This window comes from Pseudoblastomonas marina, assembly GCF_034374265.1.
Taxonomy (GTDB): Bacteria; Pseudomonadota; Alphaproteobacteria; order Sphingomonadales; family Sphingomonadaceae; genus Alteriqipengyuania_A; species Alteriqipengyuania_A marina.
The window spans coordinates 2,557,380-2,615,050 of sequence record NZ_CP139718.1 but is presented as its reverse complement, the minus strand read 5'-3'; the positions used below and the strand labels follow the sequence as shown (position 1 = coordinate 2,615,050).

The 57,671-nt window shown below is 66.0% G+C and carries 51 protein-coding genes and 1 tRNA gene (2 of these 52 cut by a window edge); 23 read left to right on the top strand and 29 right to left on the bottom strand.

What is annotated here, in order from left to right:
- A protein-coding gene (locus T8S45_RS13040) for a YebC/PmpR family DNA-binding transcriptional regulator (RefSeq protein ID WP_188640880.1) crosses the window boundary here: on the bottom strand, nt 1-292 show its 5' end (the start). Its footprint begins 455 nt before the window's first position; only the first 292 of its 747 coding nucleotides appear in the window; the start codon lies at nt 290-292; its stop codon lies off the left edge, out of view.
- Between the two features lie 54 nt (nt 293-346).
- Here T8S45_RS13040 and T8S45_RS13035 point away from each other — a divergent pair, with 54 nt between their 5' ends.
- Nucleotides 347-1,087: a CPBP family glutamic-type intramembrane protease gene (locus T8S45_RS13035; protein ID WP_322294041.1), complete on the top strand. Its 741-nt coding sequence runs from the start codon at nt 347-349 to the stop codon at nt 1,085-1,087.
- Between the two features lie 33 nt (nt 1,088-1,120).
- On the opposite strand, the gene T8S45_RS13030 is transcribed toward T8S45_RS13035, so the two are convergent.
- Nucleotides 1,121-1,357 carry a DUF2312 domain-containing protein gene (locus T8S45_RS13030; RefSeq protein ID WP_188640878.1) on the bottom strand — a complete coding sequence of 79 codons (237 nt, stop codon included), beginning with the start codon at nt 1,355-1,357 and terminating at the stop codon, nt 1,121-1,123.
- A 192-nt stretch (nt 1,358-1,549) separates the two neighbouring features.
- Here T8S45_RS13030 and pyk point away from each other — a divergent pair, with 192 nt between their 5' ends.
- The gene (gene pyk / locus T8S45_RS13025) at nt 1,550-3,004 is read left to right on the top strand and encodes a pyruvate kinase (protein ID WP_322294040.1); all 1,455 of its coding nucleotides are present in this window, start codon (nt 1,550-1,552) and stop codon (nt 3,002-3,004) included.
- A gap of 147 nt (nt 3,005-3,151) precedes the next feature.
- Nucleotides 3,152-5,905, top strand: a complete 2,754-nt coding sequence (locus T8S45_RS13020) for a TonB-dependent receptor (RefSeq protein ID WP_322294039.1) — start codon at nt 3,152-3,154, stop codon at nt 5,903-5,905.
- Nucleotides 5,906-5,997: 92 nt separating this feature from the next.
- Here the strand turns inward: T8S45_RS13020 and T8S45_RS13015 are convergent, their stop codons facing one another.
- Nucleotides 5,998-6,660, bottom strand: a complete 663-nt coding sequence (locus tag T8S45_RS13015; RefSeq protein WP_322294038.1) for a YggS family pyridoxal phosphate-dependent enzyme — start codon at nt 6,658-6,660, stop codon at nt 5,998-6,000.
- On the opposite strand from T8S45_RS13015, the gene T8S45_RS13010 reads away from it, so the two are divergent.
- Nucleotides 6,659-7,207, top strand: a complete 549-nt coding sequence (locus T8S45_RS13010; RefSeq protein ID WP_322294037.1) for a thiamine phosphate synthase — start codon at nt 6,659-6,661, stop codon at nt 7,205-7,207. The two genes, T8S45_RS13015 and T8S45_RS13010, sit on opposite strands and share 2 nt — an antisense overlap.
- A 76-nt stretch (nt 7,208-7,283) precedes the next feature.
- Entirely contained in the window at nt 7,284-9,626 is a 2,343-nt protein-coding gene (locus tag T8S45_RS13005) for a DNA translocase FtsK (protein ID WP_322294036.1), read from the top strand.
- Here the strand turns inward: T8S45_RS13005 and T8S45_RS13000 are convergent.
- Nucleotides 9,623-10,261 carry a protein-L-isoaspartate(D-aspartate) O-methyltransferase gene (locus tag T8S45_RS13000; protein ID WP_322294035.1) on the bottom strand — a complete coding sequence of 213 codons (639 nt, stop codon included), beginning with the start codon at nt 10,259-10,261 and terminating at the stop codon, nt 9,623-9,625. The genes T8S45_RS13005 and T8S45_RS13000 overlap by 4 nt on opposite strands.
- 150 nt (nt 10,262-10,411) lie before the next feature.
- A complete protein-coding gene (locus tag T8S45_RS12995) occupies nt 10,412-12,838 on the bottom strand; it encodes a DUF305 domain-containing protein (protein ID WP_322294034.1) in 2,427 nt (808 codons plus the stop codon).
- 120 nt (nt 12,839-12,958) lie between these two features.
- On the opposite strand from T8S45_RS12995, the gene ald reads away from it, so the two are divergent.
- Nucleotides 12,959-14,074: an alanine dehydrogenase gene (gene ald, locus T8S45_RS12990; RefSeq protein ID WP_322294033.1), complete on the top strand. Its 1,116-nt coding sequence runs from the start codon at nt 12,959-12,961 to the stop codon at nt 14,072-14,074.
- An 84-nt stretch (nt 14,075-14,158) separates the two neighbouring features.
- A complete protein-coding gene (locus T8S45_RS12985) occupies nt 14,159-15,835 on the top strand; it encodes a GGDEF domain-containing protein (RefSeq protein WP_322294032.1) in 1,677 nt (558 codons plus the stop codon).
- 10 nt (nt 15,836-15,845) lie between these two features.
- On the opposite strand, the gene T8S45_RS12980 is transcribed toward T8S45_RS12985, so the two are convergent.
- From T8S45_RS12980 to T8S45_RS12970, 3 genes are all read right to left on the bottom strand, one after another.
- Nucleotides 15,846-16,313 (bottom strand): MaoC family dehydratase, encoded by a 468-nt coding sequence (locus tag T8S45_RS12980; RefSeq protein WP_188640869.1) that lies wholly within the window; start codon nt 16,311-16,313, stop codon nt 15,846-15,848.
- Nucleotides 16,314-16,339: 26 nt separating this feature from the next.
- Nucleotides 16,340-17,506 carry an acyl-CoA dehydrogenase family protein gene (locus T8S45_RS12975; RefSeq protein WP_188640868.1) on the bottom strand — a complete coding sequence of 389 codons (1,167 nt, stop codon included), beginning with the start codon at nt 17,504-17,506 and terminating at the stop codon, nt 16,340-16,342.
- Between the two features lie 69 nt (nt 17,507-17,575).
- On the bottom strand, nt 17,576-18,064 hold the full coding sequence (locus T8S45_RS12970) for a DUF2141 domain-containing protein (RefSeq protein WP_188640867.1): 489 nt from the start codon (nt 18,062-18,064) through the stop codon (nt 17,576-17,578).
- A gap of 233 nt (nt 18,065-18,297) precedes the next feature.
- Here T8S45_RS12970 and rpe point away from each other — a divergent pair, with 233 nt between their 5' ends.
- The 7 genes from rpe to dxs all read left to right on the top strand — a co-directional run bounded on the left by rpe (nt 18,298) and on the right by dxs (nt 25,837).
- A complete protein-coding gene (rpe, locus tag T8S45_RS12965) occupies nt 18,298-18,957 on the top strand; it encodes a ribulose-phosphate 3-epimerase (protein ID WP_322294031.1) in 660 nt (219 codons plus the stop codon).
- The gene (locus tag T8S45_RS12960) at nt 18,954-20,804 is read left to right on the top strand and encodes a heparinase II/III family protein (protein ID WP_322294030.1); all 1,851 of its coding nucleotides are present in this window, start codon (nt 18,954-18,956) and stop codon (nt 20,802-20,804) included. The genes rpe and T8S45_RS12960 overlap by 4 nt, the downstream gene beginning before the upstream one ends.
- Before the next feature lie 10 nt (nt 20,805-20,814).
- Complete coding sequence (gene purH, locus T8S45_RS12955; RefSeq protein ID WP_322294029.1) at nt 20,815-22,401, top strand: bifunctional phosphoribosylaminoimidazolecarboxamide formyltransferase/IMP cyclohydrolase; 1,587 nt, start codon at nt 20,815-20,817, stop codon at nt 22,399-22,401.
- Between the two features lie 138 nt (nt 22,402-22,539).
- Nucleotides 22,540-22,662: a hypothetical protein gene (locus T8S45_RS12950; RefSeq protein WP_268235608.1), complete on the top strand. Its 123-nt coding sequence runs from the start codon at nt 22,540-22,542 to the stop codon at nt 22,660-22,662.
- A complete protein-coding gene (gene msrA, locus T8S45_RS12945) occupies nt 22,632-23,321 on the top strand; it encodes a peptide-methionine (S)-S-oxide reductase MsrA (protein WP_322294028.1) in 690 nt (229 codons plus the stop codon). The genes T8S45_RS12950 and msrA overlap by 31 nt, the downstream gene beginning before the upstream one ends.
- Before the next feature lie 67 nt (nt 23,322-23,388).
- Nucleotides 23,389-23,853, top strand: coding sequence for a Fur family transcriptional regulator (locus T8S45_RS12940; RefSeq protein ID WP_322294027.1), 465 nt, complete (start codon nt 23,389-23,391; stop codon nt 23,851-23,853).
- 61 nt (nt 23,854-23,914) lie between these two features.
- Nucleotides 23,915-25,837: a 1-deoxy-D-xylulose-5-phosphate synthase gene (dxs, locus tag T8S45_RS12935; RefSeq protein ID WP_322294026.1), complete on the top strand. Its 1,923-nt coding sequence runs from the start codon at nt 23,915-23,917 to the stop codon at nt 25,835-25,837.
- Between the two features lies 1 nt (nt 25,838).
- Here the strand turns inward: dxs and T8S45_RS12930 are convergent, their stop codons facing one another.
- The 5 genes from T8S45_RS12930 to T8S45_RS12910 form a co-directional block, all read right to left on the bottom strand.
- Nucleotides 25,839-26,522 (bottom strand): NnrU family protein, encoded by a 684-nt coding sequence (locus T8S45_RS12930; RefSeq protein WP_322294025.1) that lies wholly within the window; start codon nt 26,520-26,522, stop codon nt 25,839-25,841.
- A gap of 12 nt (nt 26,523-26,534) precedes the next feature.
- Nucleotides 26,535-27,017, bottom strand: coding sequence for an FKBP-type peptidyl-prolyl cis-trans isomerase (locus tag T8S45_RS12925; RefSeq protein WP_322294024.1), 483 nt, complete (start codon nt 27,015-27,017; stop codon nt 26,535-26,537).
- Nucleotides 27,014-28,387, bottom strand: a complete 1,374-nt coding sequence (locus T8S45_RS12920) for an amidohydrolase family protein (RefSeq protein WP_322294023.1) — start codon at nt 28,385-28,387, stop codon at nt 27,014-27,016. The genes T8S45_RS12925 and T8S45_RS12920 overlap by 4 nt, the downstream gene beginning before the upstream one ends.
- A complete protein-coding gene (locus tag T8S45_RS12915) occupies nt 28,384-29,778 on the bottom strand; it encodes an amidohydrolase (RefSeq protein ID WP_322294022.1) in 1,395 nt (464 codons plus the stop codon). Before T8S45_RS12915 ends, T8S45_RS12920 begins: the two co-directional genes overlap by 4 nt.
- Nucleotides 29,779-29,860: 82 nt before the next feature.
- Complete coding sequence (locus T8S45_RS12910; protein ID WP_188640857.1) at nt 29,861-31,507, bottom strand: peptide MFS transporter; 1,647 nt, start codon at nt 31,505-31,507, stop codon at nt 29,861-29,863.
- 166 nt (nt 31,508-31,673) lie between these two features.
- On the opposite strand from T8S45_RS12910, the gene T8S45_RS12905 reads away from it, so the two are divergent.
- From T8S45_RS12905 to T8S45_RS12890, 4 genes are all read left to right on the top strand, one after another.
- Nucleotides 31,674-32,018, top strand: coding sequence for a GntR family transcriptional regulator (locus T8S45_RS12905; protein ID WP_188640856.1), 345 nt, complete (start codon nt 31,674-31,676; stop codon nt 32,016-32,018).
- A gap of 131 nt (nt 32,019-32,149) precedes the next feature.
- Nucleotides 32,150-32,428 carry an integration host factor subunit beta gene (locus tag T8S45_RS12900; protein ID WP_322294021.1) on the top strand — a complete coding sequence of 93 codons (279 nt, stop codon included), beginning with the start codon at nt 32,150-32,152 and terminating at the stop codon, nt 32,426-32,428.
- A gap of 58 nt (nt 32,429-32,486) precedes the next feature.
- Nucleotides 32,487-32,571, top strand: a tRNA-Leu gene (locus tag T8S45_RS12895).
- A gap of 218 nt (nt 32,572-32,789) precedes the next feature.
- Complete coding sequence (locus tag T8S45_RS12890) at nt 32,790-33,425, top strand: PilZ domain-containing protein (protein ID WP_322294020.1); 636 nt, start codon at nt 32,790-32,792, stop codon at nt 33,423-33,425.
- Between the two features lie 16 nt (nt 33,426-33,441).
- Here the strand turns inward: T8S45_RS12890 and msrB are convergent, their stop codons facing one another.
- The 4 genes from msrB to T8S45_RS12870 are packed head-to-tail and all read right to left on the bottom strand — an operon-like array spanning nt 33,442 to nt 37,531.
- A complete protein-coding gene (gene msrB / locus T8S45_RS12885) occupies nt 33,442-33,942 on the bottom strand; it encodes a peptide-methionine (R)-S-oxide reductase MsrB (protein ID WP_322294019.1) in 501 nt (166 codons plus the stop codon).
- Between the two features lie 38 nt (nt 33,943-33,980).
- Complete coding sequence (locus T8S45_RS12880; RefSeq protein ID WP_322294018.1) at nt 33,981-35,306, bottom strand: cytochrome P450; 1,326 nt, start codon at nt 35,304-35,306, stop codon at nt 33,981-33,983.
- 42 nt (nt 35,307-35,348) lie between these two features.
- Nucleotides 35,349-36,593, bottom strand: a complete 1,245-nt coding sequence (locus tag T8S45_RS12875; RefSeq protein WP_322294017.1) for an ABC transporter permease — start codon at nt 36,591-36,593, stop codon at nt 35,349-35,351.
- Complete coding sequence (locus T8S45_RS12870) at nt 36,590-37,531, bottom strand: ABC transporter ATP-binding protein (RefSeq protein ID WP_322294016.1); 942 nt, start codon at nt 37,529-37,531, stop codon at nt 36,590-36,592. The genes T8S45_RS12875 and T8S45_RS12870 overlap by 4 nt, the downstream gene beginning before the upstream one ends.
- Nucleotides 37,532-37,558: 27 nt before the next feature.
- Here T8S45_RS12870 and queG point away from each other — a divergent pair, with 27 nt between their 5' ends.
- Nucleotides 37,559-38,665, top strand: coding sequence for a tRNA epoxyqueuosine(34) reductase QueG (queG, locus tag T8S45_RS12865; RefSeq protein WP_322294015.1), 1,107 nt, complete (start codon nt 37,559-37,561; stop codon nt 38,663-38,665).
- Here queG and T8S45_RS12860 read toward each other — a convergent pair.
- From T8S45_RS12860 to T8S45_RS12820, 9 genes are all read right to left on the bottom strand, one after another.
- On the bottom strand, nt 38,649-39,875 hold the full coding sequence (locus T8S45_RS12860; protein WP_322294014.1) for an NAD(P)/FAD-dependent oxidoreductase: 1,227 nt from the start codon (nt 39,873-39,875) through the stop codon (nt 38,649-38,651). The two genes, queG and T8S45_RS12860, sit on opposite strands and share 17 nt — an antisense overlap.
- Before the next feature lie 3 nt (nt 39,876-39,878).
- On the bottom strand, nt 39,879-44,612 hold the full coding sequence (locus T8S45_RS12855; RefSeq protein ID WP_322294013.1) for an NAD-glutamate dehydrogenase: 4,734 nt from the start codon (nt 44,610-44,612) through the stop codon (nt 39,879-39,881).
- Between the two features lie 152 nt (nt 44,613-44,764).
- On the bottom strand, nt 44,765-45,517 hold the full coding sequence (locus T8S45_RS12850; RefSeq protein WP_322294012.1) for a tetratricopeptide repeat protein: 753 nt from the start codon (nt 45,515-45,517) through the stop codon (nt 44,765-44,767).
- Entirely contained in the window at nt 45,514-46,278 is a 765-nt protein-coding gene (locus T8S45_RS12845; protein WP_322294011.1) for an alpha/beta hydrolase, read from the bottom strand. Before T8S45_RS12845 ends, T8S45_RS12850 begins: the two co-directional genes overlap by 4 nt.
- Nucleotides 46,275-47,435 (bottom strand): M48 family metallopeptidase, encoded by a 1,161-nt coding sequence (locus T8S45_RS12840; protein ID WP_322294010.1) that lies wholly within the window; start codon nt 47,433-47,435, stop codon nt 46,275-46,277. The genes T8S45_RS12845 and T8S45_RS12840 overlap by 4 nt, the downstream gene beginning before the upstream one ends.
- A 3-nt stretch (nt 47,436-47,438) precedes the next feature.
- Complete coding sequence (locus T8S45_RS12835) at nt 47,439-48,524, bottom strand: YjgN family protein (protein WP_322294009.1); 1,086 nt, start codon at nt 48,522-48,524, stop codon at nt 47,439-47,441.
- Between the two features lie 198 nt (nt 48,525-48,722).
- Entirely contained in the window at nt 48,723-48,932 is a 210-nt protein-coding gene (locus T8S45_RS12830; protein ID WP_322294008.1) for a helix-turn-helix transcriptional regulator, read from the bottom strand.
- The gene (locus T8S45_RS12825; protein WP_322294007.1) at nt 48,929-49,549 is read right to left on the bottom strand and encodes a hypothetical protein; all 621 of its coding nucleotides are present in this window, start codon (nt 49,547-49,549) and stop codon (nt 48,929-48,931) included. The genes T8S45_RS12830 and T8S45_RS12825 overlap by 4 nt, the downstream gene beginning before the upstream one ends.
- Nucleotides 49,546-49,734 (bottom strand): hypothetical protein, encoded by a 189-nt coding sequence (locus tag T8S45_RS12820; protein ID WP_188640840.1) that lies wholly within the window; start codon nt 49,732-49,734, stop codon nt 49,546-49,548. Before T8S45_RS12820 ends, T8S45_RS12825 begins: the two co-directional genes overlap by 4 nt.
- A 162-nt stretch (nt 49,735-49,896) precedes the next feature.
- Between T8S45_RS12820 and T8S45_RS12815 the strand changes: the two genes are divergently transcribed.
- From T8S45_RS12815 to T8S45_RS12800, 4 genes are all read left to right on the top strand, one after another.
- Nucleotides 49,897-51,555 (top strand): alkaline phosphatase D family protein, encoded by a 1,659-nt coding sequence (locus tag T8S45_RS12815; protein WP_322294006.1) that lies wholly within the window; start codon nt 49,897-49,899, stop codon nt 51,553-51,555.
- Nucleotides 51,556-51,745: 190 nt separating this feature from the next.
- Entirely contained in the window at nt 51,746-52,252 is a 507-nt protein-coding gene (locus T8S45_RS12810; RefSeq protein ID WP_322294005.1) for a 3'-5' exoribonuclease, read from the top strand.
- Nucleotides 52,253-52,307: 55 nt separating this feature from the next.
- The gene (gene thrS, locus T8S45_RS12805; protein ID WP_322294004.1) at nt 52,308-54,311 is read left to right on the top strand and encodes a threonine--tRNA ligase; all 2,004 of its coding nucleotides are present in this window, start codon (nt 52,308-52,310) and stop codon (nt 54,309-54,311) included.
- A gap of 3 nt (nt 54,312-54,314) precedes the next feature.
- Nucleotides 54,315-55,061 carry a TSUP family transporter gene (locus tag T8S45_RS12800; protein ID WP_322294003.1) on the top strand — a complete coding sequence of 249 codons (747 nt, stop codon included), beginning with the start codon at nt 54,315-54,317 and terminating at the stop codon, nt 55,059-55,061.
- On the opposite strand, the gene T8S45_RS12795 is transcribed toward T8S45_RS12800, so the two are convergent.
- The 3 genes in view from T8S45_RS12795 to T8S45_RS12785 are tightly spaced (at most 35 nt apart) and all read right to left on the bottom strand, a layout consistent with a single transcriptional unit that may run on beyond the window.
- A complete protein-coding gene (locus T8S45_RS12795) occupies nt 55,058-55,180 on the bottom strand; it encodes a hypothetical protein (RefSeq protein WP_268235607.1) in 123 nt (40 codons plus the stop codon). The two genes, T8S45_RS12800 and T8S45_RS12795, sit on opposite strands and share 4 nt — an antisense overlap.
- A gap of 35 nt (nt 55,181-55,215) precedes the next feature.
- Nucleotides 55,216-56,211, bottom strand: coding sequence for an agmatine deiminase family protein (locus tag T8S45_RS12790; protein ID WP_322294002.1), 996 nt, complete (start codon nt 56,209-56,211; stop codon nt 55,216-55,218).
- A gap of 10 nt (nt 56,212-56,221) precedes the next feature.
- Nucleotides 56,222-57,671, bottom strand: partial view of a M28 family metallopeptidase gene (locus T8S45_RS12785; RefSeq protein WP_322294001.1) — the 3' portion only. 269 nt of this gene lie beyond the right edge of the window; only the last 1,450 of its 1,719 coding nucleotides appear in the window; the start codon falls outside the window, past its right edge — the gene reads right to left on this strand; it ends in the stop codon at nt 56,222-56,224.

The following is a 57,671-nucleotide window of genomic DNA, read 5'->3' as shown; positions in this document are numbered from 1 at the left end:
CGATGATCGCGCTTCCGCCCGGGCCGTAGCCCTCGTAGCGGACCTCTTCGTAGTTCTCGTCGTCGCCGCCGCTCGCCTTGTCGATCGCGCGCTGGATGTTGTCCTTCGGCATCGACTGCGCCTTGGCGTTGTTGATCGCCAGCCGCAGGCGCGGGTTCATGTCCGGATCGGGCGCGCCCATCTTCGCCGCGACGGTGATTTCGCGGCTCAGCTTCGAAAACAGGTTCGAACGCTTTTTGTCCTGCGCACCCTTGCGGTGCATGATGTTCTTGAATTTGGAATGGCCTGCCATGGGAACTCGCGTTAGCGGTGGACGAATAGAATTATTGGGGGCCGCAATAGCCGCATGACCGATCAATCCTCAAGCCTCGTCGACACGCGCGGCATCGTTCCGGCGTGGGGCGACGTGGCGCGCTTCGCGATCCGCCCGCGCCTGCCGCAGTCGATGAGCGGCATCTCGCCGGGATCGCTGCTCGCGACGATCAAGCTCTATGCGCTCGACATGGTACTGATGGGCATCGCGCTGCTGGTGTTCGTGGCGATCGAAGGCGCCGGGTTTGACCTGCCGAGCAACGAGCTCGAATCGATCGATCTCGGGCCTGGCATGATCGCCTTCATCGTCCTGTTCGCGCCGATCGGCGAAGAGATCGCGTTTCGCGGCTGGCTGTCGGGGCGGCCGGGCGCATTGGCGGCGATCGCATTGCTCGCGCTGGCATTGGCGATCGGCAATCTCTTCGACCACTCGTTCGGCGCGGCAACGACCGTATTCCTGGTAACCGGCTGCATCGTCCTCACGCTGGGGGCGGCCTTCTTCCTCCGCGCCCGACCGGCCTTCGGCTGGTTCGCCAGGCTCTTTCCGCTGTTCTTCTGGCTCAGCACGCTCGGCTTCGCGGCGATCCATCTCGGCAATTACGCCGATACCGAGCAGATGCTGTGGCCGCTCGTCATCCCGCAATTCATCGCCGGGATCCTGTTCGCCTATGCGCGCGTCATGCACGGCCTGTGGTCGAGCATCCTGCTTCACATGCTGCACAACTCGACCTTCATCGCGCTGGTTCTGGGCGGCGAGGCGCTCGCGGTCGCCTGACGGCGGGCGAGCGCGCCCGCCGCCGGCATGGCGTCAACCGAGGCCGAGCGCCGCCTTGTAGGTGTCGAGGATGGCATCCATCTCGGCCCGATCGTCGGGGGTCATCTTCCGCAGGCGGACGATCTGGCGCATGATCTTGGTGTCGTAACCGACCGCCTTGGCCTCGGCGTAGACGTCGCGGATATCGTCGGCGATGCCCTTCTTTTCTTCCTCGAGGCGCTCGATGCGTTCGATCAGCAGGCGCAAGCGGTCGTCGGTGGATTCGGCCAATGTAAGCTCCGTAGTCTGGAATGAGAATCGATTGGCGGCGCTGTTAGCGGCTGCACGGCCCCGTGCGAAAGCCGCGCACGTGGATAATTCCGGCAAAACGGTTCTCTGCGCGGCTTGCTGCGCCATACGCCTTTCAACTGTCGCATCTTTGCCATAGGGCGGCCCGACCAGACGAGGGAAACACGTACGATCATGGCCTACCCACAGCCGCGCGGGCGCAAAGTGAAGATCCTGTCCACGCTCGGTCCGGCGAGCAATGATGGCGAGACGATCGGTGCACTGATCAAGGCCGGGGCGGACGCGTTCCGCGTCAATATGAGCCACGGCGACCACGACTTCCACGCCGCGACGATCGCCACGATCCGCGAACAGGAGAAGAAGGCGGGCCGACCGATCGCGATCCTCGCCGATTTGCAGGGCCCCAAGCTGAGGGTCGGCCAGTTCGAGGGCGGCAAGGCCTTCATCAAGCACGGCGCGCATTTCACCTTCGATCGAAAGGACGAGCCCGGCAACGACGACCGTGTCAGCCTGCCGCATCCCGAATTGTTCAACCTGCTCGAGAAGGGCCAGCGCTTGCTGGTCGACGACGGCAAGCTGCAACTACGGGTGATCCGCGCCGGCGAGGACGAGATCCTGTGTACGGCCGAGGTCGGCGGGCCGATTTCGGACCGCAAGGGCGTCAACGTGCCCGACGCACTGATCCCGGTCCCGGCGCTGACCGACAAGGATCGCCGTGACCTCGCCTTCGCGATGGAGCAGGGCTGCGACTGGATCGGGTTGAGCTTCGTCCAGCGTGCCGAGGACGTCGCCGAGTGCCGCCGCCTGATGGGACCGAAGGGCGCGTTGTGCGCCAAGATCGAGAAGCCCGCCGCGCTACGCAATCTCGACCAGATCATCGAATTGTCCGACGGCATCATGGTCGCGCGCGGCGATCTCGGGGTCGAACTCGCGCCGGAGGAGGTTCCGCCGATCCAGAAGCGGATCGTCGAATTCACCCGCCGCCAGGGCAAGCCGGTGATCGTCGCCACGCAGATGCTCGAAAGCATGATCGAGAATCCGGCACCGACCCGCGCCGAGGTCTCCGACGTCGCCACCGCCGTCTATGACGGGGCCGATGCGGTGATGCTTTCGGCCGAAACCGCGGTCGGCAAGTGGCCGACCGAGGCGGTCGGGATCATGGATCGCATCGCCAAGCAGGTCGAGCGCGATCCGGGCTACGGCGCGCGGGTCCACTTCGCCGAGATGCTGCCCGACGCGACCACCGCCGACGCGTTGAGCCATGCCTGCGCCACCATCGCCGAAACGGTGGTGCTGTCGGGCATCGTCGTGTTCACCGGATCGGGATCGACCGCCCGCCGCGTCGCACGCGAGCGCCCTTCGGTGCCGATGCTGGTGCTCACACCGCGGGTCGAAGTCGCCCGTCGGGTCGCGCTGCTGTGGGGCGCGCATGCGATCCACACGCGCGATATCGGCAGCTTCGAGGAGATGATCGCGAAGGGCAAGCGAATGGCGCTGCGTCACGGCTTCGGCAAGGCCGGCGCAAAGCTGATCACCCTGGCAGGCGTTCCCTTCGGCACGCCCGGCTCGACCAACCTGCTGCATGTCGTCACCCTCTCCGGTGACGAGCTCGAAGGCTATCGCCACTGACGCACATATGTTGCACAGCTGCACCGTCTCACGCATTTCCGTAACAAAACCCTTGGCATTGGAGTCAGGGCTGGCATAGATTCCTCTCACCGGGACGCAATTGACGCCGGACGGGCTTGGCCGGCGTGTTGGAGAGGACACAATCAAATGACCCATCGCTTCGCCCGCGTGTCGAAGACGCGCAGCTCGCTTTTCGCCATCGCACTGCTGGGAAGCGGTCTTGCCTTCCCCGCCTTCGCACAGGATGTAGACGACGCATCGGTCGAGGACGATGGCCAGGAAACGGCCGAAGCACCGCAAGCCGAGAACCGGATCGTCATCACCGCGCAGGGGCGCCAGCAGGAACTCGCAGATGTCCCGGTCGCCGTGTCTGCGATCAACGCCGCCGAGCTCGAACGATCGGGCGCCACCGACATCCGCGAACTCAACCAGGTCGCGCCCTCGCTGCTGGTCTCCTCGACCGGCAACGAAGCCAACGGTTCGGCGCGTATCCGCGGCATCGGCACGGTCGGCGACAACCCCGGTCTCGAAAGTTCGGTCCCGGTCTTCATCGACGGCGTCTATCGCTCCCGTTCGGGCAACGCGCTGAGCGAGCTCGGCCCGCTCGACCGGATCGAGATCCAGCGCGGCCCGCAGGGCACGCTCGGCGGGCGCAACTCCACCGCCGGCCTGATCAGCATCTACACCGCGCAGCCCGAATTCACGCTCGGCGGTTACGGCGCGCTGACCTACGGCAATTACGATGCGCTGCGCATCGAGGCCGGCATCACCGCCCCGCTCGGCGACACCGTCGCGGGCCGCATCGACGGCATCTATTTCAGCCGCGACGGTTTCTACAACGACGTCGTCAACGACACCGACGTCAACAATCGCGATCGCTACCTCGTTCGCGGCCAGCTGCTGTTCGAGCCGAGCGACGATCTCTCGATTCGCCTCGTCGGCGACTATTCGAAGAAGGACGAGGCCTGCTGCGCCGCGACCTTCGTCCAGCCCGAGGTCGCGCCGCTCGCGCTGGTCAGCCCGGGACTCGATCCGTTCACCCGGCCGACCGGCAGCACACCGCTGACCTCGACCGCCAACCCGATCATCCCGATCCTGATCGGCCTCGGCAACGATCCGCGTGCCTTCACGCAGAGCACCTATAATCGCGATATCTATGTCACGCCGGGTCGCACCTATGAAGGCGATACCGAGGATTACGGGGTGAGCGCCGAGATCAATTACAATCTCGGCAATGCCTCGCTGACCTCGATAACCGCCTATCGCGAATATTCGAATACCCAGGCCTCGGACACCGACTACACCCAGGTCGACATCCTCTACCGTGCCCCGGGCGAATTCGCCGGCGCGCGTGAATTCGCGACCTTCACGCAGGAAGTCCGCCTGCAGGGCACCGCGTTCGACGGGGTCCTCGACTGGCTGGTCGGCGGCTACTACGCCAACGAGAAGCTGCAGACGCGCGACAACTTGCGCTTCGGCGATGATTACGGAACGTTCGTGGCCTGCCGCCTGGCGATCGCGCTCGACCCGGCGCTTCCGGTGACCGTACCCGATCCGTCCCAGCAGAACTGCTTCAGTCCGACGGCCTTCGCCATCCTCAATTCGGGAGCGGTCTTCGGTGCCGCGACGCCCGCGATCGTGGCCGGCCTCAACAATCTCGCGTCGATCAGCGATGCCGGCGGGACGGGCGATATCTACAACCAGACCAGCGACAACTTCGCGCTGTTCACGCATAATATCTTCCACGTCACCGATCGCTTCGACATCACGCTTGGCCTGCGTTACACCAGCGAAAGCAAGGACTTCGACGCGAGCTTCGGGAACGACAACACGGTCTGCCCGACCAACCGCGCGATCGTCGGCCCGCTGCTCGCGGTCCCGGCCCTCGCAGGTTTCGCCGGCGGCATCCTGGCGCTGTCGTGCCAGGGCAACTCGACCTCCGAACTCGACGGCGTGACGATCGCCGACTCGCGCGACGAGGACCAGTTCACCGGCACCGCGATCCTCAGCTACAAGGCGCTCGACGACCTGCTGATCTACGGTTCGTATTCGCGCGGTTACAAGGCCGGCGGCTTCAACCTCGATCGCTCGGCGCTGTCGAACCCGCTCACGCTGAACGTTGCCAACCTCAACACCGCGAACCTGCAATTCGACGCCGAGACGGTGAATTCCTACGAAGTCGGCTTCAAGTACGCGATCCCGAAATTCAGCCTGAGCGTCGCCGCATTCCACCAGGAATTCAGCGACTTCCAGCTGAACACCTTCAACGGTTCGGTCTTCCTCGTGCAGAACATCAATGGCTGCGAAACCGACCTGCAGGGTGCCGATCGCGATGCCAGCGCCACCACCGGGGCCTGTGCCGCGGACCAGGTCAAGAACGGCGTCGTCGCGCAGGGCGTGGAGATCGAGGCCGCGATCAGCCCGGTTCGCGATGTTCGCGCCTCGCTCGGCATCACCTATTCGGACACCAGCTACGAAGACCACCTGGTCGGTTCGAACACCGGTGAGCCGCTCGATCCGGCGCTGCGGCTGCTGCCCGACGACAACCTGTCGAACGCCCCCGAGCTGATCGGGACCATGTCGTTCACCTGGACGCCGGAAATCGGCGACAGCGGGATGCGCGGCCTGTTCTATCTCAACGCCCGCGCGGTCGACGATTACAACACCGGCTCGGACCTGCTCTACGGCAAGGAGCAGGACGGCTACGTCGTGGTCAACGGCCGGATCGGCCTGACCAATATCGGCGGGGCGTTCTCGATCGAGGGCTGGGTCCAGAACCTGTTCGACGAACAGTACACGCAGGTCGCGTTCAACACGCCCTTCGTTGCGCCGCAGCAGACCTATTCGGCGTTCCTCGCCGAGCCGCGCACCTTCGGCGTGACGCTGCGCGGGAAGTTCTGATCGAACCGTCCGGCGGCTACCGCGCCGCTATCTGGTGATTGACAGGGCGCCCTCTCGCGGGGGCGCCCTTTCTCTTGCGCCAGTCGCGCCGATCAGTCTCTGGCGCCAAACAGCGCGGAGCCGACGCGCAGATGCGTCGCCCCGAGTTTGATCGCGGTCTCGAAATCGCCACTCATCCCCATCGACAGGCCGGCCAGCCCGTTAGCCTGCGCGAGCTTGCCGAGCAGCGCAAAATAGGGCGCGGGCTCGACCTCGAGCGGGGGCACGCACATCAGGCCGAGCAGCGGGATATCCGCGTCGCGCGCCTGCGCGATCAGCGTCTCGAGCTGCTTGATCGCGACGCCGCCCTTCTGCTCCTCCTCGCCGATATCGACCTGGATGAAGCACGGCACCTGTCGTTCGGCCTTGTCGAACGCCTTGGCCAGCGCCTTGACGAGACTCGGCCGGTCGAGCGCATGGATGCAATCGAACAGCGCGACGGCATCCTCCGCCTTGTTCGACTGCAACTGGCCGACCATGTGCAATTGGATATCGCCGTGGCGCTCGCGCAGTTCGGGCCACTTGGCCTGCGCTTCCTGCACACGGTTCTCGCCGAAGATCCGGTGCCCCTGCTCGAGCAGGGGTGCGATCGCTTCGGCATCGTGCGTCTTGGAGATCGCGATCAGTTCGACGTCGTCGCGATCGCGCCCGGCGATCCGGCACGCCCTGGCGATGCGCTGTTCGACGTCTGCGAGCGGGGTATCTGCCTTTTCCATGCTGGCGCGCTATAACGTGCCGGTGACGACAGGCCAGCCCCTCCCCCTCCTGTGGCTCCTCAGCGACGCGCGCAACGACGCGCGGCTTGAAGACGCATTGGCCCGGTTGCCAGCTGGATCGGGCTTCGTCTTCCGCCACTACCATCTCGACGATTCGGCCCGGCTCGACCGGTTCCGGACCCTCGCCCGCGCGGCGAAGGCGCGCGACCATCTCGTGATCGTCGCGCGCGGCGACGAGCGTTTCGCCGGGGCCGACGGCACTTACGGGAGCCCGTTTGCCGAGGCCTGGCGTACCGGGCTCTTCCTCGCCACCGCGCATAACGCCGACGAGATCGAAGCCGCCGAAACGGCGGGCGCGGGCGGCATTTTCCTCTCGCCGGTCTTCCCCTCGCGCTCGCATCCGGACGGGGCGACGCTCGGCTCGATCGGCTTCAACCTCCTCGCCCAGCACACGGCGTTGCCGGTCATCGCGCTTGGCGGCATGACGCCGGAACGCGCCGACGAACTGGGCTGGCCCCGCTGGGGCGCCATCGACGGACTGTCCTAACCATCCGACACACTCCGCTTGACGGCGGAATCCGCACTCGGGCATGGTGACCAGCATTACTCAAGGGGTCACGACAATGGCATCGACCGCGGTCAAGCGGCGCAAGGAAGGCGAATGGCGCGAGGCTTTGCGCCAGACATCGGCGCGCGCCGCACAGATCGGCGGCGCGCTGGTGTTCTTCGCGGCGACCGCGTTCCTCGCGATCGCCCTGATCACTTATCACCAGACCGACCCTTCCGCCTCGACCGCCGCGGGCGGACCGGTCGAGAACTGGATGGGCACTGCTGGCGCGTGGATCGCCGATTTCGTGCTGATGCTGGTCGGTCCGGCCTGCGTCCTCTTCCTGCCGCTGCTATATGTCTTCGGGCGCGGCCTGTGGACCGGTCCGACCGAGGAAGGCGGGCTGTGGCCGCGCTGGAAGCCGGTCGGCCTGCTGCTGGTCGCGATCGTCATGCTCGCCACCGTCGGCGCGCTGCTTGTCGACGGGCGCGGCTCGGTGCTTCCGGCCTCGGGCGGCGGGATCGCCGGCCTGCTCGGCGCCCGCGGGATCGAGGCGCTGGCGGGGCTCGCCCCCGAAGCGTTTTCGGGCTGGATCATCGGCGGGCTCGGCCTCGTCGCGCTGGCGATCGGGACGACCATCGTCACCCGGCTTTTCGCGATCGACTGGAGCCCGCTGTTCAAGTTGCCTGGTTTCCTCAAACGCAAGACGCGCGAAATCACCGCGCGCTTCGACACCGATGACGATGCCGATTTCCGCCCGGCCAGGCGGATCGAGGATGCCGGAGGGGAGGATGGCGATGCCGCGCCGGAACGACCCATCCGCAAGCCTCCCCGGATCGAGGACGCCGCCGCACCGCGCGAACGCGCCAAGCCGCCTGCCAAGGCCCCGCAGCGCGACCTGTTCGACAGCTACAACCTCCCCGCCGCCACGCTGCTCGCCGATCCCCCGCCGGGCAAGGTCGAGAAGCTCGACAAGCTCGCACTCGAGCGCAATGCACGGTTGCTCGAGACCGTGCTCGACGATTTCAACGTCAAGGGCGAGATCAGCGCAGTGCGCACCGGGCCGGTGGTTACGATGTACGAGCTCGAGCCCGCGCCGGGGATCAAGGCCAGTCGCGTGATCGGCCTCGCCGACGATATCGCGCGCAACATGTCGGCGATCTCGGCCCGCGTTTCGCCGATTCCGGGACGCACGGTGATGGGCATCGAACTGCCCAATGCCGAACGCCAGACGGTGATGCTCAAGGAATTGATCGAGGATCCCGCCTTCGCCGACCACAAGGGACGACTGCCGATCATCCTCGGCAAGGATATTTCGGGCGAACCGATCGTCGCCGATCTCGCCGCGATGCCGCATTTGCTCGTCGCGGGCACCACCGGCTCGGGCAAGTCGGTGGGCTTGAACGCGATCCTGCTCTCGCTGCTTTACCGCTTCACCCCCGAAGAGTGCCGCCTGATCCTGATCGATCCCAAGGTGCTCGAACTGAAGAGCTACGACGACATCCCGCATCTGCTCGCGCCGGTCGTCACCGAACCGCAGAAGGCGGTGCGGTCGCTGAAATGGGCGGTCGAGGAGATGGAGCGTCGCTACCGGATGATGTCCGAACTCTCGGTCCGCAACCTCAAGAGCTTCAACGACAAGGTCCGCGCGGCGAAGGCCAAGGGTGCCCCGCTGGGCCGCCGCGTGCAGATCGGCTTCGACCCCGAAACGGGCGAGGAATTGTACGAGGAACACCAGCTCGATTACGAGGAAGCCCCGCAGGTCGTGGTGATCGTCGACGAGCTCGCCGACCTTATGGTCACCGTCGGCAAGGAAGTCGAAGTGCTGATCCAGCGCCTGTCGCAGAAGAGCCGCGCGGCGGGCATCCACCTGATCATGGCGACGCAGCGCCCGTCGGTGGACGTGATCACCGGCGTGATCAAGGCGAACCTGCCGACCCGCATCAGCTTCCATGTCACCAGCCGGATCGACAGCCGCACGATCCTCGGCGAACAGGGCGCCGAACAGCTGCTCGGCAAGGGCGACATGCTCTACAAGCCCAACACCGAACCGATCACCCGGGTCCACGGGCCCTTCGTATCAGACGAGGAAGTCGAGAGCGTCGCCGATCACTGGCGCCAGCAGGGCAAGCCCGATTACGTCACCGCCGTCACCGAAGAACCCGAAGACGGCGGCTTCGGCTTCGACGACGACGTTACCGCTTCGGACGATCCCAAGGAACGGCAATACCGCCAGGTCTGCCAGATGGTGTTCGAGAACCAGAAGGCGAGCGCCAGCTGGATCCAGCGCCAGATGGGCGTGGGCTACAACACCGCCGCCAAGTGGATCGAGCGGATGGAAGACGAAGGCCTCGTCGGCCCCGCCAACCATGTCGGCCGCCGCGAGATCTACCGCGACGAGATGGGCAACCCGCTCTAATTCACGCCCGGCAGCAACGGCACGAAACGTACCCGGCCGAGATCGCGGCTTTCCCATTCACCCTCTGCCAAGCGGTGGATGCACTGCAGCGACTGGACCGCTTCCTCGCCCACCGGGATGACGAGCCGGCCGCCGATTGCCAGCTGGTCTTTCAGCGCCGTGGGGACCTCCGTGCTGCGCGCGGCAACCAGGATCGCGTCGAAGGGCGCTTGTTCGGGCAAGCCGTCCATCCCGTCGCCCGCCATGATCCTGCAATTCGTGTAGCCCAGTGTCTCGATCCGCTCGCGCGCCTGGAGCGCCAGTTTCTCGTGCCGTTCGATCGCGAACACCTCCCTCGCCAGCCGCGACAGCACCGCCGCGGCATAGCCCGACCCCGCGCCCACCTCGAGGACGCGCGAACCGCTCCCGATGCCGGCCGCTTCGATCATCCGCGCGACGATATAGGGCTGCGAAATCGACTGACCCTCGCCGATCGGCAACGGACCATCGTCATAGGCGAATTCGCGCATTTCGTCGGGAAGGAAGTTTTCTCGGGGAACCTCTCCCAAGGCTGCCAGCAATGCGCGATCGGTGATCCCGCGCGCGCGGATCTGCCGATCGATCATGTTCCGTCGGCGGGTGTCGAAACTGGTCACGGTCGCCTCCGCTCTTGCTCGCGGGGCATGCGGTCCGAAGACGCGCCGGCCCGGCGATTCTACAGGCCGCGTGCGTCTATGTTCCGACGGGAGATGAGCGGAGGAGCGAAAAAAAGGGGGGCCGCCCGTGCGCGAGCGGCCCCGGATTTGCTAGCCGCCGTTCATCGCGCCGAGCAGTTCGCCCAGCTTCGTGAGCCGCAGCGCCTCCGCCGAGGCGAGACCGGCGCGGTCGATCGTGGCAAGCTCGGCAAGGGCCGCATTCGCGTCGCCATTCGCGGCGAGGCTCCGCAGCCGCCCGGCGACCGCCGCCTCGATGGTGCCAGCGCGGGCGAGCTGGTCGATCAGCGCCAGTGCCATCGCGTCGGCGGGCCAGGTCACCTCGGTCTGCTGCTGCGGGTTGAAACGATCGTCTTGGTAGATCGCCTGCTTGGCCGCGGCGATTTCGGCCGCCGAGAGATATTCGCTCGGCTCGAGCTCGAACACGTCGAGGCCGCGCGCGATCTCGGTGCCGTAGATCTTGCCGTCATACCAGTAGGCCGACCAATAACCGCCCGTGATCAGCTGGTCCTTGTCGACCGGGCCGCGATCGAAATAGGCGATCTCGACCGGGTTCGCGCTGTCGGTGAAATCGACCACGCTGATCCCGCCCTGGTACCAGGCCTGGACGTAGATATCGCGCCCGGGGACGGGAATGATCGAGCCGTTATGCGCGACGCAGTTTTCCTTCTCGGTCTGCGGCGCGGGCAGCTTGTAATGGCTGCGATAGACCAGCTCGGTGCCCTCAATGTCGTAGATCGCATCGGCACCCCAGTTGCGCTTGTCCTTCGCGCGGCAGCGCGGGCGGCCACCACCGCCCCATTCGTCGGTGTACATTACCTTGGTGCCGTCATTGTTGAAGGTCGCCGAATGCCAGTAGGCGAAACCGTCATCGGTCACCGAATCGATCCGCTTGGGCGCGCGCGGATCGGTGATGTCGAGCAGGATTCCGTTGCCCGAACATGCACCCGCGGCGATGTTCTTCGCCGGGAAGACGGTGATGTCGTGGCACTGGTCGGTACGGCGGGTGTCCTGCGTGTCATCGCCGTGATCGCCGCCCGGCCACAGCGAGGCGACCTTGTCGTCGATCCCGAATACGCGCGGGCTGTCGACGATCCGCGCGGCGGCGGGGTTGTCGACCGGCACCTCGATCACGTCGATGCTGAAATAGGAAGTGTCGGCGGCGGCGAAATCGCTGTTGCAGCCGGCCAGTTCCTTGTCGTCGCGCACGAAGCTGGTGCCCGAATTGTAGACCACCAGCGTGTTGTCCTCGCCCGGGCCCGAGACGACCGAATGGGTATGCGAGCCGCGGCAGGTCTGGACCTGGCCGACCTGCTTCGGGCGATAAGGATCGGAGATGTCGAAGATGCGCACGCCGCGGAAGCGCTCGTCAGAAACGTCCTCGCGCACGCCCTGGGTCCCGCAATCCTTGCGTCCGCGGGTCTGTTCGACGCTCATGATCAGCAGATTGCCGACCGCCGAGACGTCGCCCTGCCCGCCGGGGCAGACCACCGCGGCTCGGAGCGTCGGGATGCCGTCGTCACCGAGATCGTAGACCTGGAAGCCGTGGTAGTTGCCGACGAACAGCGTGCGGCCCTGGAACGCCATGTCGGTGTTGGAGAAGCTGAACAGCGGCGCGCGCTCGACCAGCGAGGGTTCGCGCGCATCGCCTTCGCCCGCTTCCTCGTCGGCCTCGGCGACTTCTTCGACGTCCTCGGCGTCAGGGCTCTTGGGCTTTTCCGGGCGCAGGCCGGCCGGGTTTTCCGGATCGAAGAAGCCCGGTGCCTTGGGCTGCGCGGAAACGAGCTGCATGTTCCACGCCGCTTCTCCGGCATCGCGGAAGCCCGCGGCGAGCGTGGCGCGCGGATCGTCCGACAGGCTGTCGAGCAAGCGCGCCATGCGGTCGATCTCGGCCTGCTGCTCGTTGCGCACGTCGGCGGCGAAATCGGCCAGCGCCGGGTCGTAGGCCGATCCGGGCTGGTCGAGCAGGTCCTCGACCATCCGCAGCGCGCCTTCGTGATGCGCGATCATCAGGCGCAGGAACATGCGATCGAACGCGACGCCACTGAGCGTCGCGAGTTCGGCCATCTGTTCCTTGGTCGCCATGCCCGGCATGGTCATCTCTTCCATGTGGCCCATCGCCACGTGCTGGGCATGCATGGCGGGATCGGGTGCCTTGAGCCCGCGATCGGTCAGCCAGGTGCGCATGAAGGCGATCTCGTCGCCCTGGCTCGCATCGATGCGCCCGGCTGCCTCGATCAGTTCGGGGCGGTTGGTGCGGTCCTCGGCCAGCGCGGCCATCAACTGCGCCTGGTGATGGTGGTGGATCATGCCGCGCATGAAGGCGACGTCATCCTCGGTGTAGCTCGCATCGGCGAGCTTGATCGCTTCGTCGGCGCTCAGCGCCGTGGTTTCCTCGCCGACCGCACCGGGCTGGACGATCGTCACGTCCTGCGCCTGCGCCAGCGAGGGCAGCGAAAGCGCGATGGCGGTGGAGGAAGCGAGGGCGATTCGGCGCAGCGTCATATAATGTCTCTCCATGATCGATTTCGTGGGGGTTTGTAACGAAAACGGTCGCTTTTGGAAGCGTTTCGACCAACGTTTGCGTGGGCTCGACAAGCGGTCTAATCGGCGGCGCACATTGTGAGAGGATCTTTCGAAATGCGTGTCGGCTGCCCCAAGGAAATCAAGAACCACGAATATCGCGTCGGCCTGACGCCCGAGAGCGCGCGCGAACTCGTCGCGCAGGGCAACGAGGTCTGGATCGAGACCCGGGCCGGTGCCGGAATCGACGCGACCGACGACCAGTATGTCGAGGCCGGCGCGAAGATCGTCGATACGCCCGACGAGATCTTCGCCGAGTGCGAAATGATCGTGAAGGTCAAGGAGCCGCAGGCGATCGAACGCGCGAAGCTGCGCGAAGACCAGATCCTCTACACCTACCTCCACCTCGCGCCCGACCCCGAACAGACGGTCGACCTGATGAACAGCGGCGTGACCGCGATCGCCTACGAGACCGTCACCGGCCCGCGCGGGCAGCTACCGTTGCTCAAGCCGATGAGCCAGGTCGCGGGGCGCATGAGCGTCCAGGCCGGCGCCAGCGCGCTCGAGAAGGCGCATGGTGGCCGCGGTGTGCTGCTCGGCGGCGTGCCGGGCGTGATGCCGGGCAAGGTCGCGGTGATCGGCGGCGGCGTGGTCGGCTTCAACGCCGCGCAGATGGCGGTCGGCCTCGGCGCCGACGTGACGATCCTCGATCGCGACCCCGAAGTGCTCGAGAAGGTCGGCACCTTCTTCGAGGCGCGCGCCTCGACGCGCTTCTCGAACCGCGCCAACCTCTATGATGCCGTGACCCAGGCCGATCTCGTGATCGGCGCGGTGCTGATCCCCGGCGCCGCCGCTCCGAAGCTCGTAACGCGCGAAATGCTCGGCGACATGCAGAACGGCGCGGTGCTGGTAGACGTCGCGATCGACCAGGGCGGGTGCTTCGAAACCTCGAAGCCCACCACCCATGCCGAACCGACCTACGTGATCGACGACATCGTCCATTACTGCGTTGCCAACATGCCGGGCGCGGTCGCGCGCACCAGCACCTACGCGCTCAACAACGTCACCCTGCCGCACGCACTGCGGATCGCGCGGATGGGCTGGAAGGAAGCGCTGCGCGCCGACGAGCACCTCGCCGCCGGCCTCAATGTCCACAAGGGCAAGGTGACCTACAAGGCGGTCGCCGACGAGCTCGGCTACGAATACCGCTCGCTCGAAGACGTGCTCGGCTGACCCTGCGCCCCGTAGCGACGGGTCCGGCGCGCGCCTGTCGGGGATTTTTCCGGTTCGGTAACCATGTTGCGCTAAGGCGTCCGCATGGGGTGGTTGATAAAGCGGCTGTGTGCATTTCTCGCACTGGCGGGCGCGGCGTTGGCTGCGCCCGCCAGCGCCGAAACGCTGCCGGCGGATTGTGTCCTCTCGAGTTCCAACGCGGCGAGCCTGGAAGCGGCCCGGGCCGACCGAAGCTGGGATTGCAGCGATGATCACAGGATTGATTCGGCGCCTTACATCTGGCTCAAGTTCGAACGTTCCGGATCGGATCGCTACCGCCATTTCGCAATGGAAGCGCGACCGTTCGGCGACATAACGATCTATGCAATCGGCGAAGACGGCCGGGTTCACTCCGACCGCATCTCATCGGACACGGTCAGCCTCTCCGGGTTCAATGACGTCGTCGGCGCGATACCCGAGGGCAAGGGTGCAACAGGCCCTGTCTATGTCCGGATCGACGGCTATGTGAATTATCGCGATCCGCCGCACGTCGCCCTGCTGGAGACGCCGGGCCAGTCGGTTCGCCCAGTGAATGAACTGATTTTCGCCGCCCTTTTGAGCGGACTCGTTTTCGCGCCCTGCGTTATCGGGATCATGCTGGCTATCGGCCTCCGGCAGAGTTTCGTCGCCTGGTATGCGGTGATGTGCCTGGGCATGGTCGTAACGATCGGCATGACAAGCGGCCTGATTGTCTCATGGACCGCGATGGCGCTATCCACATTTCTCGCATTCGAGCGGATAGGGTTCACGCTCATCGTGTTCGGATCGTGTCTCTTCGCTCGCAGCTTTATCGAGCGCGAAGCCCTGTCGCCGCTGTCGCGAGCAGCGCTGCTCTGGGCGGGTATAGCGATCATCGGGGTGGGCGCATTTAATGCCTTCGTCATGCCGAGCCCCGCTCTGTTCGGCGCAACCATGCTGGTCGTGCTGGCATCCTTGGTCGGCGCGATAATCCAGGCCGTCCGCCGGAACAGTCGCTGGGTTCGCTACCAGATCGTGGGATGGTCGGCACCGATGGTTCTGGCCGCAGACATGGCGATCAAAGGCTTGGGCCAGGGAGGCTTTCTCAACAGCGACATGTCGATCGTCTATTACGCGATGGTGTGGGAAATCGCGATCGGCGCAATTGGCGTGACCGACCGGGTGATGCTGTTGCGAGCGGACCGCGACCGGGCGCGCGAGCGGGCCTTGGAAATGGAAGGCCTCGCCGAGCGTGACCCATTGACCGGTCTGATGAATCGTCGCGCGATCCATAAGCATTTCGAGGAGCTGCAGGCGGACGGGTTCACCGCTTGCGCACTGCTCGACCTGGATCATTTCAAGTCGATCAACGACCAGTTCGGCCACGTCGTCGGCGACGACGTGCTGACGGCGGTCGGTCGCGCGCTCGCCCCTGACGAGGACACCTTGGCCATTCGCATGGGCGGCGAGGAGTTCATGCTGCTGTTGCGGGGACCGAACGCTCACCAGCGCGCCGAGCGCCGCCGCGCCGCGATCTCCGTCCGCATCGCGCGCGAGGTCGCATCGCTCGATCGAATCGTCACCGCAAGCCAAGGCGTCGTCGAATTCGACGGCGCGGCGGCGCAGGCGAGCAGCCTGGAAGCCTACTACATGCGCGCGGACAATCTGCTCTATCGGGCCAAGAAGGAAGGGCGCAACCGGACTGTGGCCGAACGCGTCGGCATGCACGAAAGCGAGATCCCGATCGCCCAGGACGCCGCCTGATCCCGGAAGATCAGGCGTCGTAACTTTCGCCCGGAGTCTTGCGCTGGAGTCCGGCGCGCTTGCAGGTCGCGACCAGCACCTCGTCCTGGTTGTAGGCGCGGTGCTCGAAGGTGACGATCCCGGCATTGGGACGCGACTTGCTTTCGCGCAATTCGACCACTTCGGTCTCGATCCTCAGCGTGTCGCCGACGAACACCGGCGCGGGGAATCGCACCTCGTCCCAGCCGAGATTGGCCACGGCGGTGCCGAGCGTGGTGTCGCCCACCGAAACGCCGACCATCAGCGACAGCGTGAAGCACGAATTGACGAGGATGCGGCCGTAATCCGTGTCCTTCATGTACTCGGCATCGAGATGCAGCTGCGCCGGATTGTGCGACAGCGTCGTGAACAGCAGATTGTCGGTCTCGGTCACCGTGCGCCGGATCGCGTGGTCGAAGGTCTGACCCACTTCGAGCTGGTCGAACCAGAGGCCTGCCATCGCTTCTCTCCCCTAAAACGTTCGGATCAGTAGCTCTTCGGCAGGCCGAGCACGGACTGGCCGATGAAATTCGCGATCATCTGTTCGCTGACCGGCAGGATACGCAGCACTATGCTCTCGCGGAACAGCCGTTCGACCTGGTATTCGGTCGAATAACCCATCCCGCCATGCGTCATCACCGCACGGGTGCAGGCATCGAAGGCCGCGCGCCCGCCGAGGAACTTGGCCGCGTTGGCCTCGGCCCCGCAGGGCTGGTCGGTATCGTAGAGATAGGCCGCGCGCAGCATCATCCAGTAAGCGCTTTCCAGCGCCATCCAGTTTTCCGCCAGCGGGTGCTGGATGCCCTGGTTCTGCCCGATCGGTCGGCCGAACACCTCGCGCTCCTGCGCATATTTCGCGGCGCGATCGAGAGCGTTCTGGCCGAGGCCGATCGCTTCGGCGCCGATCAGGATGCGTTCGGGATTGAGCGAATGAAGGATGTATTTGAAGCCCTGCCCCTCCTCGCCGATCCGGTCTTCGTCGGGGATGAAGAAATCGTCGATGAAGACGGCGTTCGAATCGACCGCGTTGCGGCCCATCTTGGGGATCCGGCGGACCTCGATCTGCTCCTTGTCGAGATCGGTGTAGAACAGCGTCATGCCCTCGGTGCTCTTCTTGCACTGGTCCTTGGGCGTGGTGCGGGTGAGCAGCAGGATCTTGTTCGCCACCTGCCCGCTGGTGGTCCAGATCTTGCGTCCGGTAACGCGGTAACCACCATCGACCTTGGTCGCGAAGGTGGTGATCGAGGTGGTGTCGAGCCCGGCATTTGGCTCGGTCACGCCGAAGCAGACCTTGTCCTCGCCCGCGATCAGGGGCTTGAGGATCCGCTCCTTCTGTTCGGGCGTGCCGAAACGCTTGACCGGGTGCGGGCCGAAGAGGTTGATGTGGATGGTCGAGGCGGCGGCGAAACCACCCGCGCTGCGCCCGACCGTGTGCATCATCAGCGCCGCTTCGGTCACGCCGAGTTCGCTGCCGCCGAGCTCCTCTGGCATGGTGATGCCGAGCCAGCCGCCTTCGGCCATGGCGCGGTGGAATTCGTGCGGGAATTCCTTCCGTTCTTCCTTGCCGGACCAGTACTCGTCGTCGAACTGATCGGTGACCTTCTTCACCGCGTCGACGATCGCCTGTTGTTCATCGGTAAGGGCAATTTCCACGGTCGGACCTTCCTGTTTCCTGTGCGTGCCCGCCATAGCGAAGCAGCGCCCGGAGACAAGGTCACCGCATCACGGGTAGGTCAGCGTGATCCGCGTCGCGAGGCCGCTCTTGGGAAAGCTCGTCAGCACCCGGCCGAAGCTCGGCAGGCCGAACAGGGTGCCCGGATTGTTGGTGAAACCATAGGCCTCGGTCGGGGGACCGAAGCTCGACCGGTCGAGCTTCATATTGGCGTTCTCGTCGTGATACACCGCGATCACGTAGGCGCCGGGTTCGGGCAGGTAGATGCAGGTGCGCACCGTACCCTTTTTCGCCTTCACCCTATCGACCCAGTAATGCCCGTCGCTCGAAAGGAACTTGCTCCGCTCGTTGCCGTAGAGCGTGATCGCGATCAGGCCTTTCGAATTCTGGATCCCGTCGACGAAGACATGGGCGATCGTGTCGCTCTTGGTGCCGATGCATTGGCGCGACTGGGCCTGCGCCGCATCTCCCGGAAGGACGAGCGCGCCGGTCGAACCGGCGATAACGGCGATTGCCGCGGCGAAAAAGCGTCTCGGCATGGTGTTGAAATCCCTGTTACTTTCTGTGCGCGGCCAGCTTGCCACCCATTGGCCCGGCGCGCCAGAGCGCGCAGTCGCGGCCTCGATCATAACCGAAGCTCGCGAAAACGCACTGAATAGCGGCTTAACCCTGCCCCTCGCCCCCGGTGGATAAGCACTCGCGCGAGGTGGAGATACGACATGTGGTGGCGTATCGGGAAGCCCTGCCACAAGCTTACCGGAGCCCCGCACCGATGCCGCTTATTTCCCCTTCGATCCTGTCCGCCGATTTCGCGCGTCTGGGCGAAGAGGTGCGTGCCGTCGACGAGGCCGGGGCCGACTGGATCCACATCGACGTGATGGACGGGCATTTCGTCCCCAACATCACGATCGGCCCCGCGGTGGTGAAGGCGCTGCGACCGCACACCGACAAGCCGTTCGATGTCCACCTGATGATCTCGCCGATCGATGCCTATCTCGAACAGTTCGCCGAGGCGGGGGCGGACATCATCACCGTGCACCCCGAAGCCGGCCCGCACGTCCACCGCACGGTCCAGACGATCAAGTCGCTCGGCAAGAAGGCGGGCGTGGTGTTCAATCCCGCCACCCCGGTCGACACGCTCGACTACCTGATCGACATGGTCGACCTGGTCCTTGTCATGAGCGTCAATCCCGGCTTCGGCGGGCAGAGTTTCATCGACAGCCAGTTGAAGAAAGTCGAGGCGATCCGCCGCCGGATCGACGCCAGCGGCCGCGACATCTACCTCGAAGTCGATGGGGGCGTCGATTCCCGGACGGCGCCCCTCTGTATCGAGGCCGGCGCGGACGTCCTCGTCGCCGGGAGCGCGACTTTCAAGGGTGGTCCCGATCGCTACGCCGACAATATCCGCACGCTGAGAGGCGACGCGGCATGAGCGAGACGCTGTTCGATTTCGATCGCCGCGAGCGCGAAGCGGACGACCAGCCTGCCCTGCCTCTGGGCGACAGCGCGCCCGAAGCGCTGGTCGCGCCGCCCTCGCCGCGCCCGGTGCCCAAACCCGACCTGCCGAGTGCGTCGACCGCGCTGGTGCCGACCGATTACGTCGCGCCCGAAGTCGGCCCGGTCGAACGGATGGTGCGCTTGGCCTATCGACTCGGCATGCCGGGCAACGTGCTCGCCCGCCCGCTGCGCAAGGCGAGCGCACCGCGCGTGCTCGCGACGGTCACCGAACCGCTGCCGGGTCACGCGGCGGCGGGCATGGCGCTGCGCGCGGGACATTTCCTCGTGCTCGGGCTGAAGCAGCCGGTCGCACAGGTCGATTTCCACGGCACCGAGACGCTGACCGCACCGATCGCACGCTATGTCCACGGTTTCCACTGGCTCGCCGATCTCGCCGCCTGTTCGGCGCCCGCTCAGGGTGCACCGACCGCCGAGCGCGTGCTCGACATGTGGCTCGCGGCGAACAAGGAGCCGCCGGCCAAGCCGGGCAAGGGGATGGCATGGAGCGTCGAGGCGACCGCGCATCGCGTGCTCAACTGGATCGTCCACGCCCCGCTCGTGCTCTCGACCACCGCCAATGCCAAGCGCGCCAAGATCCTCGCCGCGCTGAGCGACCAGGCGCGCTGGCTCGACAAGCATGTGGCGAAGGCCGAAACGCGGCTCGCCGCGCTTGCCGGATGGTGCGCGATCACGGCCGCCGGGCTATTGTTGCCCGATGGCAAGCCGCGTCGCCTCTATGGCGAAGCGGGCCTGATCCGCGCCTTGGGCGAAGCGGTCGGCGAAGAGGGCGGCATGCTCTCGCGCAGCCCGAGCGACCAGGCCGCGGCGATCGCGCTGATCGTCCGCCTCAATGCCTGCTATGCCGCGGTCCAGCGCGACCCTCCGCAGGCGCTGGTGCAGGGGCTCACCTCGCTCGTCCCGCCGCTCCTCGCGGTGGTCCACAACCATGACGGGCTCGGCAGCTGGCAGGGCGCCTGGCCGATGCGCGAACAGGATCTCGCGCGGCTGATCCGTGCGAGCGGCGTGCGCGTGCGCCCGGTGCGCGACGCGCGCCAATGGGGTTACCAGCGAATGCGCGCGGGCGAGGCGATCGTCCAGCTCGACGCCGCGCCGCCTCCCGCCAAGGGCGAGGCGCGCTATCCCTGCGCCTCCACGCTCGCCTTCGAACTCAGCTATCGCGGGCAGCGGATCGTCACCAATTGCGGCGGGGCCGAGGCCGCCGGCGCGCTGGTGCCCGCGCGGCTCGAACAGGGCCTGCGCGGCACCGCGGCACATTCGACGCTGGTGCTCGACAACGCCAATTCGACCGCGATCCACGTCCGCGGCGGGATCGGCAAGGGCGTCAGCGAAGTCACGCTCGAACGCCGCACGGTGAAAGGCGGCGCGACCCGGATCGAGGCCAGCCACGACGGCTATGCCGCGCGCTACGGCCTCGCCCATCGCCGGGTGCTGGTGCTGCGCGACGATGGCAGCGAGCTGGTCGGCGAGGATTCGCTCGTCCCGACCAAGGGGAATGGCAAACGCGGCCAGATCGGCTATGCGGTACGCTTCCACCTGTCGGACGATATCGAGGCGACTCCGAGCTCGGACGGCAAGGGCGCGCTGCTGCGCCTGCCCGACGGATCGCACTGGCAGTTTCGCTGCCGCGATGCGGTGACACTGGAAGAAGGATTTCGGGTCGATGCCGATGCGCGGCCGCGCCCGGCACGGCAGATCGTGGTCCAGGGCCTGGCGTCGCGAGGCGGCGGCAGCTTCGCCTGGACCTTCAAACGCATGAGCTAGAGGTGTTCGCGTGAGCGATGTGAAAGTGAAACGGGCGCTGCTTTCAGTGTCCGACAAGAGTGGATTGGCCGAACTGGGTACCGCGCTTGCGGGCATGGGCGTCGAACTCGTCTCGACCGGCGGCACCGCCAAGGCGCTGCGCGAGGCGGGCCTCGAGGTGCGCGACATTTCCGAGCTGACCGGCTTTCCCGAGATGATGGACGGGCGGGTCAAGACGCTCCACCCCAAGGTCCATGGCGGCCTGCTCGCGGTGCGTGACGATGCCGAACACGCCAAGGCGATGGAAGAGCACGAAATCGGGGCGATCGATCTCGTCGTGGTCAACCTCTACCCGTTCGAGGCGACCGTCATGCGCGGCGCCGAGCGCGACGAAATCATCGAGAATATCGATATCGGCGGGCCGAGCATGGTCCGCTCTTCGGCCAAGAACCACGCCTATGTCGCGATCGTCACCGATCCCGCGGACTACGACGAGCTGCTCGGCGAATTGAAGGATGGCGGCACCACATCGCTCGCCTTCCGCAAGCGGCTCGCGGCCAAGGCCTTCGCCGCCACCGCCGCCTACGACAGCATGATCAGCCAGTGGTTCGCCTTTGCCGACCAGCAGCAGCTCTTCCCCGATTTCCTCGCGGTCAACGGCAAGGCGCCCGTCGAACTGCGCTATGGCGAGAACCCGCACCAGAAGGCCGCGCTCTACACACCCGCCGGCCCGCACGGGAGCGGCATCGCGCAGGCCGAACAGCTCCAGGGCAAGGAGCTCAGCTACAACAATTACAACGATGCCGACGCTGCGCTCGAACTGTGCGCCGAATTCGCCGGAGGCGAGCCCGCAGTGGTGATCGTCAAGCATGCCAACCCCTGCGGCGTGGCGCAGGCGTCGACGCTTCACGAAGCGTGGAACGACGCGCTGGCCTGCGACAGCGTTTCGGCTTTCGGCGGCATCGTCGCGGTCAACACCGAACTCGACGGCCCTACCGCAGAGGCGATTTGCGAGATCTTCACCGAGGTCGTGATTGCACCCTCGGTCAGCGAGGAGGCGAAGGCCGCGTTCGCGAGGAAGAAGAACCTGCGCCTGCTCGTGACGGGTGGCCTGCCCGACCCGCGCCGCGGCGGGCTCCTGGTCAAGCCGATCACCGGCGGCCTGCTGGTGCAGACGCGCGACAATGGCGCGATCGAACCCGACCAGCTCAAGGTCGTGACCGAGCGCGCGCCGACCGAACAGGAGTTGAAGGACTGCCTGTTTGCCTGGACCGTCGCCCGCCACGTCAAGTCGAACGCGATCGTCTATGCCAAGGACGGCGCGACCGCCGGGATCGGCGCGGGCCAGATGAACCGCCGCGACAGCTCGCGCATCGCGGCGATGAAAGCCGCCGAAGCCGCCGAGAAATACGATTGGGACGCCCCCCGCACGGTCGGCAGCGCGGTCGCTTCCGACGCCTTCTTCCCCTTCGCCGACGGCCTGCTCGCCGCAGCCGAGGCGGGCGCGACCGCGGTGATCCAGCCGGGCGGTTCGATCCGCGACGACGAAGTCATCGCCGCCGCCAACGAGGCCGGGCTGGCGATGGTCTTCACCGGGATGCGCCACTTCCGCCACTGAGCTGAATCGCGATCGAGCGCGTTTCGTCGACAGGACGGCGCGTTTCGTCGCGTCCGCCTGCAACCTTTCAGCGGTATTCACCGAACCTAAAGAGGATGTCGCTACACAGGACGGACAAGTTCGAAAGACAGATGACCGATGCAATTTCTCACTTCAGACCCCTTCAAGGCCTTCGCCGCCGGCTTCGCCCTCACCGCACTGGCGATGAGCAACGCGCTCGCTCCGGGTCTGTGGAGCGAAGTCCTGGCCTTCATCGGCTAGGTGCCGCGGCGCTGGCGAGCCTCGCGCTCGCCGCCTGTCAATCGCCGCCCGAAAACCCGATCGCACCCACCGCAGAACGCGTCGCCGACGAAGCCGCCGGCCTGCAGACCGCGTTGCTCGCGGGCGGTTGTTTCTGGGGCATTGAGGGCATTTACAGCCATACCAAGGGCGTAACCGGCGCCGTCACCGGCTATCACGGCGGCAGCGCCGAGACCGCGACCTACAAACAGAGCAACACCGGCACTACCGGGCATGCCGAGACAGTCCGGATCACCTACGATCCGGCGCAGATCCGCTACGACGAGATTCTGCGCATCTTCTTCACCGTGGGCATTGATCCCACCCAGGCCAATGGACAGGGGCCCGATATCGGCGACCAGTATCGCGCCGCGATCATCCCGCTGAACGGAGAACAGCGCGCGGTTGCGACCAGTTTCGTCAGGCAAATGGACGCGTCGGGCAATTGGTCCGAGCCGATCGCGGTCAAGATCGAGGATCACATGCAGTTCTATCCGGCCGAGGCCGAGCACCAGGACTGGATTCCGCGCAACCCGCTGATCGCGCGTGCCAAGGCCAAGGAGATCGAGATGATCGACAAGCTCGAGGCCAAGTTCCCGTCGTTTTATCGCGATGATTTCCTGCGCGATTTCGAGGGCTGAGGACGGCAGGTCGCACGCGCGCGCTCGCCCCTTCCAATGCCGATCGAAACCTCGCTATAACCGGCGCATGGCGGGTCATCACCATCACGAACTCGAAGGCGCCGCGCTGGTCGCCGCGGCACGGGCCTCGCTCAAGGATTCGGGCGAGCAGTGGACGCAGATGCGCGCTACGGTGTTCGAAGCGCTGGCCGCACGTGCAGCCCCGGCCTCGGCCTACGATATCGCCGAGGATGTCGCCGACAGCCGCGGCAAGCGGGTGGCCGCAAACAGTGTGTACCGCATCCTCGACCTGTTCGTGCGCACCAATCTCGCGCGCCGGGTCGAGAGCGCGAACGCGTATCTCGCCAATCCGCATCCCGGCTGCCGCCACGACTGCATCTTCCTGATCTGCGATTCCTGCGGGAAGGCGACCCATTTCGATGACGATGCGCTGACCGGCGCATTGGCGGGCGCGGCAAAGGAACAGGGATTCCAGCCCGATCGCCCGGTGATCGAACTGCGCGGGACCTGCCGAAGCTGCAGCGCGCAATAGGCGCGCGGATTGGCCAACAGACGAATCGACAAGGGGAATAGGGGGCTGTAAGCCTTTACGCATGTCCACTACCCCCGATACGCCGTTGCTCGACACGGTCGACACGCCCGACGATCTCCGCAAGCTCAAGCCCGACCAGCTCCGCCAGCTGTCCGACGAGTTGCGCGCCGAAATGATCGATGCCGTCAGCACCAGCGGCGGGCATCTCGGTTCGGGGCTCGGCGTGGTCGAGCTGACAGTCGCGATCCACTACATCTTCAACACGCCCGACGACAAACTGATCTGGGACGTCGGCCACCAGTGCTATCCGCACAAGATCATCACCGGTCGGCGCGATCGTATCCGCACGCTGCGGCAGGGCGGCGGCTTGTCGGGCTTCACCAAGCGTTCGGAAAGCGAATACGATCCGTTCGGCGCGGCGCATTCCTCGACCTCGATCAGCGCCGGCCTCGGCTTCGCGATCGCGAACAAGCTCAACGACCAGCCGGGCAAGGCGATCGCGGTGATCGGCGACGGCGCGATGAGCGCAGGCATGGCCTACGAGGCGATGAACAACGCCGAACAAGCGGGCAATCGCCTGATCGTGATCCTCAACGACAACGACATGTCGATCGCCCCGCCGGTCGGCGGCCTGTCGGCCTATCTCGCGCGGATGGTTTCGAGCAGCGAATATCTCGGCCTGCGCCAGCTCGCCTCGAAGGCGGCCAAGAAGCTCTCGCGCCGGGTCTGGTCCGGCCTCGAAAAGGCCGAGGAATACACCCGCGGCATGGTCACCGGCGGCACGCTGTTCGAGGAACTCGGCTTCTACTACGTCGGCCCGATCGACGGTCACAATCTCGACCACCTGATCCCGGTGCTCGAGAACGTGCGCGACAGCGAGAAGGGCCCGATCCTGGTCCATGTCGTGACCCAGAAGGGCAAGGGCTACGAACCCGCCGAAAGCAGCGACGACAAGTATCACGGCGTGCCCAAGTTCAACGTCGTGACCGGAGAGAAGGCGAAGAGCGCGGGCGGGCCACCGGCCTACCAGAACGTGTTCGGCGATACGCTCGCCAAGCTGGCCGAAACCGACAAGCGGATCTGTGCGATCACCGCCGCGATGCCGAGCGGCACGGGCGTCGATCGCTTCGCCAAGGCGCATCCCGAGCGGGCCTTCGACGTCGGCATCGCCGAACAGCACGGCGTGACCTTCGCCGCCGGGCTTGCGGCCCAGGGCATGCGACCGTTCGCGGCGATCTATTCGACCTTCCTCCAGCGCGCCTACGACCAGGTGGTCCACGACGTCGCGATCCAGAACCTGCCGGTCCGCTTCGCGATCGACCGTGCGGGGCTGGTCGGCGCCGATGGCGCGACCCATGCGGGCAGCTTCGACATCACCTATCTCGCCACGCTCCCCAATTTCGTGGTGATGGCGGCAGGCGACGAGGCAGAGCTGGTCCACATGACCTACACCGCCGCCGAGTACGACGACGGCCCGATCGCGCTGCGCTATCCGCGCGGCGGCGGCGTGGGCGTCGAATTGCCCGAGACCCCGCAGAAGCTCGAAATCGGCAAGGGCCGCGTGGTCAAGGAAGGTAGCAAGGTCGCGATCCTGTCGCTCGGCGGACGCCTCACCGAGGCGCGAAAGGCCGCCGACCTGCTCGAGGCCAAGGGGCTCTCCACCACCGTCGCCGATTTGCGCTTCGCCAAGCCGCTCGACACCGAACTGATCGACCGGTTGATGAAGACCCACGAAGTCGTCGTCACCGTCGAGGAAGGCAGCATCGGCGGCCTCGGCGCGCACGTGCTGACCCATGCCAGTGACACCGGGCTATTGGATGGCGGGCTCAAGATCCGCACCATGCGCCTGCCCGACGTGTTCCAGGACCAGGATTCGCCGGAAAAGCAGTATGACGAGGCCGGTCTCAACGCGCCGCAGATCGTCGATACGGTGCTGAAGGCGCTGCGCCACAACAGCGCGGGAGTAGAGGAAGCGCGGGCTTAGACTAAACCCATCGCCACACGCCCGCTTCCCAGCCGCCCATCGCCTGGTGCGCGTGGGTGAGGCCGAGCCACAGCACCAGCCCGATCGCCCACCACAGCCAGCCGGCCGACAGCAATTTGCTCCAGCGCGGCCAGTAGCTGGTTTTCGCTTCCCACGCGGTCCACGCCTCGCCCAACGCGGCTTCCTTCTTGCGGTCCTGCAGATGCGCGCCGACGAGTGCCAGGAACCCGATCGCGGTCGCGACCACCAGCGTGCGTGCAGTGGGGGCGGCGAGGATATGTGCGATCGCCCATAGTCCGAAGCCCCACATCATCGGATGGCGGGTGACGGCGAAAACACCTGTCGGTTCCTTGTTCGCCGCGAGCTTCTCCGCGCCGGGCTGCGGAAAGGCCGGATTGCCGGCGAAGCTGCCCGCCAGCAGGACCATCGCGACCAGCGTCAGGACGCTAGCGACGATCCAACTGAGATCGTCGAAGCCCGGCCATAGCGGTGTGCCCGTGGGCGCATTGCCAAAGGCCTGCACCATCCAGAACAGCGTCGCGAAGCTGATTACGGCGTATACGAGAGTGAAACCGAGCGGTTTGAACAACCGCACCATGGCGCTGCGCAACGGGTGCGACATGGCGAAATGTGAGCCCACGAACGCCACGCTCGCGGCGACCAGTTCGGCCAGCGGATCAACCATGCAGCATCTCCCTCACTCCTCGATTGCGATCAGCTCCACCTTGAAGATCAGCGTCGCATTGCCCGGGATCGGCCCCTTGCCGACCGGGCCATAGGCGAGGTCGGCCGGCGCGTAGAGCTCGATCGTGTCGCCAACGCCCATCTCGGGGATCGCCAGCTGCCATGCCTTGATCAGCCGTCCGAGCGGGAAGGTCGCCGGTTCGCCGCGCGCATAGGAGCTGTCGAACCCGGTGCCGTCGATCAGGCGTCCGGCATAGTGCACTGTAACCGTGTCCGCGACCGTCGGGCTTTCACCGCCTCCGTCGCCTTCGATGAAGCGATAGCGCAGCCCGCCCTCGAGCACGCGCCAGCCATCTTCCTGCCGGAGCTTGGCCACCGCCAGTTGCTGGGCGTTGTGCCAGGCGAGATCGTAGACCGGCGCGTCCTCGCCTTGCGCATCCTGTGCGGCGAGCGCGACCGGAGCGACCAGCGCGGCGAGGCATACGACCGCCCTCACCAGTCGTAGGCCTTGGGCAGGTCACTCTCGTCGAGATCGCGATAGCGCTCGGCTAGTCGGGTCTGGTGGTTCTCGAGCGGCTGCTCGATGCCGTCGATATAGACCTTGACCGGCGTGCTCGAGACTTCGAGCGGATCGCCGTCCCACACCACGATATCGCCCATCGCGCCCGGGGAGAGCGTGCCTGCACCCGTTCCCATCCCGCTGATCTGCGCGGGGACCGAGCTGATCGCGGCGAAAGCCTGCCCCCAGCTCAACCCGTCGGCACCGGGTAGCTCGGTCAGGGCGACGAGGTTGCCGGCGAATTGCGGCAGGTAGCGCGGCTGTTCCATCGCGCTGGCATTGAGCGCGACCTTGACCCCGGCGCGCACCATCCGCCCGATATTGCTCTGCGTGGCACCAAGCTGCTCGAAAGATTCGGGCAGGTCGTCGAGCGCGTCGGCGATCACCGGCACGTTCGCGGCGGCGATTGCGTCGGCCACCAGCCAGCCTTCGCTCGCCCCGACCAGCACGAGGTCGAGGTTCGGGAATTCGTCGCGCAGCGCGAGCACGGCGCGGATATCGGCGGCGCGTTCGACCATGACGTAAAGCTTCTGCGCCCCGGTCACGACCGGGACCAGCGCCGCCGCATCGAAGCGCGACAGCAACACGTCGTCGCCGCGCTCGGTACGGTTGTCGACCAGTCGCGGATCGAGCGGCATGTCGTCGCCGGTACGCTGTTCGGGCGGGCGCGATGCGGTGCCCGAAATGCGCGAATCGGCACCGTATTGGCGGGCTTCACGCAGCGCGTTGCGGAACAGCGCGTGGGCGGAAACGCGGCTGCCGCCCGCGCGGCGCGCGCCGCCTTCGCCCAGAGCGACGACCTGGAAGGCACGCGCGCGGACGATCGGATCGGGATCGTCGCCGGTATCGATGATCGCGCCCTGACCACCGAAGATCGAACTCGACGGCATGGTTGCGACCGCGGCGCGCGTAATGCCTCCGGCGCGGCTGACCTTCACGTGTTGAGACTGCGGGTTGATCGCGGGCGCGACGTCGAGCGCCGCGCTGAACGGCGAATCGCCCGCCCGCGTGTCGTTGCTTTCGCTCACCGCGCCGACATCCCACAGGCCGAGATCGGTGACCGTGGCGAACAGGCCGGGGGTGACCCAGGATCCGGTTCCATCGAGCGTCGGAACTCCGGCGGGAACGGTCACCCCTACGCCCGCGGCGTCGACGCGGCCGTTGCGTACGACGATCGTCGCGCCCTCGATCGGGTTCGAGCCGTCGCCGGTGGCGAGGGTGGCATTGGTGATCGCGAAATCCTGCGCCGCAGCGGGAGTAGCGAAGGCGATCGTGGCCGCAGCGGCCATCAGCGTGTTGCGGATCATTTCACGTCTCCTTCGCCGGGCTGGCCGAGCTCGAAATCGCTCACCGGGCGACGCTTCCTGTCCAGCGCGTCGTAGAGCAGCGCACCGTCGACCCAGACTTTTTCGGGCCGAGAATAGACCGAGAGCGGATCGCCGTTCCACAGCACGACGTCCGCCATCTTGCCGCGTTCGAGGCTGCCGGTCATCTCGTCGATCCCCATCGCCTTGGCGGCGTTCAGGGTGATCCAGCGGATCACGTCGTGGTCGGGAATGTCGATTCCGAGCCGGCGACCGGCGGCCTGCGCCTTGGCCGCTTCCTGGTTCAGTCGCTGGATGCCGTTCTCGCTGTCCGAATGGATCACCACGCAGGCGCCCTGGTTGTGGATCAGCGCGGCGTTCTCTGGGATCCCGTCATAGGCTTCCATCTTGAAACCGTACCAATCGGCCCAGACCGCGCTGCACACGTCGTTTTCGCGGAGGAGGTCGCCGATCTTGTAACTTTCGCCCGCATGGTGGAACGCGGTCACGCGGTAACCCATCTCCTTGGCCATATCCATCACCAGCGCCATCTCGTCGGCGCGGTAGCAGTGGTTGTGAACCAGGATGTCGCCGTCGAGCACGCCAGCGAGCGTTTCCTTGGCGAGGTCGCGCTTGTCGCGGTCACCCTCGGCATAGTCCTTGGCATCGAGCCAGGTCTGCCGGTTGACCGCGAAATTGCCCATCCGCGTAGAAGGCATCCGGCCACGCCCGCCATAGACCCGCTTGGGGTTCTCGCCGCAGGCCATCTTGAAACCATAGGGCGCGCCGGGGAACTTCATTCCCTGCACCGTGCGGCTGGGCACGTTCTTGAGCGTCACCGACCGGCCGCCCATCAGGTTCGCCGAGCCCGGCAGGATCTGCAGGCTGGTGACCCCGCCATTGGCGAGCGCGCGACTGAAGCCAGGGTCCTGCGGCCAGACCGAGTGTTCAGCCCAGACTTCGGGGGTTGTCGGACTCGTCGCCTCGTTGCCGTCCGAATGCGCATCGACCGAGGGAGTCGGGTAATCGCCGAGATGCGAGTGAATATCGATGATCCCGGGGGTGACGAACTTCCCGCGCCCGTCGATCCGCGTGTAGCCTTCGGGGATCGCGAGCGAGGCGTCGCCGATGCCGACCACCTTGCCATCGGCAAACAGCACGGTTCCGCCGCGGATTTCGCCGCCGGTGCCATCGTAGATCGTTGCGCCGACCAGCGCCGTGGGTGCGCCGGGATAGCGCTCGTAGGTCGAGGCGAAAGGCACCGAGCCATCGTCGGCGCGAGTTTCGCGCGCGGCAGGCGCGCTGTCGGGCTCGGTCGCCCCCGTCGAAGCGCAGGCACCGAGCATCAGGCTCGCAGCGCCGGCGCAAAGCGCCATTCGGATCGTTCGGTTCATGGAAGCCCCCAGTCGGAAAATTCGGAAATTGAAAAAAGAAAGGGCGCGGGGACCGAAGTCTCCGCGCCCTTGCCGTTTGCCTTTAGCTGCGGTTCGGATCGACCGCCGGGTGGATGCCCGCGCCCTGGGCTTCTCCCGGTCCTTCGGACTGACCCAGAAGATCGTCGCCGACTTCGTCGTCCGCCAGCGTCTCGAGATGCATCAGCTTCTTCACGAAACGCGCGATCAGGATGACGAACACACCGACGCCGATCGCGACCCAGCCGATCTGCTGGTAGATCGAGAGCGTTGCTTCGCGCGTCATCTCGCCGTCCTCACCACCGGTGGCGGCGCCGATCATGCCGGCGACATAGTTGCCGCCCGCCGTGGCAAAGAACCAGGCGCCCATGATCAGGCTGGCCAGGTGCCGCGGAGCCAGGCGGTTCATCGCCGAGAGGCCCACTGGCGAGAGGCACAGTTCGCCGGTCGTGTGGAACAGGTATATCCCGAACAGGAACAGCACCGGGATCTTGGCATCGACGCCGACCGTGGCCGCACCCCACACCAGGACCAGGAAGCCGAAGCCGAGCTGGACGAGGCCGAGCCCGAACTTGGCCGGCGTGGAGGGCTCGAGCCCGCGCTTGCCGAGGAAGGTCCACAGCCCGGCGAACACCGGGGCCAGCAGGATGATGTAGATCGGATTGATCGACTGGAAGATCGGGGCAGGCACGCCACCCAGGTCGATATAGCGATCGGTGAACAGGTTCAGCGAACCGCCGGCCTGTTCGAACAGTCCCCAGAACAGCGGCTGCAACGCGATCAGGAACAGGATTGCGAACATCCGCTCGCGCGGCTCCTTCTCCAGTCGGAACGCCTCAACCAGCACGTATCCGAGCAGCGCGATACCCGAAACCAGCATGAGGCCACCCACGACCGACTGGTACTGGATCAGGAACCACATGATCACGACGCCGACCAGGCCGATGCCGTACATGGTGTACTCGGTGTTCTTGGAGAGCGGCTTGGGCGGTTCGCCCTGACCAAGCAGCAGCGGCTTGCCAAGCACGAACACAACGAGGCCGAGCAACATGCCGAGGCCGGCGGCACCGAAGCCATAGGCCCAGCCGAGCGTCACACCAAGGTAACCGGCGAGGATCGTACCGATCGCCGCGCCAACGTTAATCCCCATGTAGAAGATCGTATAGGCGCCGTCGCGACGCACGTCGGTGCGCGGATAGAGTTGGCCCACGATCACCGAGATATTGGCCTTGAGGAAGCCCGAGCCGACGATGATCAGCGACAGGGCGAGCCAGAAAACACTGATCATCGGGTTGTCCTGGCCAAGCGCACCGTCACCCTCGAACGCCATGAAGAAATGGCCGAGCGTAAGGAGGACCGCGCCAAACAGGACAGCCTTGCGCTGACCGAGATAGCGGTCGGCGATCCAGCCGCCAAGCACCGGCGTGATGTACACCAGGCTGACATAGGCGCCGTAGATGATGTTCGAACGGCTATCGTTGTAGAGCCAATGCTGGGTCAGGTAGAAAATCAGGAGGGCGCGCATCCCGTAATAGGAAAAACGCTCCCACATTTCGGCGAAGAACAGGATGTAGAGGCCTTTCGGATGCCCCCCCACTTCCGGCTGCTTGCGCGTGACGGCAAACGCGCCCGCGATAAGGAACAGCGAGAGAACCACCGCGGCGATCGCCGCGATCCAGTCCGCCTCCTGCCAAAGTCCGATGTCTTTCATTAAGGAACCTTCCCCATTTATTGTCTTGATCGCCCTCCCCGGGGCGGAAAGCGGGCACCCTAGCGGATGAATCGCGCGTGTGAAGCGGTTAATCGGCGGTCACGCGCCGATTTTGCAGGGATTCGCTCCTTGACGCGCCACGCTGTATTATGGCACTGCTTCACCCATGAGCGATTCCGACACCCGCCCGATCTACCTGCAACTGCGCGACAAGATCGCCGCCGCGATCATCGACGGGCGCTATGGGGAAGGCGAGATGCTCCCTTCGGTACGCGCGTTCGCGGCGCAGGAAGGCGCCAACCCGCTCACCGTCGCCAAGGCCTACCAGCAGTTCCAGCAGGACGGCCAGGTCGAGGTGCGACGCGGGATCGGCATGTTCGTTGCGACCGGCGCGCGTTCCGCCCTGCTGCGGCAGGAGCGCAAGCGCTTCATCGGCGAGGAGTGGCCCGCGATCCGCGCACGGATCGACCGGCTCGGCATCGCGATGGACGATCTGCTCGAGACAAGCTGACCTTTCCGCCCCCTCCGGCAAAATCCCTAGCCCATTGCGCCGGCGCGCGCGCTCTGGCACGGAAGTGGACAACATTTCGTAGTTCCAACCGGATAGACGGGTCGCACCGGCTGGCGATTGGAGGGAAAACTATGATCCGGTCCGAACTGGTCCACACCCTATCACGCAAGCATCCCGACATGCGTCAGGAAGACGTCGAACAGGTCGTCGACATTTTCTTCGATGAGATCGCCAACCAGCTCGCCGATGGCGGGCGGGTCGAGCTGCGCGGTTTCGGGGCCTTTTCGACGCGCCAGCGCGAAGCCCGCACCGGACGCAACCCGCGCACAGGCGAAGCGGTCGAGGTACCGGCCAAGTCAGTCCCCTTTTTCAAGGCCGGCAAGGCGATTCGCGAACGGCTCAACGACTGACGCTTTCGCTTCCCCGATAGACAGATAGCGTTCGCACCCGCTAGGCCCGCCGCCGTGTGCGGGTGTGGCGGAATGGTAGACGCCGGGGACTTAAAATCCCCTGATCCTTGATCGTGTGGGTTCGAGTCCCACCACCCGCACCACCGGAAATCGCGGCGCCGGGCCCGGTCGCACGGGCGTTCGCCGGTTTTTCAGCGGGCTGCCGATCGGGTTACGCGTTCTGCGTCAGCGCGGCGTTTGCCGAGTGTTAACCAGTCAGACGTAACCCTTGCTTCCGCGTGGCGATTTCCGCGCAAGGGGATACGTTCAGGAGCACCGCGTGGACACCTCCGGGGTTCATCAGAATTCAGAAGATTCGGACGTGCCAGCCGACGCGCGGGACCAGCGTGGCGCAGAGCGCCTGCGCCTACTGATGCGCACCGGCAAGCTGGTGACTCCCAAGGGTGAGTTCCTGTGCGTCCTGCGCGATGCTTCGACCACCGGATTCCGCGCCAAGATCTACCACAAGCTCCCCGACGCGAAGGAGATGCAGCTCGAGCTTGCCTCGGAGCTTTGCTACGACGTCGAGAAGATGTGGGAAAACGAGAGCGAAGCCGGCTTCCGCTTTGCCAGGGAAATCGAGCTCGAGGAACTGATCAACGAGCTGACCCCCTATCCCAAGCGCGGCGTTCGACTCAAACTGGCGCTCGAAACGCATATCCTTGTCGGGATCCAGAAAGTTTCGGCGAAGGTATTCAACCTCTCGCAGCAGGGCGCGCGGATCGAGACGCAGCACCCCCTGGCCCGCGACCAGCGCTTGCGGCTCGAGATCAAGGGCCTTCGCACCGTCGCCGCGCAGGTCCGCTGGCGCAAGGGCGATACCTACGGCCTCGTATTCGACGATACCTTCCGTTTCGACGAACTCGCACTGCTCGCCAGCCAGCTCCAGCGCGGGAAGGGCTCGAACGAAGAAGGATTGGCCGATATCACCCCGACGCAGATCGAGGCGACCGGCTAGGTCACCGCCTGCATCGTCATGCGGGCCTGAACTTCATCGCCGCGCCGTTCATGCACCAGCGCTTGCCGGTGGGCTTCGGCCCGTCGTCGAAGACGTGTCCGAGATGCCCGCCGCAATCGGCACAATGAACCTCGGTGCGCGGGACCACCAGCCGGTAATCTGCTTCGGTGCCGACCGCGCCGCGGATCGGCTTCCAAAAGCTCGGCCAGCCGGTCCCGCTTTCATACTTGGCCGTCGACGAGAACACCGCATTGTCGCAGCCCCGGCAGTGATAGGTTCCCTTGCGCTTCTCGTCGTTGAGCGGCGACGAATGGGGCAGCTCGGTGCCGGCTTCGCGCAGGATGTAGAATTGCTGCCTCGTGAGCCGCCGGCGCCATTCGGCCTCGCTCCGCCGGACCGGGAATCCCTTGGCAGAAACCGGGCTCCCCGACGAGAAGGCGACGAAACCGAGCAGTGCACCGGTGCCCGCGAGCCCGAGCGCCTTGCGGCGGGTGAAGTGAAATTTTCGCGTCGTCATACTCCTAGATACGGAACGGGACGCAGTTTGGTTTCAGTTCAGAAGCGCTTGAGTTCGACCTCGAGCTTGCGGAAACCGTGGACGAAATTGGCGCGCGTGCGCTCGACCTTGCCGGTGACGTTGGCGTGGAGCCGCCGCTTGTGCATCTCTTCGAGCAGCACCCGCAATTGGAGCTCGGCCAGCCGCGCGCCGACGCAGCGGTGGATGCCGTATCCGAAAGCGAGATGGCGGCGGGCGTTCTCGCGCCGGATATCGAGCTGGTCGGGATTCTCGAATACTTCCTCGTCACGATTGGCGGAGAGATACCAGAGCACCAGCTTGTCGCCCTTGGCGATCTTCTTGCCGAACAGTTCGGTATCCTCGGTCGCGGTCCGGCGCATATGCGCGAGCGGGGTCTGGTAGCGGATGCATTCCTGCACCGCGTTGGGAATCAGCGAGCTGTCGTTCTCGAACGCGATGCGCTGTTCGGGAAATTCGTGAAACGCATGGACGATGCCGCTCATCGTGTTGCGGGTAGTATCGTTGCCGCCGACGATCAGGAGCACGAGATTGCCGATGAACTCCTGCGGACTCATGTGGTTCATGCTGTCCGAGCGAATCATCATCGAGATCAGGTCCTTGCCCTGTTCGCCCTTGGCGCGATCGGACCAGAGCTGCCCGAAATAGCTGCCCATCTCGCGCAGGATGTCTTGCCGCAGCTTGTCGAGTTCGCGCACGGTGGCGAGCTCGGTGTCGCCCGCCCAGTCGGACCAGTAGGTCAGCAGGTGGCGGTCCTCCCATGGAAATCCGAACAGGATCGCCAGCATCTGCGTGGTGAGCTCGATCGAGACCTTCTCGACCCAGTCGAACTGCTCGCTGATCGGCAGGCTGTCGAGCAATGTCCCCGTGCGGCGGCGGATGCTTTCCTCGAGCCGCTTCATCTCGGTGGGGGTGAAGGCCGGGGACACGGTACGGCGCTGTGCGGTGTGTTCGGGCCGGTCCATGGCGATGAACATCGGCAGTTCGAAAGCTTCTTCGGGTGCGACGTCCTCGGCCCGGTCGAGGATGGTGATCCCGCCATATTCCCACGAGGAGGAGAACAGGTCGGGCAGCGCTTCGACATGCGCGATCGCCTTGTGCGAGACCACGTTCCAATGCGGCCGGAACGGGCTTTCGTCGACATAGTGGAGCGGGCCCATGGCGCGCATCTCGGCAAAGATCGGCTGCCATCGATCCTCGAGATAGATGTCCGAGCGGCTGACATCGAAGGGGTGCGGATGGTGCAGCTGGTGGTCCGGATGGCTCTCGAGATACTCGCTCAGCGCCGCATAGGCGGTCGGCGCGGAACGGTACTCACCCGGATAGGCGTGCGCTTGGTCGGTCATGGTCTCTCCCCCTGCAGGAATGATGCCGGGCGGGCCTCCGAGTCAAGTCAGTTTCGTTTTGCGACCGAATAGCCGGGACCAGGCGCTGCGCTTCTTCGCGCCGCGCGGGCCGCTCTTCATCACCCAGCGACGGAACAGGCGCGCGCCGATGGTGACGAACAGCGCGACGCTCGCCGCCTGCCAGCCGATCGCCAGCAGGTGCGGCCACAGCGCCGGATCGATCGCCGCGCGCGCGAACATCGCGAAGGGCGAGCTGAAGGGGAAGAGAATCGCGAACCATTCGACCCAAGTGCCCGTCGCTGCGAGCGCATAGCTGGCGAAGAAGAACACCACGAGCTGGAGCATGGTGACTGGCATCGAGAGGGTCTGCACCTCGCGCACCGTGGTCGCGAGCGACCCGATCGCGAGAAACAGCGAACCGAGCAGGAGGTAGCCCATCGAGAAATAGACCACCCCGAAGGCGATGAAGAGCGGCCAGCCGACCGCCGGTTCGGGCAGCACCGGAATGCTGTTGCCCGCGCCGAGATAGATCGCGCCCCCCACGCCGAGCCACACCACGATCCCGACCATCGAGACGGCGAGCATCGCGAAGAGCTTTCCGAGGAACACCGATTCCATCGGGATCGCCGCGGCGAGGATCTCGATCACCTTGTTGCCCTTTTCCTCGACGAGGTTGGACAGGACCATCCCCGCCAGCAACATGATCAGCAGGAACAGCAGCACCTGTCCCGATTGCGCGGTGACGAGCCGCGAGCGGGTGACGTCGGCGGTGCTCGTGGCGGTCGGGACGAGTGCGATCGAAGGCCGTGCGAGCGGTGCGCCGTCGCGCCTGGCTTCGGCGAGCAGCAAGCCGACCGGCCCGTGCCAGCTGGCGATCTGGTCCTGCGTTCCCACCAGGATAGGTCGATCGATCGACCCCGAAAGGATCGCGCCGAGATTGCGCGCATTGTCCTGCAAGGCGGTTCGCGGATCGCCCTCCTCGACTTGCTGGATCGCGGGCAGCGCGCCGCCCATCTGCGGATAGAGCCGGGCATGGGCTTCGCCGAGGCGGATCGTTTCCGCTCCATCGAGCATCACGCCGAGTTCGGGCTGGTCGACCTGGTCGCGCACCGACGACCCGATCCCGCCCGCCAGCGCCCCGACAATGATCGGGAAAAGCGGTCCAAGCAGGAAAAAGATGAAGGTGCGACTGAACAGGATCGCGACGAAATCGCGCCGCGCGATCACCATCGCCGCCTGCCAGCGGCTGAGGCGGCCGGTATGCTCCTCGATGCGTTCTTCGCTCATCGGGTCTCTCCCGTCATATCCGCCTCGAGCTGGCGCGCCGCCGCCTCGCCCGCGATTTCGACGAAGGCGTCGTGCAGCCCCGCGCGTTCGATCGAGAGCGACTGGATCCCCGCCTCGCCTTCGATCAGCGCGCGCAGGAGCGGTTCGACCCCACTTTCGGGCAGTTCGAAATTCCAGAATGCGCCTTCGGGCCGGGTGCCTTCGGGCAAGGCATCGCGCCAGCGACCGTCGCGCGCCGCCGTTTCCAGCCGAACGCGCGGCCGGATGCGGTCGCGTGCCTCGTCGACCGGCCCGGCGAACGGCACCTCGCCGCCCGCGATGATCGCCACCTCGTCGCACAGCCGCTCGGCATGGGCGATGACATGGGTCGAGAAGATCACCGTCGTGCCGTCGCTGGCGAGATCGCGAATCAGTGTTTCGAGCTTGCCCTGGTTGATCGCATCGAGGCCCGAAAACGGCTCGTCGAACACCACGAGGCGCGGCCTGTGCACCAGCGTACCGAGCAATTGGACGGTCTGCGCCATGCCTTTCGACAATTGGCGCACCTGCCGTTCGGCCGCATAGCCGAGGCCGTAGCCTTCGAGCAGCTCACGCCCGCGCCGCCGCCCTTCGTCGAGCGGCAGGCCGCGCAGCGCACCAAGGAAGGCGATCGCCTCGTAGGCCTTCATCGCCGGGTAGAGCCCTCGCTCTTCCGGCAGATAGCCCACGGCATGCGCCATCGACACCGGATCGTCCGAACCGAGCAGGGTGCGCGTACCTTCGTCGGGGTCGATGATCCCCAGCAGCATGCGGATCGTGGTGGTCTTGCCCGCGCCGTTGGGGCCGAGGATGCCGTAGATCGAACCTTCTGGTACGGCGAGGTCGACGCCCGAGACCGCGAGGGTCCCCTCGAAGCGCTTGAGCAGCCCGTGTGCCTCGATCGCCAGCTTGTGCACCATGCCCGTCCTGTCTAGCCACTCGTACCGATGACTGCACCTAGCGCGCCAAAGGTTAAAGCTCCATCGCCCGACAGCCTCGCGGCGCTACAGGATCGCTTGCGCGACGAGGCGGTGCAGCTCGGTTTCGATGCGGTCGGCTTCGCGGCGGCAAAAGACGACCCGGCGACGGGCGCGCGGCTGCATGCCTGGATCGGCGAAGGCATGCATGGCGAGATGGGCTGGATGGAAGCGCGCGCGCATCAACGCCAAGGCCCGCAATCGCTCTGGCCAGAAGCCCGAAGCGTGATTGCGCTGGGGGCGAGCTATGCGCCGTCGACCGATCCACTCGCGCTGGAAGACGAACCCGATCGCGCGCGGATCTCGGTCTATGCGCAGGGACGCGACTATCACGACGCGGTGAAAAAAAAGCTCAAGGCACTGGCGCGCTGGCTGGTCGCCGAAGCAACGAAGGAGGGGCTGGGCGAGCGACAGGTCAAGGTGTTCGTCGACACCGCGCCGGTGATGGAAAAGCCGCTTGGCCAGAAGGCGGGGCTGGGGTGGCAGGGCAAGCACACCAACCTCGTCAGCCGCGAGCACGGCAGCTGGCTGTTCCTCGGCGCGGTCTATTCGGATCTGCCGTTCGCGCCCGACCCCGACCATCCCGACCGTTGCGGATCATGCGACGATTGCCAACGCGCCTGCCCGACCGATGCGTTCCCGCAGCCGTACAAGCTCGATGCACGGCGCTGCATCTCCTACCTCACGATCGAACATGCAGGGCCGATCCCCGAGGAATTCCGCGCCGCCATGGGGAACCGGATCTATGGCTGCGACGATTGCCTCGCCGTGTGTCCGTGGAACAAGTTCGCCGATACCGCGCATCGGTGGAAGGAATTCCTCCCGCGGGCCGAACTCGTCGCGCCGCGCCTCGCCGAGTTCCTCGCGCTCGACGATGCAGGCTTCCGTTCGCTGTTTTCGGGCTCGCCGATCAAGCGGATCGGGCGCAATCGCTTCGTGCGCAATTGCCTTATCGCGGCGGGGAACAGCGGGGAACACGGATTGCTCGATCAGGTCGGCGTGTTGCGCGAAGACCCCGATCCGGTGGTCGCCGAGGCGGCCGAATGGGCCGCCGCACGGCTTACAGCAACGACTTGAGCGGGATCTCGGGGTCGGCCAGCGCCTCGACCGGCGCCTGCGTTCCGGCTTCGACCAGCCGTCGTCCCTGGGCATAGTCGCGGGTCGCGTTGACGCAGTCGAGCGCCACCACGCGGCCATTCCGCAGGTAGACCACCGAAAAACTGCGGCTGGCCGGATCGCCGCGCAGCACACGCTCGTCATGCGTGTTCGACAGTCCCACCGTCTGCAGCCTGAGGTCGTACTGGTTCGACCAGAACCACGGCACCGCATCGTAGGGCACCGGCTCGTCCACGATCGCGCGCGCGGCGGTATTGGCCATGTCGTTGGCGTTCTGGACCGACTCGAGCCGGATCACCTCGCCGCCGGCGAAGCGGTTGGCGTGCAGCGCGCAATCACCGATCGCATAGACGTGGTCGAGCGAGGTATGGCAGTTCTCGTCGACATCGACCCCGCCACTGCCGACCGCGCCGGCGCTCAGCAAGGGTGCAATATTGGGCACCAGTCCGATGCCGGCGATCACAAGGTCGGTCGGGACGGTTTCTCCGCTTGCTAGGCGGACGCCGGTGACGGCGCCTTCACCCTCGAGCGCGACCACTTCGGCGCCGAGCCGGATATCCACCCCCTGCGCGCCGTGCTCGGCGGCGTAGAAATCGGAAATCTCGCGCCCGGCGACGCGCTTGAGCAGGCGGTCTTCCTGCTCGAACACCGTGACCCCGATCCCGAGCCCGCGCAGCACTGCCGCCGCCTCGAGCCCGATATAGCCGCCGCCGATCACCGCCACGCGGCCCGCGCCCGCCTCGATCGCGGTGCGCAGCGCATCGGTATCGGTGCGGCGGCGGATCGCATGGACGCCTGCGAGGTCCGCACCGGGGCATGACAGCCGCCGCGCCTCGCCGCCAGCGGCCCAGACCAGCGTGCCGTAGGAAAGCTCCTCGCCGCTCGCCAGCTCGACTGTCCGAGCGTCCGGATCGACCCCGACGACCTCGGCTCCGCCCTGCCAGTCGATCCCCTTGGCGGCCCAGAAATTCTCGGGCCGCAGCAGGATTCGTTCGAACGGCTTGGCTCCGGCGAGGTATTCCTTGCTCAGCGGCGGGCGCTCATAGGGCGGGTCCGGCTCGCGCCCCAGCAGGCGCACCGTTCCTTCGAAGCCGCGCTGCCGCAGCGCGATCGCGCATTGGGCCCCGGCATGGCCGGTCCCGACGATCACGACATCGGCAGCGTCCGCCATCGCCTAGCGCAGCAGCAGGTTGCGCGCCTGGCTGGCGATCTGGGCGAGCATCGGCGCGGTTACGGGCACCGCGTTCTGCGCACGGCCGACCATGGCTCGGAACTGTGCGATCGCCGGGGCGTGCTTGTCCGACCAGTTGTCCACCGCCTTGACCGGGTCCTTCGCCAACTTGCCGCGCCCGACGCGGCGCAGGAACGCCAGCCGCATGTGCTGGAAATCCTGTGCCAGTCCCGCGACCAGCAGCCGCTCCCACGGGTCGGACGGATTCATCTGCGAGGCCGTGGTCTGCGCCCAGTCGAGACCCAATTCGCGGCCAAGCTGGATGAAGGCCTTGGTCAGCTGCACCGGCTGGACATCGCTGTCGCAGGCCAGCTGGACGAGGCCGACAGCGCCGTCCAGTTCGAACAGTTCGGCGATTTCCTCCACCAGTTCGCTCGGTGCACCGGCTTCGCTCAGCTTGGTGCGGATGCGGTTCGAATAGGCCTTGCCTTCCTCGGCGAGGAGCCGCTGCTTGGCCTTGTCGAGCTTGGTGATGCCGGGCGAGAGCTTCTTCACCAATTCGCTCGGATGGCAATCGCCGCCGCCACTGCGCAACAGGTCGGCGATATGGGTGCGGATCGCCCAGGCGACGCGGTCGAACAGTTCGAGCCGGGCCTGTTCGTCCATCGGCGTCTCTTCGATCCGCTCGAACAACGCGGGCAGGTCGAACAACCGGTCAGCCGCGACGAAGGCCGACGCGACCTGCGCCAGCGTCACGCCTTCTTCCTCGACCAGTTCGAACGGGTGGCTGACCCCCATCCGGTTGATGATCAGGTTCGAAAGCTTGGTCGCGATCAGCTCGCGCCGCAGACGATGACCTTCGATCTCGCCCTTGAACTTCTTGCGCATCGGTTCGGGGAAGGCGGCGAACAGCTCGCGTTCGAGTGCCGGGTCCTCGGGCAGCGGACTACCTTCGATCGCGTCCTGCAGCACGAGTTTCGACGAGGACAGCAGCACCGCGAGTTCGGGTCGCATCAGGCCCTGGCCGTCATTGGCGCGGCGAACCAGCGAGGCCCCGTCGGCGATCCCCTCGGTCCGGCGATCGAGATAGCCGCGATCTTCGAGCGCCTCGACCAGGCGGACATAGGAGCCGGTCGCCTGCGCCCCGCCGCGTTCGGCGATCGACAGCGCGAGCGCCTGGAGGCGGTTGTCGTCGAGCACGATCTCGGCGACCTCGTCGGTCATCTTCTCGAGCAGGTTGACGCGGCGCTGTTCGGTCAGCTCGCCATTGCGCTTCGCCGCGGCGAGCGCGATCTTGATATTGACCTCGTTGTCCGAGCAATCGACCCCGGCGGAATTGTCGATGAAGTCGGCGTTGATCCGGCCTCCTTCGAGCGCGAACTGGATGCGCCCGGCCTGCGTGATGCCGAGATTGGCGCCTTCGCCGATCGCCTTGACCCGCAACTCCGAACCGTCGACCCGGATCGCGTCGTTGGCCGGGTCGCCGACCTGGCTGTTGGCCTCGCTGCTGGCCTTCACATAGGTGCCGATGCCGCCGAACCACAGCAGGTCGGCGGGTGCCTTGAGGATCGCCTGCATCAGCGCTTCGGGATCGACCGACTTGTCCTCGATTCCCAGCGCCTTGCGCGCCTGCTCGCTCAATGCGATCGACTTCTCCGAGCGCGAGAACACCCCGCCGCCCGCCGAAATCTTCGCCGTGTCGTAATCCTTCCAGCTCGACCGGCCGAGCTTGAACAGGCGCGAGCGCTCCTTCCAGCTGACTGCCGGATCGGGATCGGGATCGATGAAGATGTCGCGATGGTCGAACGCGGCGACGAGCTTGATCGCTTTCGACAGCAGCATGCCGTTGCCGAACACGTCGCCCGACATGTCGCCGACGCCGACGACCTCAATGGGGTCTTCCTGCACATTGACGCCCATTTCGAGGAAATGACGCTGGACCGAAACCCACGCGCCGCGAGCGGTGATCCCCATCGCCTTGTGATCGTAGCCCTTCGATCCTCCCGAGGCGAAGGCGTCGTCGAGCCAGAAACCGAAATCGTCGGCGATCCCGTTGGCGACGTCGGAATAGGTCGCGGTGCCCTTGTCGGCGGCGACGACGAAATAGGGATCCTCGCCGTCGTGGATGACGACGCGTTCCGGATGCACGACCTTGTCGTCGACGATGTTGTCGGTGATCGAGAGCAATGCGCGGATGAAGACTTCGTAGCTTGCCTGCCCCTCGGCCAGCCAGGCATCGCGATCCTGCGAGGGATCGGGCAGTTGCTTCGGATAAAAGCCGCCCTTGGCACCGGTCGGCACGATGACCGCGTTCTTGACGCGCTGAGCCTTCATCAGGCCGAGCACCTCGGTGCGGAAATCGTCGCGCCGGTCGGACCAGCGCAGGCCCCCGCGCGCGACCGGGCCGGCGCGCAGGTGGATGCCTTCGACGCGGCGCGAATAGACGAAGATCTCGCGCCACGGCAGCGGCTTGGGCAGGCCCGGGACCTTGGAGGAATCGAACTTGAATGCCAGCGCGTCCTCGCCCAGCGGGGCGAATGCGTTGGTGCGCAGGATCGCGTCGATCGTGCTCGAATAGAGCCGAAGCAGGCGGTCGTCGTTGATTGCCTTCACCTTCACCAGGCCACGGCGGACCGCATCGCGCGCTTTCTTCGCCGCGCCATCGCGATCCTTGCCATGGTCGGGATCGTGCTGCGCGCGGAACAGGGCGATGAGCGAGCGCGTGACGTCGGGCGCATGCTGGAGCGCCGCGACGACGGTAGGAAGGCCGAAGCCCATCCCGGTCTGGCGGAGGTAGCGGAACCAGGCCCGGAGCCACTCGGCTTCCTGCGCGGCGAGGCCGGTGGCGACGATCAACGAATTGAAGAAATCGTTCTCGTCATTGCCGTTGAGCACTTCGGCGATCGCCGCCTCGATCGGCTCGGCGCGCTCGAGCAGGCGTTCGGCGGTGACCCCGACCGGCAGGCCGAGCTCGAAATCGTGGATCGTGCCGAGTTCGCCGTCCTCGAGCCGGGTCGGAACCTCGCCGAGCACGCGGAACCCGAAATTCTCGAGCGCGGGCACTGCATCCGAAAGCGCGAGCACGCCCTTCTTCTGGTAGACTTTCAGCCGCAGCCGGTTGCCCTGGTCGTCTGGCAGGCGATGGAGCCGCGCGCCGCGCATGGGCGCGCCATCGGCACCTTGTTCGTCGGACAGGTTGCGCAGCCGCCGGATATCGGTCGCCGCCTCGAGCGGGCCGTAATTCGCCCGGTAGCCAAGGGGGAACGCAGGGGCGTAGCGGGCTGCAATTGCCGCCGCGCGGCTTGATTCCTCATGGTTGGCGAGCTCGCCTTCGACCGCTTCGCTCCAGCCGCGAACCATTGCCTGCAGCCGTTCATCGAGCGGCGCTTCTTCGGGCGTCTTCTGCCCGTCGCGGATATCGTAGACAAAGCGGAGCATGGCCAGATTGCCGCCCTCGATCGTCAGGCTCCAGTCGAGCAGCGTGGCGTCGGCGGCATCGCCGAGCATGTCCTGGATCTGCTTGCGCACCGTGGTCGACATCGTGTCGCGCGGCAGCCAGACGAAGGCGAAGAGGTGCCGGGCAAGCGGGGCCTGCACCATCGACAGCTTGGGCCGCGGCCGATCGGTCAGGCTCATCATCGCGGTGACGATGCGTTCGAGGTCGTCGGCCTCGAACCCGATCACCAGATCGTGCGGGAGGGTGCGCAGCGCATGCACCAGTGCCTTGCCGGCATGGCCGCCGGGATCGAAATCGAACTTGGCGATCAGCTCGCCGAGCCGCGAACGCAAGACAGGAATCTCGGTCGGCGTGGTCGCCAGCGCGGCGCTGGTCCAGACGCCGGCATGGACCGACAGCGCGGTGACCTTGCCCTGCTCTCGGACAGGAACGATGAACAGGTCGAGCGGGACCTGGCGGTGGACTTTGCTCAGCCGGTTCGACTTGATGATCAGCGCGCCCTTCGAGCGCGAACCGTCGGCAGCATCCTCGAACCACTTGAACGCGCGATCGTAGCTCTGGTCGAACAGCACCGACTTGCTGCTCTTGCGGCAGATGCCGAGGACGTCGCTGTGCGAACCGTCGCGATAGCGGGTAATGTGCCCGAGCTGGGTGAGGTTGCCGGCGTTGAGCCACTGCAGCAGCGCAGCACTTTCGGAATCGCCGAGCCGTTCGGCATCGGCCGCCATCAGTTCCTGCATCCTGGGCCAGTCGGTCACCGCGGCGCGCGTGTCCGCCAGGGTCGAGGCGATCGCCTTTTCGAGCTCGTGGCGATGCTTCGCATCGATCCGGTCGGTCTCGATATAGATCATCGACTCGCGCCGACAGTCTTTCGCGGGGTTCTTCGGCACGTCCTCGAGACGCCCCTTTGCGTTGCGCTCCACGCACAATACGGGGTGAACGAGGCGATGGATCGCGGCACCTGCATTGGCGAGGGTCAGCGCAATGGAATCGACCAGGAACGGCATGTCGTCGTTGACGATCGCGATCCGCATGAAGCGTTCGGATGCCGAACCGCTGATCGTCTCGATCGCGAAGGTGGGTTCGTCCGCGTCGCGCTGCATCGCGGTGCGCGCGGTGAATTTCGCCGCCTCGTCCAAGGCCTTGCCGGTGAGTTCGGGCTCGTCGGGCAATAGCGAACCGGCGATGCGCCTGCCGATCTCCTCCGCCAGTTTGCGCGGAACGCGCTTGGTATTCGCCTTCGCGCCGGACGCTGCCGCCGCTTTCTTATTCGCCGCCATGCAATGCTCCAGCCGGCTGTCCAATCCTCTCCCACGCGCGACGGCGCGGGTCTCCGGGCGGGCCTATGCGCTTCGCTCCGAACTATCGCAAGGGCTTGTAGTGGCGTCCGGGACGAAGCGGTTTCCGCTACGGAACGGAGCGCGATGTGCGCTCACTCGGCAAGCTGCGCGAGATAGGCCCGGGCGCGGTCGGCCTGTTTGGAATCGGGCGCCAGCGCGACAACCGACTCGAAGCTAGCCCGCGCCGCATCCTCGCGCCCGTCGAGCGCGGCGATAACGCCTGCCTCGAGCCCCGCTTCAAGGTCTTCGGGCGCGAGGCCGATGGCGGTTTCGATGAAGCCCTGCGCGCTTGCGAGGTCGCCGGTCCGCCGTGCGAGTGTGGCAGAAAGCAGCCAGCCGAGCGCGAATTGCGGCGCATCCGCGCGCGCATCGGCGAGCGCCGCCTCGGCATCTTCGACTTGCTCGAGCGCAACGAAGGCACGCGCGAGATCGACCGCGGTTTCGCCGGCGAGCTCGGTTTCACCGGCCGCGCGGGCGTCGTCTCGTGCCATGCGCAGGGTCGGCAACGCTTCGAGCGGAGCGGGCACGGCGAGCAGCGCATTGCCTGCCATCGCCCCGAGTCGCGCGCGTCCGGCGCGGTCGGTTTCGGGCGTCGCATCGCGCGCGGCGAGGAAGGCATCGCTCGCTGCCTGCCAGCGCAACAGGCTGGTATAGGCGATCCCGAGGCAGGTCTGGGGCGCTGCGCTCCCCGAACCCGAGGTTTCGCCCAGCCAGCTGCCGCCATTGGCGATCGCGGTGGTCGGATCGCGGCGCGCCTGTGCGAGGCATTCTGCCAGGCGCGGGTCCTGCGCGATCGGCAGGCTGGCCGATTGCAATGCGGTGGCGAGGAAAGCGGTGGCTATCACGCGTGGTCTTTCAGGCGGTCTAGAAAGGAAGCGATCGTATCGAGCAACCGCGCGACATCGATATCGCGCGACATGCGGTGATCGGCATCCTTGACCAGCAGGACCTGCACATCGTCTGAACCGAGCTTGTCGGCCAGTCGCAGCGAGACCTCCCACGGCACCTCGTTGTCGCGCTGTCCGTGGAGCAGCACCACCGGGCAGGTCAGCGGGATCGCGCCCTCGAGCTGGCGATTGGCCTGCCCGTCGGCCCAGAAACCGGGATGGGTGGGCGTGGGCGGGTAGCCGTAATCGTTGTCCTCGTGGATCGTTTCGCCGTCGGCTAGTTTGCGCTTCTGGTGCGCATCGTAGCCCCAGTCGGTAAAGTCTGGCGCTGCCGCGATCCCGACCAGCCCGGCGCAACGATCGCCCAGCGCGCGTGCCGCGAGCAGCATCAGCCAGCCGCCCATCGAAGAGCCGACCAGCACTGCGCGGTCATCGCCTTCGCTGCCGCCGACATACCCGACCAGTGCCACCACTTCGTCGCGCCAGCGGCTCAGCGAGCCTTCCGCGAATTCGCCCGAGCTCGAACCGCAGCCCGAATAATCGAGCAGGAGGCAGGCGCGGCCATTGCGCGACGCCCAGTCGAAGAGTGCGGTCGCCTTGCTGCCCTCCATGTCCGAAAGGTAGCCCGGCAGGAACACCAGCAGCGGCCCCTGCCCGTCAGCGAGCCGATAAGCGATCCGGCGGCCATCGCACAGGTCGAGGAAAAGGGGGTCGGTCATCGCGCGCGTTGGTCGCGAACCGGCACGGGCGAAGCAACCGATTCTTCTGCTTCGTCGTCGCGCCCTTTGCGAGCTTCGTCGACGGGAAGGCTGATGATCGACGCGCTTTCCGCGACGTCGGGATCCTCCGCGCACATGTCCTGCAGCGCGCGCCACTCGGTATCGCTGAGCGCCGGGTCGTAATCGCCACCCTCGGCTGCCTCGCGAAACGCATCGGCGCGCTCGTCCGAATGCGGGTGGCTCGAAATGTAGCCGATCATCGTCCGCGCCGAGCCTTCGGGACCGCCTTCGCCCGCGAGTCGATCGAACAGGGCCGCTCCACCCTCGGGCGAGATACGTGCGCCCTGCATCCGTGCGATGCTGTAGGTGTCGGCCTCGCGTTCGGCATCGCGCGAATAGCTGAGCGAGAGCAGCCCTGACACGGTCGATCCCCCAGCGCCGTCCATTCCGCCGAGCAGCACCGAAAGACCCATCTGGCGCAGGAGCGATTGCATCACGTGGCGTTTGCGCACATGGCCGATCTCGTGGCCGAGCACGGCGGCGGCTTCCTCGGGCGATTCCGCCTCGGCGAGCAGGCCGTCGAACAGCAGGACGCGCCCGCCGGGCAGCGCCACCGCGTTGACCATGTTCATGTTGACCACTTCGACGCGCAGGTTCTCGTCCGTGCCGTCGAGCTTTTCGACGAGCTTCGCCAGCGCCGCGTCGCCATCCGCCGTCGAGCACACCCGCCCGCCGAAATCGTCGAACAGCAATTCGCCGATCCTCGCCTCGGTGCTCTGCGGCACGAGCGGGGCGATCCAGGTCGGTGCGGTCAAGAAGACGGTCGCCGCGATGGCGCTGATCCCTGCAAGGATCACCGCCGCCCTGGCCAGCCCGATCCGGTCGATGAAGCCGCCATAACGGACCTGCGCGGGCAGCCGCCCTTCGAGTTCCGGCGCGAGCGGATTGCTCACGCCCAGCCGCCAGCCGTCGATATCGGCATGGCGATAGGTCAGGTATTCGCCCTGGTCGTCATTGAAGGTGAGATCGGCGAACTTGTATTCGCCGATGACCGCCTCGTCCTCGATCACGCGGAATTCGGGCCCGAACGGTTCGATCAGGACGTAGCGCCGGACCGCGCTGGAGCCGTCGTAATGCCAGGCCGGGAAGCGCGACACGGCCTAGAACGCCCCCATGTCGAACGCATCGAGCAGGCCTTCGCCATGCTTGGAACGCTGCGTGTCCGACTGGGTCAGCCGGTCGAGATCGATCTCGCCATAGGCTTCCATGTGGGTGACGAAGAATTTCCAGTGGCGGTAGGTGAGGAAGATCCATCCTATCCCCAGCGTGCCGACGACGAGCAGGATGTCGACCAGAAACAGCTTGAACCAGTCCTGGGTGCTCGCATCGAAGCGGAAATCGAGGTTTTCGAGGCTCAGGCCGGAAATCGCGACACGGAAATATTTTGCGTAATAGAACAAGGCGATGAAGCCGATCAGCGCATAGAAGCCGAGAAAGAACAACACGAAGCCGATTACCGCGCCGGCAGTCACGACATCCGAATCGCCCTCCGCGATGCCCGATGCCGCCATCAGGATGCCGAACACCAGCGCGGCGGCGAAAAAGACGAAGGGCGCCGCGTAGAACAGCAAATAGCGCTTCATCAAATCGCCCGCATCGCCCTCGGCACGGAAGCGAAAGGGGCCGAAGCTCATCTGGTTCCAGCGCTCGTTCCAGAGCTGGATCATCGCCCAGGGCACAAGCAGTCCGAGAACGAGGTACCCGACCGCCCATTTCCAAACATAGGACCAGCCATAGGACCAGCCGCGATCGTCGCTGCCGCCACGGATGCCGTGCCAGTAGGTCCGCCCCATGCGATAGCGCAAGGCACGGAACAGCGCGACGCCGCCGAGGTAGAAGGTCAGGACGAACACGCCCAGCAGCAGCGCTCCGGCGAGCCCCGGTTGATTGTCGAAGACCAACCGGTTGAGCACCAGACTGACGAAGAAATACGGGCCGAAGAACAACACCAAAACCAGCAAGAAGCCGAAGAACAGCTCGAGCCCCGTGCCGGTCCATTCGAGCCGCTCGTCGATGAACTGGGTTCGACCCCAGAGATATTTGCGCTCGCGCGTCTTGGCCCAGAAGCGATACACTCCCAGCGTTACGATCGTCAGCAGCAGGTTCGGAAAGGCAATCGCGGCGAATTCGCGCCAAGTGCCGTGAAAGCGGAAAGCGGAGTGCCCGCCCGCATCCTGTTCGTCCATCGATTCCCCCTTTAGGAGGAATGAGTTGTCGCGAAAATCGTATCCGGATCAACCGGGCTTGTCCGGCCGGGCGGGGACAGTCCTACATCAGGACGGGCAGGGTCAGTCGATCCTGCGCATCGTCGCAGACGCCGGGCGCAGAGCAAGAAGCAACCAGCAGCAGCGTTGCCGCGAGCATGATGGCGTTGGTCATCTTCTTCATCGCCCTTCTCCCTCTTCTTCCGGCGCGAAGATATCCTCGATGTGGAGTTCGAAGACTTGCGCTATCCTGAATGCGAGCGGAAGCGACGGGTCGTAGCGCCCGGTTTCGATCGCGTTGACCGACTGGCGCGAGACGGCAAGCCGCTCGGCCAGTTCCTGCTGCGACCAGTTGCGTTCGGCGCGCAGCACCTTGAGCCGGTTTTTCACAACGCGCCCCAGCTGCCATAGGTGATGCGATTGGACGCCGCACCGATGAACTGGCCGAAGAACCAGACGACCGCGACCCAATAGGCGTCCAGATGCGGGACCACGCCACCGACTTCGAGAAACCCCCAGATCGTCGCCGCACCCAGCGCGAAACCGGTCGCAATCAAGGCCTGGCGCACGATCAGCATGCGCAGGAATTCGTCCTGCTCCTCCACGATCAGGCGACCGATCGCCCAGAAGATCCCGACCACGGCCAGTCCAGGCAAGACGCTCAATGCCGCCCGCAGCGCCATCGGCGGATCGCCGGCCTTGAGCACCGCGATCTGGATCGCGAATACCACGAGGTAGAGCGAACTGAAGATCGCCACGCGCTTGATGTATGCGCGCTGCGCCTCTCCCTTTCCACCGCAGCTTGCGGTGGCGACCGCGGCGTTGTTGGCAACCCGGATCATCTGGAAGAACAGCGCGGCTGGAATGATCATCAGGATCATGGTCGTCGCCGTGTTGATGGCTCCGGTCATAGCCAGGCCGGCGACGCCGCCGAAGCTGGCGAAGGTCATCGCGGCCCAGAGCGGAACCGAATGGCGCAGGCGGGACGTGGTGTTGGCGGCGGTCATGCCTTGCTCCGCTTGAAGGGGTTGCAGTTCCGGCGATTGCCGACGAGCCATGCTCCCGGGAACAGCGCGAGCAGCGCGAAGGGCGCGAACTGGGCAATTTCCTCGGGTACGATGTCGACCACCGAGAGCAGCGCGATCCCGATCATCGCCGCGGCGAGCAGGAGGGCTTGTTGGATCTGTTTCATGGCAAGGGTCCTTATCTTGATGTAAAGCGTATTTGTCATGATTCGCCCTCAATGTCAACCGTCCTTTCCAAATTGGAGCGGAGGCTTGTCCCCTGAAGACGACCCCTTGTCATCGGGGCGTCATTCGCGCGATGCAGGCGAACCGCGAGGAGAGAAGCCACGATGATCGCCGCCGAACCGCCCGCCGCCACCCCGCTAGCCCCGCTCGACCGGCGCACCCTGCTCAAGGGCGGACTGCTCGGCGCGGGACTTGCTTCGGCAGCCCCCCTCGCAGCGCAGTCGGCCCAGAGCTTCACCCACGGCGTCGCCAGCGGCGAGCCCGGTCCCGACCGCGTTCTCTTATGGACGCGGTATGCCGGTGCCCAGGACACGCGGCTGACCGTCGAACTGAGTGGAACTATCGACTTTACCCGTCCGGTCGCCGGCGCGAGCGTCACCGCAGCCTCCACGCGCGACTGGTGTTGCAAGGTGGTGGTCGACGGTCTCGCGCCCGATCGCTGGTATTATTACCGCTTCGTCGCCCCCGACGGCGCGACCTCGCCGATCGGCCGTACGCGCACCCTTCCGCAAGGTCCGACGACGCGCTGGCGAATGGCGGTGTTTTCCTGCTCGAATATCGGCTTCGGCTGGTTCAACGCCTATGCCCACGCCGCCGCGGCGGACGAATTCGACGTCGTCGTTCACACCGGCGACTATTTCTACGAATACGGTGCGGGCACCTATCCGTCGCGCGAACAGGCACTCACCGGACGCGGCCTCGACCCGGCCGACGAGACGATATCCCTTGCCGACTACCGGCTGCGCCACGCGACCTATCGCCGCGATCCGGACCTCCAGCGGCTGCACCAGCTTTACCCGATGATCGCGGGATGGGACGATCACGAGAGCGCCAACGATTCCTGGCGCGGCGGCGCGGAGAACCACCAGCCCGACACCGAGGGCACGTGGGTGGTGCGCAAGCGCGCGGCCATGCGCGCCTATCGCGAATGGATGCCGGTATCGGACGATCGCTGGGCGACCTACCAGATCGGCGACCTCGCCACGCTGTTCCGGCTCGAGACGCGGCTTACCGGGCGCGACGAGGCCCCGAGCCTGCGCGCGGTGCTGGTCGGATCGCAATCGCCCGACGAGGCGCTGGCGAGCCTCGCACGGTTTCGCGACGGCGACTATGCCGACCCCGCGCGGCAGATGCTCGGGACCGGGCAGGAGCGCTGGCTGGCCGATGGGCTGCGCGCCTCAAAGGCGGGCAAGACGCGCTGGCAGGTGCTCGTCCAGCAGGTGCTGATGGGTTCGCTTTCCACCCCGGTCGCGCTGGCCGAGGCGCTGACCGACGAGGTGCCGGACTATATCCGCCGCCGGGTGCGCGAAGGCGCACTCGCAAGCCGCGCGGGGATCCCGCTCAACATGGATGCGTGGGACGGCTACCCCGCCGCCCGCGCGCGCCTATTCGAAAGCGTGCTCGCCGCCGATGCCGATCTCGTGGTGCTGGCGGGCGACAGCCACAATGCCTGGGCGTTCGACCTCGATCACGACGGCGAAAACGTGGGGGTCGAATTCGCCGGTCACTCGGTCACCTCACCCGGCTTCGAGGGCTATCTCTCGCAAGTTGCCCCGCAGCGGCTCGCGCGTTCGCTGGTCGAGGGCAACGACCAGTTGCGCTGGGCCGACACCTCGGGGCGCGGTTACATGGCGGTCGAGTTCACGCCCGACCGGGCCGTTTCGGAGTATCGCTTCCTGTCGGGCATTCGCAGCCGCTCGACGACGCTTTCGGGGACGCATCGCGAATCGCTCGCGATCGGTCAGCGCAAGCTGGATGCTTGATCGCGATCCGCCCCGACGCTATCCCGCTGGAATGGCCAAAGCGACCATCACGACCACGACTACCACGACCTCGGGCAACCGGGGGGGGTCGGTCGCGGCGTAAGCCCCGGTCCCGCCACCCGGTTTCGGGTGGCAGCGCGCCAGCTTCCCGAAACCGGTAACTTCACCGTACGGCGCGCGGACAGGCATCATGCGCTATTACATCGATACCGAATTCAACGGCACCGGCGGTCAGCTGCTGAGCATCGCGCTGGTGCGCGAGGACGGCGCGCGTTTCTATGAAGTGCTGCACGCGCACGAACTGGTGGTGCCGTGGGTGAAGGAACATGTCGTCCCGCATTTCGGGCAGGAGCCGGTCGCGCGGCTGCAGGTGGTCAAGAAGCTGCAGAAATTCCTGCGCAAGGATCCCGGGCAGCACGTGTTCATCGCCGACTGGCCCGAGGACCTGGCGCATTTCAACATGATGCTGCTCCGCGATCACGGGCGACGCAACGATCCGTTCCAATATGCCTGCCTGCTCCTGCACCTGCCCGGCTTCGACACCGCCGAGGCGAGCGATATCCCGCACAATGCGCTCGAAGATGCGCGCGCGCTGGCGGATTACGTCGAGGGCAATCTCGCCGGATCACGCAAGGGCATGATCGCCGAAGACCTCGCGCTGGTGAGAAACGCTTGCGGTGACGCACCACTTGCCTAGGGGTCTCGCCCCAAGGCATAGCCCCATCTGAATACGGATACGAAAGCCCAGAGAGATGACCGAACTGCTCAAGATCAGCCTGCCCGATGGATCGGTGCGCGAGATGGAGGAGGGCTCCACCCCTGCCGACGTCGCCGCCGCGATCGGGCCGGGGCTCGCCAAGGCCGCGCTCGCCGCGCGCGTCGATGGCGAGGTGCGCGATCTCAACCGCCCGTTCGAGGGCGATGCCGAGCTCGCGCTGATCACCGCGCGCGACGAGGAAGAGGCGCTCGAGCTCGTCCGCCACGATTACGCCCACGTCCTCGCCGAGGCGGTGCAGGCGCTGTGGCCGGGCACCCAGATCACCTTCGGTCCTGCGACCGACGACGGCTTCTATTACGACGTCAAGGCACCGGACAGCCGCGATCCGTTCGGAATGGACGACCTGCCCGCGATCGAAGAGAAGATGCGCGAGATCATCGCCGCCGACAAACCGCTGCGGCGCGAGGTCTGGAGCCGCCAGCAACTGATCGACAAGTGGGAGGCCGAAGGCGAGGTCTTCAAGGCCGAATGGGCCAGGGAACTGCCCGAGGACGAGGAATTGACGGTCTACCATTCGGGCGACGACTGGCTCGACATGTGCCGCGGACCGCACCTCGCCAGCACCGGCAAGCTCGATCCCAAGGCCTTCAAGCTGACCCGAGTGGCGGGTGCCTACTGGCGCGGCGACCAGAGCAACCCGCAGCTCACCCGCATCTACGGCACCGGCTGGCTCAACAAGAAGCAGCTCAATGCCTACCTCACCCGGATGGAGGAAGCGGCCAAGCGCGACCACCGCAAGCTGGGCCGCGAGATGGACCTGTTCCACCTCCAGGAAGAGGCGCACGGCTCGGTTTTCTGGCATCCCAAGGGTTATCGCATCTGGCGCGCGCTCGAGAGCTATATGCGACGCAAGATGGACGGCGCCGGCTATCGCGAGATCAAGACCCCGCAGGTGATGGACGCGCGCCAGTGGGAGCAATCGGGCCACTGGGGCAAGTATCGCGAGAACATGTTCGTCATCCCCGACGAGGTGCCCAACACCGAGGACGAGGGCGACCTCGTTTCCAAGGACGCCGACTGGATGGCCTTGAAGCCGATGAACTGCCCGGCGCACGTTCTCGTCTTCAAGCAGGGCATCACCTCCTATCGCGACCTGCCGATCCGGCTCGGCGAGATGGGCTGCTGCCACCGCAACGAGCCGCACGGCGCGCTCCACGGGCTGATGCGCGTGCGCCAGTTCACGCAGGACGACGCGCATATCTTCTGCACCGAGAACCAGGTGGTCGAGGAAGTGCGCGCCTTCTGCCAGCTCGCCGACGCGGTCTATCGCGATTTCGGGTTCAAATACGCGATCAAGCTCGCGCTGCGCCCCGAAAAGCGGCTCGGTTCCGATGCCGACTGGGACAAGGCGGAACAGGAACTGCGCGACGCGGTCGAGGAAGCCGGAATGGCGAACGAGGAGTATGGCTGGGAGGAACTCCCGGGCGAAGGCGCGTTCTACGCTCCCAAGCTCGAATGGCACCTCACCGATGCGATCGGCCGCACCTGGCAGGTGGGCACGATCCAGGGCGACCGCGTGCTGCCCGAGCGCCTCGATGCGACCTATGTCGGCGAGGACGGCGATAAGCATCGCCCGGTCATGCTCCACCGCGCGATCTTCGGGTCCTACGAGCGGTTCATCGGCATCCTGATCGAGCATTTCGCCGGTCGCCTCCCGTCGTGGCTCGCGCCGGTCCAGGCGGTTGTCGCGACGATCGTCTCGGACGCGGACGACTACGCCAAGGAAGCGGTGGCGAAGCTCGAAGCCGCCGGCATCCGCGTCGACAGCGACCTGCGCAACGAGAAGATCAACTACAAGGTACGCGAGCACTCGCTGGCGAAGGTCCCGCATTTGCTGGTGGTCGGCAAGCGCGAGGCCGAGGAAGGCACCGTCGCGGTCCGCACGCTGGGCGAACAGCAACAGAAGGTGATGACCCTCGAAGAGGCGATCGCCATGCTGACCGACGCAGCCACGCCCCCCGACCTCAAGCAGGCCTAGGGCTTGGAACTTCTCGCAGGTTTTACCGCCCTCCAGCTCGCGGTCGCACTCGGGACCGGGCTCTCCGCGGCGTTCATCCGCGGGCTGGCGGGCTTCGGACTGGCGATCCTGCTGGTGCCGGTGCTGGCGCTTGCGCTGACTCCGGTCGAGGCAGTGCTGACCACCAACGTCGTCGCGATGCTGATCGGCGGGATCGAGCTGCCGCGCCTGCTGCGCGAGGCGGAAAAGAGCGTCTGGACCATCATCGGTCTCGTGCTGCTCACCACGCTGCCGGGACTGATGCTGCTCGCCGCGACGCCGCCCGACCTCGCCCGGCTGCTGATCGCGCTGGTGGCGCTATCGGCGTTCTTCGCGATCCTGTTCCCGGTGCGCGAGCCCGAACAGCCCGGCCCCGTGATCACCGGGCTGACCGGCGTGGCGACCGGTCTCCTGACCGGGTTCGCAGGGATGCCCGGGCCGCCGGTCGTGCCGTACTATGTCGGACGCGCGATTCCGCGCCATGTGGCGAAAAGCTCGATGATCCTGATCTTCACCTGCGCTGCGGCGATCGGCATCGGTTCGGGCGTGGCGATCGGCGCGATGGAATGGCGGCTCGCGCTATTGGGCGCGATGCTGCTGCCGGTGGTACTCGCCGGCACCTGGCTCGGCCGCAAGGCGGACGGCCACGTCACCGACCGCGCGTGGCGCATCTTCGTGGGATTGGTGCTCGCCGCGGCGGCGATTGCCGCGCTAGTGAAGCTGGTCGGCTAGTAGGGCAGCGGCTGGCCCGCGAGAATCAGCGCGACAGCGCAACCGAGCACGAGCGCCTTGCGGAACAAATCCGCCCGATCGGTCGCGATCATGCGCGTTGCTGCGAAAGCCTTGGCCATGCGGCGAAGTGTCGCAGCATGGCCCTAAGAATGGGTTAAGCGGCCGCCACCTCCGGCTTTTGGGGCATCTGCATCGAGGCGCAGTGGAACGAGCCGCCGCCCGCGAGCACCGCGTCGGCCGGCAGTCCGATCGCCTCGCGGGTCGGGAACAGCTCGCCGATGGCCGCGACCGCCTCTTCGTCGTGCACCGAGCCGTAGGTCGGCACCGCGACCAGCGCATTGGCGATCGCGAAGTTCATGTAACTCGCCGGCACGACCTCGTCGCCCATCGTCACCCGGCCCGGCGAGGGCACGTCGAACAGCGACAACGTGGTGTCGCCGATCCGCGCGCGGGCATCGGCATAGACCTTTGCATTCGGGTCGTCGGCGCCGCTCGGCACGGGCAGGGCCAACGCGTTCGGCGCGACGAAACGCGCAAGATTGTCGACATGGCCGTCGGTGTGGTCGTTGACGAGCCCGTCGCCGAGCCAGATCACCTCGTCGACTCCGAAGGCCTCGCGCATCCGCGTCGCTGCCTCGGCCTGCGACAGATCGTCATTGCGGTTGTCGTTGGGCACGCATTGCGCGGTGGTGACCAGCCGGCCCGCGCCGTCGACGTCGATCGCACCGCCCTCGAGAATCCAGTCGTGCGGCTCCACCGGCAACCCCGCGTCTTGTGCGATCTCCGCACCGATTTCGGCATCGCCGTCCATCAAATATTTCCCGCCCCAGCCGTTGAAACCGAAGCGCAGCGCGCGGCGCTCACCGTCGTCGAACACGGTCAGCGGGCCGGTATCGCGCAGCCAAATATCGCCGTAGCGCCGCCGCTCGAGCTTGACCGAGGCCGACACCAGCGATTTCGCCCGCGCCTCGTTCGCGGCGTCGCGCACCAGCAGGCGGACCTCCTGCCCGCTGTCGGCGACCGCGTTGGCATAGGCCGCGATCTGTTCCTGTGCGCGCGCCAGCACGCCGGGCCATTCGGCCTCGTCATGCGGGAAGCCGATCCACAGCCAGTCCTGCGGCGCCCATTCGGGCGGTAGGATACGCGTCACGAAAGCGGCGTCAGGTAGCCGGATTGCACGGCGCGTCGCCGGTGCAATCCTCGTCCCGAAGGCGGCGAAACTCGTCGCCCTCGTTCCAGTTCGGCCAGCTGGTCGACATCGCCAGCATCCGGCCGAGACGATAGAACAGCCGCAGGTCCTGCATCACGCCCGACCAATCCCAGGTCTCGTCGAACTCGTCGCCGACATCGTGGTAGGCGGTCTCACGATAGCGATCCTCGTAAGCGCGGCCGGCCTCGACCCCGCCATCCTTCAAGTCCTGCCCACCATCGACATAGAGCATCGGCAGGCCGCGCTTGGCCATGCTGAAGTGGTCCGAGCGATAGTAATAGCCGGCCTCGGGCGAGGGGTTGGGTGTCGCCGTGCGACCACCGGCCTCCAGCGCCGCTTCGAGGAAGGCGTCGAGCTGCGACTTGCCCGGCCCGACAACGGTCACATCGTTCGACGGCCCGGCGAGCGAGAGCGCATCCATGTTCACCCCGCCGACGGTCTGGTTGAGCGGGAAGACCGGGTTAGCGCCGTAATATTCGGAGCCAAGCAGGCCCTGCTCCTCGGCGGTCACCGCGAGGAAGACGAGGCTGCGGTCGGCCGCGCCGGCCTTGCCGTGCGCTTCGGCAAGCGCGACCAGCGCCGCGGTACCTGTGGCGTTGTCGATCGCGCCGTTGCAGATTTCGTCTTCCTGCCCCGGCGCACACTTGCCGAGATGGTCCCAGTGCGCGGTGTGGAGCACGTATTCGTCGGGCCGGGTCTTGCCCGGCAGGACCCCGATCACGTTCTTCGAGGCGAAATTGCGCACCGAATTGTCGAACGAGGTCGAAATCGTCGTGCCCAGCGGCACCGGCTGGAAGCCCTGCCGACGCGCGGCAGCGGTCATCTGGGTCAGGTCCTTGCCAGATGCGCGGAGGATCTGCTCGGCCACTTCCTTGCGCACCCAGCCGTTCATCGCGGTCTGGCTCGCGCCCTTGTCGGCCCGTTCTGCATAGCCTTGGCCGCCGGCCCAGCTGTTCTTGACCGTGGTCCAGCCATAGGATGCCGGCGCGGTGTCGTGGATGATGATCGCGCCGGTTGCACCCTGGCGCGCGGCTTCCTCGTATTTGTAGGTCCAGCGGCCGTAATAGGTCATCGCCTTGCCGTTGAACGGACCTTCGAGCGTTTCGACGCCGAAATCGGGATCGTTGACGAGGATGACCGCGGTCTTGCCCGTCATGTCGATCCCTTCGTAATCGTTCCAGTTCTTCTCCGGCGCGACGATGCCGTAGCCGACGAAGACGAGCTCGCTATCCTCGATCCGGGTGCGCGGCGTTTCGCGATAGGAAACGCCGACCCAATCATCCTGATAGGCGAATTCCATCGTTTCGCCGCCAGCCTCGACCGTCAGCGGCGCGAAATTGCTTCCCGTGATCTCGACCAGCGGCACGTCCTGAAACCAGCTTCCGTCATTGCCCGGCTCG

Bases quoted from the DNA above. Each gene is read 5' to 3' on its own strand.
- T8S45_RS13035 (WP_322294041.1), top strand. From the start codon at position 347: ATGACCGATCAATCCTCAAGCCTCGTCGACACGCGCGGCATCGTTCCG.
- pyk (WP_322294040.1), top strand. From the start codon at position 1,550: ATGGCCTACCCACAGCCGCGCGGGCGCAAAGTGAAGATCCTGTCCACG.
- T8S45_RS13020 (WP_322294039.1), top strand. From the start codon at position 3,152: ATGACCCATCGCTTCGCCCGCGTGTCGAAGACGCGCAGCTCGCTTTTC.
- T8S45_RS13010 (WP_322294037.1), top strand. From the start codon at position 6,659: ATGCTGGCGCGCTATAACGTGCCGGTGACGACAGGCCAGCCCCTCCCC.
- T8S45_RS13015 (WP_322294038.1), bottom strand. From the start codon at position 6,660: ATGGAAAAGGCAGATACCCCGCTCGCAGACGTCGAACAGCGCATCGCC.
- T8S45_RS13005 (WP_322294036.1), top strand. From the start codon at position 7,284: ATGGCATCGACCGCGGTCAAGCGGCGCAAGGAAGGCGAATGGCGCGAG.
- T8S45_RS12995 (WP_322294034.1), bottom strand. From the start codon at position 12,838: ATGGAGAGACATTATATGACGCTGCGCCGAATCGCCCTCGCTTCCTCC.
- ald (WP_322294033.1), top strand. From the start codon at position 12,959: ATGCGTGTCGGCTGCCCCAAGGAAATCAAGAACCACGAATATCGCGTC.
- T8S45_RS12985 (WP_322294032.1), top strand. From the start codon at position 14,159: ATGGGGTGGTTGATAAAGCGGCTGTGTGCATTTCTCGCACTGGCGGGC.
- T8S45_RS12980 (WP_188640869.1), bottom strand. From the start codon at position 16,313: ATGGCAGGCCTCTGGTTCGACCAGCTCGAAGTGGGTCAGACCTTCGAC.
- T8S45_RS12970 (WP_188640867.1), bottom strand. From the start codon at position 18,064: ATGCCGAGACGCTTTTTCGCCGCGGCAATCGCCGTTATCGCCGGTTCG.
- rpe (WP_322294031.1), top strand. From the start codon at position 18,298: ATGCCGCTTATTTCCCCTTCGATCCTGTCCGCCGATTTCGCGCGTCTG.
- T8S45_RS12960 (WP_322294030.1), top strand. From the start codon at position 18,954: ATGAGCGAGACGCTGTTCGATTTCGATCGCCGCGAGCGCGAAGCGGAC.
- T8S45_RS12950 (WP_268235608.1), top strand. From the start codon at position 22,540: ATGCAATTTCTCACTTCAGACCCCTTCAAGGCCTTCGCCGCCGGCTTC.
- T8S45_RS12940 (WP_322294027.1), top strand. From the start codon at position 23,389: ATGGCGGGTCATCACCATCACGAACTCGAAGGCGCCGCGCTGGTCGCC.
- dxs (WP_322294026.1), top strand. From the start codon at position 23,915: ATGTCCACTACCCCCGATACGCCGTTGCTCGACACGGTCGACACGCCC.
- T8S45_RS12930 (WP_322294025.1), bottom strand. From the start codon at position 26,522: ATGGTTGATCCGCTGGCCGAACTGGTCGCCGCGAGCGTGGCGTTCGTG.
- T8S45_RS12920 (WP_322294023.1), bottom strand. From the start codon at position 28,387: ATGATCCGCAACACGCTGATGGCCGCTGCGGCCACGATCGCCTTCGCT.
- T8S45_RS12915 (WP_322294022.1), bottom strand. From the start codon at position 29,778: ATGAACCGAACGATCCGAATGGCGCTTTGCGCCGGCGCTGCGAGCCTG.
- T8S45_RS12910 (WP_188640857.1), bottom strand. From the start codon at position 31,507: ATGAAAGACATCGGACTTTGGCAGGAGGCGGACTGGATCGCGGCGATC.
- T8S45_RS12905 (WP_188640856.1), top strand. From the start codon at position 31,674: ATGAGCGATTCCGACACCCGCCCGATCTACCTGCAACTGCGCGACAAG.
- T8S45_RS12900 (WP_322294021.1), top strand. From the start codon at position 32,150: ATGATCCGGTCCGAACTGGTCCACACCCTATCACGCAAGCATCCCGAC.
- msrB (WP_322294019.1), bottom strand. From the start codon at position 33,942: ATGACGACGCGAAAATTTCACTTCACCCGCCGCAAGGCGCTCGGGCTC.
- T8S45_RS12880 (WP_322294018.1), bottom strand. From the start codon at position 35,306: ATGACCGACCAAGCGCACGCCTATCCGGGTGAGTACCGTTCCGCGCCG.
- T8S45_RS12875 (WP_322294017.1), bottom strand. From the start codon at position 36,593: ATGAGCGAAGAACGCATCGAGGAGCATACCGGCCGCCTCAGCCGCTGG.
- T8S45_RS12870 (WP_322294016.1), bottom strand. From the start codon at position 37,531: ATGGTGCACAAGCTGGCGATCGAGGCACACGGGCTGCTCAAGCGCTTC.
- queG (WP_322294015.1), top strand. From the start codon at position 37,559: ATGACTGCACCTAGCGCGCCAAAGGTTAAAGCTCCATCGCCCGACAGC.
- T8S45_RS12860 (WP_322294014.1), bottom strand. From the start codon at position 39,875: ATGGCGGACGCTGCCGATGTCGTGATCGTCGGGACCGGCCATGCCGGG.
- T8S45_RS12855 (WP_322294013.1), bottom strand. From the start codon at position 44,612: ATGGCGGCGAATAAGAAAGCGGCGGCAGCGTCCGGCGCGAAGGCGAAT.
- T8S45_RS12845 (WP_322294011.1), bottom strand. From the start codon at position 46,278: ATGACCGACCCCCTTTTCCTCGACCTGTGCGATGGCCGCCGGATCGCT.
- T8S45_RS12835 (WP_322294009.1), bottom strand. From the start codon at position 48,524: ATGGACGAACAGGATGCGGGCGGGCACTCCGCTTTCCGCTTTCACGGC.
- T8S45_RS12825 (WP_322294007.1), bottom strand. From the start codon at position 49,549: ATGACCGCCGCCAACACCACGTCCCGCCTGCGCCATTCGGTTCCGCTC.
- T8S45_RS12820 (WP_188640840.1), bottom strand. From the start codon at position 49,734: ATGAAACAGATCCAACAAGCCCTCCTGCTCGCCGCGGCGATGATCGGG.
- T8S45_RS12815 (WP_322294006.1), top strand. From the start codon at position 49,897: ATGATCGCCGCCGAACCGCCCGCCGCCACCCCGCTAGCCCCGCTCGAC.
- T8S45_RS12810 (WP_322294005.1), top strand. From the start codon at position 51,746: ATGCGCTATTACATCGATACCGAATTCAACGGCACCGGCGGTCAGCTG.
- thrS (WP_322294004.1), top strand. From the start codon at position 52,308: ATGACCGAACTGCTCAAGATCAGCCTGCCCGATGGATCGGTGCGCGAG.
- T8S45_RS12795 (WP_268235607.1), bottom strand. From the start codon at position 55,180: ATGGCCAAGGCTTTCGCAGCAACGCGCATGATCGCGACCGATCGGGCG.